Below are 57671 nucleotides of genomic sequence, written 5' to 3' on the forward strand. Positions count from 1 at the left end.
GGTTCGAATTTCCGTATGTCCACACCAACATTTTCCGCTGCTCAGAATCAGGCCAGCACCCTTTACCTGCCTCCGGGTGCGTGGCTTACCGTGCTGGATTGCCTGTGTGAGCATTTCAGTGCGATCAGCCGGGAGCAATGGCTGGACAGAATCGCCCGGGGCCGGGTGCTGGATGGTCAGGGGCAGCCGATTGCGGTGGATCTGCCGTACAAGGAAGGTCTGCGCATTCACTACTTCCGCGAAGTGCCGGATGAAAAACCGATTCCGGTGCTCGAGTCGATCCTGTATGCGGACGAGCATCTGGTGGTGGCGGACAAACCGCATTTTCTGCCGGTGACACCGGCCGGTGAATACGTCGAGCAGACGTTGCTGCGCCGTCTGATCCGTCGCCTCGATAATCCGCATCTGGTGCCACTGCACCGCATTGACCGGCACACGGCGGGGCTGGTGATCTTTTCCGCCAACCCGCAAACCCGCTCGGCTTATCAGTCGTTGTTCCCGACCCGGCAGATCGATAAACGTTATGAAGCGATCGCCCGTGCGCTGCCGGAACTGGAATTTCCTCTGGTGCACAAAAGTCGCCTGATCGACGGCGAACCGTTCTTTCGCATGCAGGAAGGCCCAGGTGTCGCCAATACTGAAACGGCGGTGGAAGTCCGGGAAAAGAATGGTGATCTGTGGCGCTACGGCCTGTACCCGGTGACCGGCAAGAAGCATCAGCTAAGGGTGCATATGACCGCGCTAGGGGCGAGTATCTGTAATGATCCGTTCTACCCGGATGTGTTGAAAGACGTTGAGGATGACTATGCCAATCCGTTGAAGCTGTTGGCACAGGGGCTGCGGTTTGTCGACCCGGTGACCGGCGAAGAACGCGAGTTCGAAAGTCAGATCACCTTGCAGTGGTGACGCCATTCACTTTCCCCGCTCCCATGAAAAAGCCCGCATTAATGCGGGCTTTTCTGTATTCGGTGTCGACGTAAAGCTTACAGCTCTTTAACGGTACGAACCTGATCCTTGTTGATGCGGGTCTCTTTGCCGTCGAGTTGTTTGAACTCGTAGAAGCCCGAATCTTCATCGTATTTCGGGGTGTCGACGGCCTGGATTTCGCGACCGTCATTCAAGGTGATCACTGTTGGCGACGAGCAACCAGCGAGAGTTGCCAGGCCCAGTGCGAGCATGAAAGTGGCGAGGGTCCGTTGAGTCATGGGTGTGTCTCCGAATGGGAATACTTTGGTTACTGAGCTTGAGACGTGTACAAGGCGTGAGAGTTCCTTGAGTGCTGTCAGTCTGACACAGTGTTATGCGCATTTAACAGTTCGGGGGTGTTCAGGTTGGCCAGTCGCGGGTCATTGTCGGGGCATTGCAGGGCCGTCGCGCCGAGGTTGCGCATGACCCGGCCAGGGCTGCGTTCGCCGGTATTCCAGGCGGTTTCGAACACGGGCAGCAGCGCGACCGGAATCACACACAGCAGCGGTTCCCAATGGTCATCGTGACGCAGCATTAAAGGTTTGTCAGGAAACCGGCCGGCGGTTTCACGCATGTCCTGCAGCAGTGCTGCGTCGATTCGCGGCACATCGCAGGGCAGCACCAGCAAGTGCGGCAGGAGGGCGGCTTTGAGTCCGGCAAGGATACCGGCCAGAGGACCGGGAAAATCGCCCTCTTCATCGCTGACCAATTGATCGGCGTACGCGGCATAACGCTCACGATTGCGATTGCAGGAGATGATCAGATCGTCAGTCAGCGGCCGGACCTTGCGCTGCAGGTGCGCAATCAGCGGCTCACCCTGCCACTCGATCAGCCCTTTGTCCTGGCCACCCATGCGCTGGCCGCGTCCGCCTGCCAGGAGCAAAATGGAACAAGGGGGCAATGGCGTATTCGAGGTCATGGCAGCTCTCCAGCAGGGCGGCGAAAAATTCGGGCGCTGTGATATAACACCGGGCTGTTTCTCCTACAACTGGACGAGCCTAATGAAAGCCAAGGCCGATGTACCTTTTGCACCGCTGAACATTGCGGTGCTGACTGTCAGCGACACCCGAACCCTGGAAACCGACACATCAGGCCAGGTCTTCGTCGACCGTCTGACCGCTGCCGGCCACCGTCTGGCCGAGCGGGTCCTGCTCAAAGATGATCTGTACAAGATCCGCGCGCAAGTTGCCCACTGGATTGCCGAGGACGTGGTGCAGGTTGTGTTGATTACCGGCGGCACCGGTTTTACCGGGCGTGACAGCACGCCTGAAGCCGTGGCTTGTCTGCTCGACAAGCAGGTTGACGGATTTGGTGAACTGTTCCGCCAGATCTCGGTGGCTGATATCGGTACGTCAACCGTGCAGTCGCGAGCACTGGCCGGTCTGGCCAATGGCACGCTGGTGTGCTGCCTGCCAGGTTCAACCAATGCGGTGCGCACCGGTTGGGACGGGATTCTCGCCGAACAGCTGGACTCTCGGCATCGCCCATGCAATTTCGTACCTCACCTGAAACAGGCGGCGCCTTGTGAATCCCGTGGGTAAGCCGGGCAAGACTGGCAGTCTGATGCCTGTCGAGGAAGCGCTGGCCCGCCTGCTGGAAATGGCTGACGCTTCGCCGATTGTCGAGCGCGAGTTTCTGCCGTTGGCTGAAGTAGAGGGGCGGGTGCTGGGCGACGACCTGATTTCGACTCTGGATCTGCCGCCCTGGCCAAACAGCGCCATGGACGGTTATGCCCTGAATCTGGCGGACTGGACCGGCGAACCGCTGCCGGTCAGCCAGAAAGTATTCGCCGGGCAAGCGCCTGAGCCATTGAAGCCCGGTACCTGCGCGCGGATCTTCACCGGTGCGCCAGTGCCAGCCGGGGCCGATTGCGTGGAAATGCAGGAGAACGCCGAGGTTCTGACCGACGGCAGCGTGCGCTTCATCGAAACCATGAGTGTCGGTCAGAACATTCGCCCGCAGGGGCAGGAAACCACTGTCGGTGAGTTGATCCTGGCGGCAGGTACCCGACTGGGACCGATCGAGCAAGGTGTGGCGGCGTCGCTGGGGTGTGCCGGCCTGAATGTAGTACGCAAGGTGCGAGTCGCGGTGCTGTCCACCGGCGATGAACTGGTCGAGCCGGGTCAGCCGTTGGGGCCGGGACAGATTTACAACAGTAATCGGGTGGTGTTGTGCAGTTGGTTGCAGCGCCTGGGTTGTGAAGTGATTGATGCCGGCATTCTTCCGGACGATCTGGCCACTACGCGGGCGCGTTTGGGCGACTTGCGGGATGTCGACCTGATTCTGTCGACCGGCGGCGTTTCGGTGGGCGAAGCGGATTTTCTTGGCATCGCGTTGAGGGAAGAGGGCGAGCTGGCGCTGTGGAAGCTGGCAATCAAACCGGGCAAACCGCTGACCTTCGGGCATTTTCGCAAAGTGCCGGTCATCGGCCTGCCGGGTAACCCTGCTTCGACTCTGGTGACCTTTGCTCTGCTCGCGCGGCCCTATTTGTTGAGGCGTCAGGGCGTACAGGATTCAGAGCCTCTGAAGTTTACGGTGCCGGCAGGTTTCGTCTGGCCTGTGGCCGGCAATCGGCGCGAATACTTGCGCGGTCGACTCGAACAGGGGCGGGCAGTCATTTACCGCAATCAAAGTTCCGGTGTGCTGCGCAGTGCAGCCTGGGCGGATGGCCTGGTAGAAGTGCTGGAAGGCCGTACGCTGGCAGAAGGCGATGAGGTTGGGTTCATTCCATTGAGCGACCTGCTCGGCTGATCCGCGCCTGGTGACTGCAGGCTCGACCGATACCGAGTCGATGCCTGCATTTCTTCCGTCAATGGCTCATCAGTGTGACCAACTGATCGAACCGGCTGTTGGCAACCCATCCCAACAGTCCCAAGACCACCGCCGTAGCACCCGCCGAATAGGCGAGACGGTGCTTGATGGTCTTTACATCCCCGCGGACTTCGTCCATATCGCGACGAATGTATTTGAGGTGGGTTTCCAGTTCGGTCACGCGCGGTTCCATATCAACTTCTCCAGCGGTTCTGGCGTTTTTTTTGAAATCGGATTTGTGACTGGTGCGACTTTCACCGAGAGGGACAATCGGACTAGTTGGAATTTTGGCTTCATGGCTGGACATGGAAATGTCCATCGGCTGTTTCAAATGTAAGCGCGCTGGCCTTCCCGTCATTCCAACTGTCACCAGCACCGAGGGTGTATCCACTCATTACCTGCACGTCCTTGTGTTGTTAAATCGAAGATTGATACCACCTGCACACGGTGAATCAATGATCGAGTCTGGTCAATTGAGCCGATTCCTCACATATCGTAAGAAAAAATACCGCTGTGTAGGACTGCAACAGGCAATCGTTTGAATTAAATGGGATTGCCATGGCTTTTTTGCGGGTGCCAGAGGTCAAGATGTTTCATACCGATTCAACCGTGGGGAGTGACCGTTATGAGTGAGCGCAGGGCGCTGTTGATTTTGCATGGCAAGCAGGCACTCAATGAGGCGGTGCGCGCCGCCGTCGAAGCAAAGCGCGAGCAGGGCTGGGAGCTGGCAGTGCGTCTGACCTGGGAGGCGGGTGACGCTCAGCGCCTGGTGGAGGAGGCGCTGGCAGGCGGTTATCGGCAGATCATCGCCGGGGGTGGTGATGGTACGTTGCGGGATATCGCTGAAGCCCTGGCGGCGCATGCGCACAAGGCCAGTCTGGTGCTGCTGCCGCTGGGCACGGCCAACGACTTTTCCCGTGCCGCGGGGATCCCGCTGGAGCCGGCCGAGGCACTTGAGCTTCTCGATGTACCGCCGCGTGATATTGATCTGGGCGAAGTTGGCGGGCAGATTTTCCTCAACATGGCGACCGGCGGTTTCGGTAGCCAGGTGACGGCCAATACGTCCGAGGATCTGAAAAAAGTGTTGGGTGGGGCCGCCTATCTGTTCACCGGTTTATCGCGCTTCAGTGAGTTGCACGCGGCCTATGGCGAACTGCAGGGGCCGGACTTTCACTGGCGTGGCGAGCTGCTCGCGCTGGGTATCGGCAACGGCCGCCAGGCGGGTGGTGGACACGTATTGTGCCCGGAGGCGCTGGCGGATGATGGCCTGTTGGACATCAGTATTCTGCCCGCGCCACAGGAGTTGGTGGGCACGCTGAAGAATCTGCTCAGCGATGGTTTCGGCCTCGATAACATGTTTGTGCGCGCCCGCTTGCCCTGGGTCGAAATCAAGGTCGCCGAGGGCTTGAGCATCAATCTTGACGGCGAGCCGCTGACAGGCGAAAGCCTGCGCTTCGAGGCCCGTCCGGGAGCATTGCGGGTGCACTTGCCCGAGCATTCGCCGCTGTTGGGCAGTGCCCGGTCGGTCAGTCGTCCAGGCTGATGATCTGCTCGCGTACCGCGAACAGTACCAGGCCCGCCACGTCGTAGATCTGCAGGCGTTTCATGATCTGCGAACGATGGGTTTCGACAGTCTTGATGCTCAGGCCCAGACCGTTGGCGATTTCCCGGGTGGATTTGCCGCGCACGATCAACCGCAGGATTTCCAGCTGGCGTGCCGTCAGGTTGTGCGAGTCGGCCACTTCCGGCTGGTTTTTCTGCGTGCGGGTCAGCGCCTGGTTGATCACGGTGTGGGCGATCGCCGGGCTCAGGTAGCGTTCGTTGTTGCGCAGTGCTTCGAGGGCATGTTCAAGCTCGGTGGCCGTCGTGTCCTTGAGCAGATAACCGTGCGCCCCGGATTCCAGTGCCTGCATGATCAGCGCCGGATCGGTATGCATCGACAGGATCAATACCTTGCTTTGTGGCCGCACGCGCTTGAGCCGTTGCAGGGCTTCCAGGCCTCCGGTTTCCTTCATCGAGATATCCAGCAACACGATATCGGGTACCAGTTGCTCGACCATTTCGAGCAGCTGCGAGCCATCGCTGGCTTCGCCAACGACAGCGTAACCGGGAATGTCGAGCACCAGAGCACGCACGCCGGCCCTGATCAGCGAGTGGTCATCCACCAGAAGTAAGTTACAAGTCAACGCATAACCTTATTCGTACTGGCCCGCTCGAGTGCACGGGGCGCCCAGGGGAATAGTGCTTCGATTTGAGTACCTTTGCCCGGCTCGCTGATGACGTTCAGCGTGCCGCCCAACTGTTCGATCCTTTCGGCCATCCCGGCCATGCCGCGCTGTCCTTCCCGGCCCGGATCCGCAGCAGGCGCAAACCCTTGGCCATCGTCGCTGATCAACAGCGTCAGGCCTTGCGGCAGTCGTTGCACGCGGATCAACAGGTTGCTGGCCTGCGCGTGACGCAGAATGTTGGTGACCGCTTCCTGGGCAATGCGAAAGGCGGCGACTGCCATTTCTTCGGGAATCCCGTTGAGCCGCTGCTGGCAATCGAGGCTCCAGTGCACCGGCGTGTTGGCCAGAGTCTTGAGCAAGTGCGCACGCAGACTGGCCTCCAGCCCGAGGCTGGTCAGTTGGCGCGGATTGAGGATAGCCGACACGTCGCGCACCTTGTTCAGGGTTTCCTCAAGGGTGTCGCAGAGTGTCGAGCATTGCTCTTGCAGGTCTTGCGGCAGACGTCTTTTCAGCCATTCGCTTTGCAGCTTGGCCGCCGTCAGCAACTGACCGATATCGTCGTGCAGTTCGCGGCTGAGCCGGTGCCGTTCGTTTTCCTGGACTTCCAGCAAGCGGTCGGCGAGCTCCTGAGGCTGGAACTTGATCGATTTGCGTGACAGCCGATATTGCACCCAGACACAAGCGGTGGCGGCGATGTTCAACAGCAACAGACCGAGTGAGAGTGGCGCCGAAAAACCGTAGGTCAGCAAGCTGCCAACGGCTGCGCTGACACACAATATGAGAGTGAACCGGCGTGCATTTTCCCGGGAGGGTGGCCATGTGGTGATTGACTTGAGGCTGGCGTACATAACGGATGGAGCCAATAGATGTTCGCTGCGGGCAGACCGGCCGGTGGCGGGCGGATCTCTGTCTGAAAATGCTGTCAATTATGTTATTGATTTTAACCGGGGTCAGTGAACGACATTTGACCGCAAACTTCGATGGATGCCTGTCACTGAATCACTGTGCCATTAAATTGAAAGCAACTAATGGCCGGCATAATACCACTTAAGATACCGTTGGTCGCGTTTGCCATATATGTCCATTGAGTCATGAAAGAGGCCATGTTGGACGTGAGTTCCATAATGGAAAAGTCGCTTTATTGTGTTCGATAGATATCGATGTTGCTCGAAGTTGATCGTTACACGGACACAGGCAAACCCTGAGGCCGCAGGAAAATTTCCGCTGGTGTCAGGTGTGATTATTTAATTCGGTTTGTCGCTGGCAGGTATGAACTATTCAATTGCGACATTCAGCGATGCGGATCAGCTATCTGGATTCGTGCAATTTCAGCACTGAATCAGGCCTGCCGCTCCGAATAAGACATGAGTGACAACGGTTGAGTCGCAAGTGACGGCTGAAATTCGCCTTGACCTACCTGGAACGCGAAGGCTTCGATCAGGGAGGTCTGTTCGCTGGCATCCAGGCTCAACTGGCCAGTGTTCTGATCGACCAGTTCGATTTGCCAGGCCATCAGGGTGAAACAGTCTTTGAGCGCATCCAGAGCCTGTGCATGCAGGTCGATATGTTCCGGCGCGTGGTCGAGCAGGCTGTGAATATGCAGGGAAAACTCGGAGATCGCCTCCAGTGCCAACGCTTCTGCACGGCTCGCGAGCTTGAGCAGGGTGCTGCGCATGCAGTCGATGGCGTCCTTGTCGTTGCTGATCAGTTGCAGGTGGCTCAGGCATTCTTCGGACTTGGCCAGGAGTGTTTCAGCTTCGACGAGAAATTCGGGGAAGCGTTGTGCCCAGTCTTTGCGGTCGATTGGCATGCTTATCTCCACAGCGTCATGTCTGATGAGGGAATGCCGTGTGTGTCGACGATCATGAATCGTCGGGAGATCGCGCCCCACCGTGCAAGTGCACTGGCTGAGGTTTTCCAGAGGGTAAGGTTCCACTGACCTGCGATCGCACACAATAGCCTGACTCCGTTCATGCAATGAGAATGGCGTCACATTAATGGCTATTGGATATTGCGAACATCAGGTTGGGCCTGATTGTTACTAGGGGATTCCCTTACACGCGGGAACCTGTGACGCCAACCGTGGTCGCGCCAGAAGAGAATGTAGCAGATGAAAACACCGAGCCAGTAAAGCATGATGTTAATGTGACATCAATGCCTGTGTATGGCATTTTGATACTGATTTCTATGGGGATCAAGAATCGCCATAAACAGCCGATAACCCCTCAATAGTGAATTCATCAGAACAAGCCCAGGAGTCATTGATGGCCGGCATTCTCGACACGGTAGACCAACGCACGCAACTGGTGGGTGAGAATCGCCTGGAAATTCTCATGTTTCGACTGGCCGGACGCCAATTGTTCGCGATCAACGTGTTCAAGGTTCAGGAAGTTCTGCAATTGCCGAAGCTGACCCTGATGCCGCAGCGCCACCCGTTTGTCTGCGGCGTGGTCAACCTGCGCGGCCAGACGCTGCCGGTGATCGACCTGTCCCAGGCGATCGGCATGCGTCCGCTGGTGCCGGGCCCGAACAGCACCATCATCGTCACCGAGTACAACCGTTCGGTGCAGGCTTTCCTTGTCGGTGGCGTGGATCGCATCGTCAACATGAACTGGGAAGCCATCCTGCCGCCGCCGACCAGCGCCGGGCGCCAGCATTACCTGACCGCGATCAGCAAGGTTGACGATCAACTGGTGGAAATCATCGACGTCGAGAAAGTCCTCGCCGAGATCGTCCCGTATAACGCCAAGGTCTCGCGTGACAAGCTCGACGATCCGGTGCTGGAACGTGCCCGCGGCCGCGAAGTGCTGCTGGTGGACGACTCCAACGTAGCGCTGTCGCAACTGCGCGACACCCTTGGCCAGCTCGGGGTGAAGATGCACATCGCCAGTGATGGCCTGAAGGCACTGAACATGCTCAAGGCCTGGGCCGATACCGGGGTGAACATGACCGACAAACTGCTGATGGTGTTCACCGACGCGGAAATGCCGGAAATGGACGGCTATCGCCTGACCACCGAGATCCGCAACGACCCGCGCCTGCGTGGTCTGTATGTGGTGCTGCACACCTCACTGTCCGGCAGTTTCAACGACTCGATGGTGAAGAAGGTCGGCTGCGACAACTTCCTCTCCAAGTTCCAGCCGGACAAACTGGTTGATGTGGTGCGTCAGCGCCTGATGCTCGATGAAGTGCCAGCCTGACGAAACCCTGTAGCGAGGGGATTTATCCCCGATGGACTGCGCAGCGGTCCCGCTTCTTGATTCAGGTGGGGCCGCTTCGCGCCCCATCGGGGATAAATCCCCTCGCCACAAAGTTATCTTTTCAGGGGGGCGCGCATCTGTCTTTGATTCACAGATAAAGCTCGTATAGGGTGGCTTTTTTGCCCTTCAGGAAGCTGGACATGCTGCGTCTGAGTGCGCTTTATCGTTACCCGTTGAAATCCGGCAAGCCCGAGATTCTGCAATCGATTGGCCTGGATAAACTTGGCCTGGAAGGTGACCGACGCTGGATGCTGGTAGACGAGGCCAGCGGCCGCTTCCTGACCCAACGGGCCGAAGCAAAAATGAGCCAGCTGTCGGCGCTGTGGAATGCGCAGGGCGGTCTGACCCTCAGTGCGCCTGACCACACCGCGCTGGATATCCCGTTGCCCGAGGACGATGCCGAGCTGCGCGGCGTGACCATCTGGCGTGACACCCTGCGCGTGCCGGATGCCGGTGATGAAGCGGCCCGCTGGGTCAGCGATTTCATCGGCAAGCCGACCCGTCTGGTGCAGGTGCCACTTGATCGCGCGCGCATGACGCAGGCCGGTTATGGCCGCGAGGATGATCAGGTGGCATTCGCCGACGGTTTCCCGCTGTTGCTGATTGGTGAGGCGTCGTTGCAGGATCTGGTGCAAAAGGTCGGACGACCGCTGGAGATGTTGCGTTTCCGGCCCAATCTTGTGATCGAAGGCAGTACGGCGTTCGCCGAAGATGGCTGGAAGCGCATTCGCATCGGCGCTGTCGAATTCCGGGTGGTCAAGCCGTGCTCGCGCTGCATCCTGACCACCATCGATCCGCAGACCGGGGAGCGCAGTGCCGATCGCGAACCGCTGGCGACCTTGCAGAAGTACCGCGCCCAGGCCGATGGCGCGATGTTCGGGCAGAATCTGGTCAACGACAGCAATGGGCGACTGGAAGTCGGTATGCCAGTGGAAATCCTCGAATAATCGAGGCCAGAAATGAAAAATGCCCGTGTCCATGGACACGGGCATTTTTTTGCACCGGGAAAAGCCGTGGGCTTAGCCGCGGTATTCGCACAGGTAAGCGGTATCAACAGCGACTTTCAGCTGGAACTTGCTGTTGGCCGGTACGTTGAACTGGCTGCCGGCAGCGAAGGTTTCCCAGTCGCTGCTGTCCGGCAGCTTGACGGTCAGTGCGCCGGAGACCACGTGCATGATTTCGCGCTGAGCGGTGCCGAATTCGTATTCGCCCGGGGCCATGACGCCGATGGTCGCCGGACCTTCAGCGGTGCCAAAAGCGATCGACTTGACGGTGCCGTCGAAGTACTCGTTGACTTTGAACATGGGCGATTCCTCTTGAATGGGGCTTAAAAGGGTTAAAAAGGGCCGGCCAGTATGCACAAGGCTCCCGGCGCCGTCACCTGCCCGGGGCGTGTCCGGCGAGTTCTCGCCCTGACTTCAGAGTGGCAAGACCAGCGGCAGCAACCGCGCGGTGTTGCGCGCATCTTCCAGGGCCCGATGCTGTTGACCGCTGAACTGCATGCCGGCCAGTTGCAGCGCGCCGTTCAGGCCCAACGGTCGTTCCAGTCGCCGCGCCTTGGCAAAGCGCTGTTTGAGGTTCATGTGCTGCACCCGGCTCAGTACGCTGTCGAGTTGCAGGCGTTGCCATTCCTGAAGCAATTGCTTGCGGTCGTAATCGCCCCAACTGGCCCAGCCCTCGAGGCGCGTCTGGTGTTGCCCGAGCCAGCGTTCGAACGCCGGCCAGACTTCGCTCAACGGCTGCGCGGCGTCGATGTTGGCCTGGGTGATATGCGTGAGTTCCCGACAGAACGGCGTCAGCAACGGCCGCCGGGTCGGTTTGACGAACCGCTGAAAGTGATCCTGCTCGCGACCGGCACGATCGACCAGCGTCGCGCCGATTTCGATGATTTCCATTTCCGTAACCGGCCAGCCACCTTCATCTGTGGTGGCTTCCAGATCAATGACCAGCCAATGGGGCATCGCAGGTTTCCTGATTTACGCGTCCTGATAGATCAGAGCGTAGTCAAACCTCGCGTTTGCGCCTGGCGACTCACTCGACCTGCAACAGAACCTGACGATTTTTTACCTGATCGCCGACCTTGACCTGCACCCGCTTGAGCACGCCGTCGATGCCGGCCTTGAGCGGGTGCTCCATTTTCATTGCCTCCAGCACCACCAGCAACTGACCCTTGCTGACCGTGCTGCCTTCGCTGACCAGCACGTCGACGATGGCACCGTCCATCGGCGCCTTGAGTGTGCCGGAGCTGACGCTGCTCTGACTGCTGATGAGCGCATGAGTTCGATCCTCCAGGCGCAGGCTGCCGGGGTGGGTGAACAGCCAGAGTTCTCCACCATCGACCCGATAGGCGTGACGCTGGCGCAGGCCGTCGACTTCCAGCGTCACCGCGCGCTCGTCGCAATCGATGACGGTCAGCGCCAGCGCGCGCTGCATCACGTTCACGGTGAATCGGCCAGCGCCGTCCGCAAGCAGCTGCAAGGTCCAGTCCCGTTCTTCCACACCGAGACGGTAATTGAGCGGCACGCCGGCATTGTTGCGCCAGCCCTTGAGTGGCGCACGATGCGCCCGCGCGCCAGACTGATAAAACAGCACGGCGGCGATGGCCAGTTCCTCCGCACCGGGGGCGTAGGCGTGCAGGCAAGGGTGGTCAGTGAAGTGCTGAGCAATGAACGCGGTGCTGAACTCGCCGCTGATGAACTCCGGATGTTGCAGCAGGCTGACCAGCAAACGCTGATTGGTCTGCACGCCGAGCAGCACGCTGTCCTGCACTGCGCGCAACAGTTTGCGCCGCGCTTCTTCGCGGGTGGCGCCGTGGGCAATCAGTTTGCCGAGCATCGGGTCGTAGAACGGACTGACCCACTGACCTTCGCGCAAGCCGTGATCGATCCGCGCACCCGGAGTGACTGCCGGTTCCCAGGCCTGGACACGACCGGTCTGCGGCAGGAAATTCTGCGTCGGATCTTCGGCATACAGACGCACTTCCATGGCGTGGCCGTTCAGCGCGACCTGATCCTGAGTCAACGGCAGCGGCTGCCCTTCGGCGACGGCCAATTGCCAGGCGACCAGATCCTGCCCGGTGATCAACTCGGTCACCGGATGCTCGACCTGCAGACGCGTGTTCATTTCCAGAAAGTAGAACTGCCCACGGGCATCGAGCAGAAACTCGACGGTGCCGGCACCTAGGTAATTCACCGCTCGACCAGCCTTGAGCGCCGCTTCGCCCATGGCTTGGCGCAACTCGTGGGTCATCACCGGGCAGGGTGCTTCCTCGATGACTTTCTGATGGCGGCGCTGCACCGAGCAATCGCGCTCGCCGAGGTAAATCAGGTTGCCGTGGTGGTCGCCGAACAGTTGCACCTCGACGTGCCGAGGTTCGATTAGCGCTTGTTCGAGGATCAGTTCATCACTGCCGAAACCGTTCAGCGCCTCGGAGCGGGCGGTGCGCAATTGCGCCGGCAACTCGTCGCTGCTGTGCACCAGGCGCATCCCGCGTCCACCGCCGCCAGCGCTGGCCTTGATCATCAGCGGGTAGCCAATGCGCTCTGCCTCGCGCAGCAAGGTGGCGTCGTCCTGCGCGGCGCCTTGATAGCCGGCAATACACGGTACGCCGGCGTCGAGCATGGCGATTTTCGACAGGCGCTTGCTGCCCATCAGTTCGATGGCCTCGGCGCTGGGGCCGATGAAGGTCAGATTGGCCGCTGCGCAGGCGCGGGCGAATTCGGCATTTTCCGAGAGGAAGCCATAGCCGGGATGAATCGCGTCGGCACCGCTGCGGCGGGCGGCGTCGAGGATCGCCGGGATGTTCAGGTAGGACTGCTGCACCGGTGCGGCGCCGATGTTCACCGCTTGATCGGCCATCTGCACGTGCAGGGCATTGGCGTCGGCATCGCTGAATACGGCAACGGTGCGATAGCCGAGGGCCTGGGCGGTGCGCTGGATGCGGCAGGCGATTTCACCGCGGTTGGCGATCAGGATTTTGTGGATGGCGGGCATGGTCTTGTTCCTGAAATTGTGGCGGTGAATGTGTTGGCCTCATCGCGAGCAGGCTCACTCCTACAGGTTTTGTGAACGACCCAAACCCCCTTGTAGGAGTGAGCCTGCTCGCGAAGCTTTTAAGGGGCCCACCCAGGTTTACGCTTTTGCACAAAAGCCATGGTGCCCTCGATCCCTTCGGCCCCGGTCACCGCTTCGCTGAACCACCGCGCCGCTTCATCCAGCAATTCACTCGAAGGTTGCCCGGCACTGGCCAGCAGCAGCTTTTTGGTTGCCGCATTCGCTTCGGGCGCGCAGCACAGAACATGGTCGATCACTTCATCAAGACGTTCTGCCAGCGCCTGCGGATCCTGCTCGACAAAATGCACCAGCCCCAACCGCCGGGCCTGATGGCCATCGAAGCGCGCGGCGGTCAGTGCCAGGCGACGGGTTTCGGTCAGCCCGATGCGTTGCACCACGAACGGAGCGATCTGCGCCGGCAGCAAACCGAGGCTGGTTTCCGGAAGACCGAATTGCGCTTGATGGTCGGCCATTGCGATATCGCTGACACATGCCAGCCCGAAACCACCACCGAGCACTGCGCCCTGTAAAACGGTGATCAGCACTTGTGGTGCATCCTGAGCTTCTTGCAGCAGGGCTCCAAAGGCGCGGTTCAACTCGCGGTAAGCGTCGGCCCCTTGGGCACGGGCATTGGCCATGTCCTTGATGTCGCCACCCGCACAGAAATGCCCACCGGCACCGCTGAGGACCAGAGCGCGCACCCCGCGGTCATCACGCACTGCCGCCAGCACCGCACGCAGTTCGCTGACCATTTGCAGGCTCATCGCATTGCGGCTTTCCGGGCGATTGAGGGTGATGTGCAGCACGCCGCCGTGCTGTTCCAGCAGCAGCGTCTGGCAGTCGGGCAGGGCGCTCATTTCTTTTTCCCCGGCAGGATGCCCATCAGTTTGCAGATGATCCCCAGCATGATTTCGTCGGCGCCGCCGCCAATCGACACCAGCCGCACATCGCGATAGGCGCGGGCCACCGGGTTGTCCCACATGAAGCCCATGCCGCCCCAATATTGCAGACAGCTGTCGCTGACTTCACGACCGAGGCGTCCGGCCTTGAGCTTGGCCATCGACGCCAGGCGCGTGACGTCCTGACCTTTCACATATTGCTCGGTGGCCTGATAGACCAGCGCCCGCAGGCATTCGATTTCGGTCTGCAATTCGGCGAGGCGGAAGTGAATCACCTGATTGTCGATCAGCGCGTTGCCGAAGGTCTTGCGCTCCTTGCAGTACTCGATGGTGCTGTCGACGCAATATTCCAGGCCCTTGATCATGTTCGCCGCGCCGAACAGGCGTTCTTCCTGGAACTGCAGCATCTGCATCATGAACCCGGCGCCTTCGTGGCCGATGCGGTTGCGCTGCGGCACACGCACGTTATCGAAAAACACCTGGGCGGTTTCCGAGCTGCGCATGCCGAGCTTGTCCAGGTGCGAGCTGAGGCTGATGCCCGGGGTGTTCATCGGCACCATGATCAGCGACTTGTTGATGTGCGGCTTGTCGTCCGAGGTGTTGGCCAGCAGGCAGATGAAGTCGGCACTCGGTGAATTGGTGATCCACATCTTGCTGCCGTTGATCACGTAGTCGTCGCCGTCCTTGCGCGCGCTGGTCTTGAGCCCGGCGACGTCGGAGCCGGCACCGACTTCCGAGACTCCGATGCAGCCGACCTGCTCGCCGCTAATCGCGGGGCGGAGGAATTCGTCGCGCAATTCATCGGAGCCGAAGCGGGCCAGCGCCGGGGTGCACATGTCCGTCTGTACGCCGATCGACATCGGAATGCCGCCGCAGTGGATGGTGCCAAACTCTTCGGCGGCGACAATCGAATAGCTGTAGTCGAGGCCCATGCCGCCGAATTTTTCCGGCTTGGAAATCCCCAGCAGACCGAGGTCGCCGGCCTTGCGGAAAATCTCGTGGATCGGAAAGCGTCCGGCCTGTTCCCATTCATCGACGTGCGGGTTGATTTCGTGCTCGACGAATTGGCGGACGGTGCGGCGCAGTGCTTCGTGTTCCGGGGTGAAGATCATTTTTATTGTTCTCCTTGGGATCCGTGGCAGTCAGAAGCGGCTGACGCCGAAGCTGTTGGGTTGCAGCGTGCGGATGTCGGCTTCGTGGCAGATATCCAGCAGGTAACCGAGCAGGGTGCGGGTATCGCGTGGGTCGATCAGGCCGTCGTCCCACAGGTTGGCGCTGCCGTAGAGCGCGGTGGACTGGCTGTCGAGTTTCTGCGCGGTGACCTGTTCGAGCATGTCGAGCATTTTCGGGTCCGGCACCAGGCCTTCCTTGAGCTGTTTGGCCTCGGTGACGATGCGCAGCACCTTGCCGGCCTGCGCGCCGCCCATCACCGCGGTGCGGCTGTTGGGCCAGGCAAAAATGAAGCGTGGATCGAGACCGCGTCCGCACATCGCGTAATTGCCGGCACCGTAGGAACCGCCGACGACAATCGTCAGTTTAGGCACTCGGGCATTGGCCACCGCTTGAATCAGTTTCGAGCCGTGCTTGATCACGCCTTGCTGCTCGGACTCGGTGCCGACCATGAACCCGGTGGTGTTATGGAAAAACAGCAGCGGCGTCTGGCTCTGGTCGCACAGCTGAATGAACTGCGCGGCCTTGCTCGCCCCGGCGGGGGTGATCGGGCCGTTGTTGCCGATCAAACCGCAGGCGCGACCGTGGATTTTCAGTTGGCCGCAAACGGTGTGTTGATCGAACTCGCCCTTGAATTCAAGGAACTCGGATTCATCGGCAATCCGCGCAATGATTTCGCGCACGTCGTAGGGTTTTTTCGGGTCGTCGGGGATCAGTCCGAGCAGTTCGTCGATCGGGTACAGCGGCGCCTTGTATTGCGGCTCGGGCAGCCACGGCAGTTGCTCGTTCCACGGCAGCATGCGCAGGATCTCGCGCACCAGGCGCACGCCGTCGGCATCGTTCTCGGCCAGGTACTCGGCGGTGCCGGCGACCTGCGCGTGCATCTCGGCGCCGCCCAGCTCTTCATCGGTGGCGACCTCGCCCGTCGCGGCTTTGAGCAGCGGCGGCCCGGCAAGAAACAGCTTGGCCTTGCCGCGTACCACCACCACGTAATCCGACAGCCCCGGTTGATACGCGCCACCCGCCGTGGCCGAACCGTGCACCACGGTAATTTGCGGCAGGCCCATGGCCGACATGCGCGCCTGATTGGCAAAGCTGCGCGCACCCTCGACGAAAATCTCCGCGGCATAGTTGAGGTTGGCGCCGCCGCTTTCGGCGAGGGTGATCACCGGCAGTTTGTTTTCCTGGGCGATCTGTTGCAGGCGCAGGGACTTTTTCAGGCCAGTCGGGGAAATGGTGCCGCCCTTGATCGCGCTGTTGTTGGCCACCACCATCGCGCGTATGCCGGACACGTAACCGATGCCGGCAATCAGGCCACCGCCGGCGGCGCTGCCATCCTTGTCGTCGTGCAGTTTGTAGCCGGCCAGGCTCGCCAGTTCGAGGAACGGTGCGCCGGGGTCGAGCAGCAGATTCAGGCGTTCGCGGGGCAGCAGTTGCCCGCGCTTGTCGAATTTGGCCTTGGCTTCGGCAGCCTTGTTCAGCAGGTTCTGTTCCAGTTGCTGGACGTGCTCGATGGCCTTGAGCATCGCCGCCTGATTGCGGGCGAAGGCCTCACTGTGCGGATCGAGTTGGGACTGGATCTGCGGCATGGCTTACTCCTTGTCCTTGAGGACGTCGGGCAAGTACGCCCGATGGAAACCGTTGAACGACTCGCTGTGGCTCGCCTTGTGCAACGGCCATGCGCGGCTGCCGAGACTGGCCGCGCCATCGATTTTCAAGGTGCTGCCGCTGATGAACGCCGCCGCCGGACTGAGCAGGAAAACGATCGCCGCACTGACTTCCGATTCGGTACCGATGCGCTTGAGCGGCACATGTTCGCGCAGGGTCGGGATCACTGCTTTGAACGCGCCTTCATAAGTGTCCATGCCACTGGATGCGATCCAGCCCGGCGCCACTGCATTGACCCGCACCCCGGCGTAACCCCATTCGAACGCGGCGGTCTTGGTGAAGTTGTCCATCCCCGAACGTGCCGCGCCGGAATGGCCCATGCCGGGCATGCCGCCCCACATGTCGGCGAGCATGTTGACGATGTTGCCACCGTGCTTGCTCATCGACTGGTTGAACACTTCCCGGGCCATCAGGAAGCCGCCGACCAGATTGGTCCGCAGCACGGTTTCGAAGCCTTTCTGATTGATCGAGGCCAGTGGCGACGGGTACTGGCCGCCGGCATTGTTGACCAGACCGTGGATCGGCCCGTGTTCGGCGATCAACTCAGTGACCAGTTGTTTCACCGCTTCCTCATCACGGATGTCGCAGGCTTGCCAGTGCGCGCGGCCACCGTCTTCGGTGATTTCAGCGGCGACCTTTTGCAGTTTTTCCGGCTTGCGCCCGACCAGCAATAGATTGGCCCCGAGCGCCGCCAGTTCATGGGCGGTGCAGCGCCCGATACCGCTGCCGCCACCGGTGACGATGATGTTCTGGCCGCTGAACAGATCGGCACGGAAAATTGACTCATAAGCCATGACGCGAATCCTCTAGTCGAGCTGTTCGGCGATGCTCTGCGGCACCGGGATCTGGATTTCCAGCAACTGCTGGGCGAAGGCCTTGCCCTGTGGATCGATACGCAGACTCGCGACACCGCCACCACCGAGGGCGTTTTCCAGCAGGAAATTCAGGCTGTGGGTGCCGGGCAGGTACCAGCGCTCGACCCGGCCATGAATCGGGTCGAGCACGTGGCTCATCCAGTCGACAATCACTGCCGGGGTCAGCGCTTCGGCGATCCACGGCAGGTATTCGGGGCGACGTGGCAGGACGCCGATGTTGCTGTGGTTGCCCTTGTCACCGGAGCGCGCCACCGCCAGTTTCACCAACGGCACACTGGCGTCGGCACGGCCCTGGGGTTTCGGTGGCTGGTCGGGGGTGGGCAGATCGTGGCTGTCGAGTGGTGTTTGCGCGGGCAGGGCGCAGGGGTGCTGTTCACCGGCCATATCGACTTGCAGGGTGCAGGCGTTTTTATCGATCAGGAACGAAAACAGGCGAATCAACGGATATACCGTCGGCCGTCCGCCGACGATGCCGGTCAGCCCCGGAGCCATGCCGGTGGCAGCCTGGGCGATTTCCCGGGAGAACAGGATCAGCGCCGGTTTCAGTGGATGGCGCACCGCGAGTTTGATCACCACCTCGCGGCTGTCACGACGCTGGCCGTGCGGGCCGTAAGTGGCTTCGCTGCCAAGCAGTTCGATGTCGACTTCGCTGTACGCTGGCCAGCCGCGTTGGCTGAACATTTCCGAGGTCTTGGCGATGATCGCCTGGCTGACGCGCCGCGCCTTGTCCACCGCATCGATACCGGCGATCAGGCAACTGGCGGTGCAGCGGAAACCGTCCGGCCAGGTCGCGCTGACCTTGTATTTGTCGCTGGGCGGCAGGCCTTTGGCGCCGTGGACGTGCACGGCGTTTTTGCCTTGTTGCTGCAGTTTGACCTGAGTGAAATCGCAGACCACATCCGGCAACAGATACGCCTGCGGATCACCGATTTCATAGAGCATCTGCTCGCCAACCGTCAGCGGCGTCACCAATCCGCCGGAGCCTTCGGGTTTACTGACGATGAACTGGCCGTCGGCGCTGACTTCGACGATGGGGAAACCGATGTGTTCGTAATCCGGCACGTCGCGCCAGTCGGTGAAGTTGCCACCGGTGCATTGCGCGCCGCATTCGATGATGTGCCCGGCCAGCGCGGCCTGGGCCAGTTTGTCGTAGTCGTGCCACGCCCAGCCGAACTCATGCACCAGCGCCGCACTGACCACCGCGCTGTCGACCACGCGCCCGGTGATGACGATGTCGGCGCCCAGGCGTAGGGCTTCGACGATGCCCGGTGCGCCGAGGTAGGCGTTGGTCGATACGCACATCGGCGGCAGCGGCGTGCCGTTGAACATTTCGTGGATGCCTTGGGCGGCAAGTTGCTTGAATTGCGGTTGCAGGTCGTCGCCGAGCAGCACGGCGATTTTCAGCTTGACCCCGGCCTTGTCGCAGGCGGCTTGCAGAGCGGCTGCACAGGCTTTTGGATTGATCCCGCCGGCATTGCTGATGACGCGGATTTTCTGTTCAGCCAGTTGCGGCAGCAGCGGCGCGAGCACTTCGACGAAGTCCCCGGCGAACCCGGCCTGCGGGTCCTTCATACGGGCGCCGGCCATGATCGACATGGTGATCTCGGCCAGGTAATCGAACACCAGATAATCCAGCTGTCCGCCGGCCACAAGTTGTGCGGCGGCGGTACTGGTGTCACCCCAGAATGCGCTGGCGCATCCGATCCGAACGGTGGTGGGCATTTTTATCTCCGACTCAGGAACCTGCGACAGAAGTGTCTGGAGGCTACCAAGCAAGCGCTTGGTTTGTAAACCACTGAAATATCTTCTGCCCAAGCGCTTGCTTGGTTGCGGCCCGCGGCTTAAATTGCGCGCAACCCTGCGTGTTCAGGGGGCAACAGACTGATCGACTGTAGGAGAGAACGGGTGGACGAGCAAAAAGCCCTGAGGGTCATGCGCGAACTGGTCGACCAGGGCCAGTTGACCGACCCTGACAGTGCCCGCGGCAAACTGCTGCAAGTGGCGGCTCACCTGTTCCGCAACAAGGGCTACGAGCGCACGACGGTGCGTGACCTGGCGGGGGCGGTGGGGATTCAGTCCGGGAGCATTTTTCATCACTTCAAAAGCAAGGATGAAATCCTCCGTGCGGTGATGGAGGAGACCATCCGCTACAACACCGCGCTGATGCGCGCCGCGCTGGCCGAAGCCACCCATGTGCGCGAGCGGGTTCTGGCGCTGATCCGCTGCGAATTGCAATCGATCATGGGCGGCAGCGGCGAAGCCATGGCGGTGCTGGTCTACGAATGGCGCTCGTTGTCCGAAGACGGTCAGGCCCGCGTGCTGGCCCTGCGGGATGTCTACGAAGACATCTGGCTGCAGGTGCTGGGGGAAGCCAAGGAGGCCGGTTTTATCCGTGGCGATGTGTTCGTTACCCGACGTTTTCTCACCGGCGCGCTGTCCTGGACCACCACCTGGTTCCGTGCCGGCGGCAGCCTGAGCCTCGATCAGTTGGCCGATGAAGCGCTGATTCTGGTGCTCGAAGAGCGTTAACCCACTTTTCTATAAGGTCGGGAAACTGGCTAACTGGGCGAAACCGCCTAGCTTGAATGCATTGATCGGTATTTTTTCGGGGAGTGGGGTGTTTTGAAGTCTTCGCCAATTCGGACGGCCACGGGTCTGGTACTCGTCGCGCTGACGGCATTTTCAGGGTTGCCTGCGCAGGCGGCGCAACTGGTTCGAGTGGGCGCCGCGCACTTTCCCCCTTACACCATTCGCCCGGAAAGCGGCGCCGATACCGGGCTGCTGCCGGAATTGGTCGAAGCGCTCAACGCGTTGCAGACGGACTATCAGTTTGTCTTGGTACCGACCTCGATTCCCCGGCGTTTCGGCGATCTGAAGGAAGGTCGCACCGACATGGCCATCTTCGAAAACCCCGAGTGGGGCTGGAAGGACATTCCACATACCACGGTCGATATGGGCCTGGAAGATGCCGAGATTTTTGTCGCGCAACGCAAAGATGCTCGCCAGGAAAACTATTTCGCCGATCTCAAGGGCAAGCGCCTGGCGCTGTACAGCGGTTATCACTATGAGTTCGCCAACTTCAATGCCGATCCCAAATACCTTGCTGATACGTTCAACGCCACGCTGACCTATTCCCACGACAGCAACCTGTTGATGGTCCTGCGCGGGCGCGCCGACATTGCCTTGGTGACGCGCTCATACCTGTTCGATTATCTGAAGCGCAATGAAAAGGTTAAAGACGAACTGTTGGTGTCGCAGCGCATCGATCAGATTTATCACCACTACGCCATTTTGCGCCCGACTGCACCGATCACCGGCGAGGCGTTCAGCAAGTTACTGCAGGGTTTACGCAACAACGGCCAGATGCTGAAAATCTTCGAGCCGTACAAGATTGCCGTGGTGCCGGTGCCGCAGCCCTGAGCGTTTTTCACCCCGGCGGCTAAATTTCCTCCCTTGGCTCACGTCCCATCGTTGAACTGTCGACGATTATCGTGAGCCCGACCCATGTCCAATCTGAATGACCTGCCTGCCCTGGCCTTGCCTTCGGGCAGCCAATTGGTAGCCGATGCAACTGAAAGCCGTCTGAGCCTGAGCCTGGACGGGCAACCGCTGATTCGCCTGCGTATGGATCGTGACGGCAATGGCCCGATTCAGCTCGATGAGCGTTTTGCCCTGCCGCCCGGCCTGGCGTTGTGGGCGGCCTGTTACTGGTTGTTCGCCCGTGAGCCGGAGCGCCAGCAATTGCTCTGGCAGCTGGATCAGCCACCCACCGAAGCCTTGCTCAGCGGTTTGCTGGTGAGTACCGAGGTGGCCGGTGAGTATCGCTGCGAACGCACACTGTTCTGGCAACTGCCGCAGCCATGGCTCGGCACCTCGTTGAGCGGCAGTTACCCGCAGCAAATGGTGGTCAGCCAGGGCAAGCGCCATCCGCTGCGCCCGGTGAAGCCGCGCGGTGAAGTCTATCGGCGCTTCGATGCGCGTCTCGGTGCGTGGATTTCCCTGCGCACGGTGGAAATCGAGCAGGATCTGGCGCGTTTCAACCGTTGGCAGAACAGTCCGCGGGTCGCCAGTTTCTGGCAGGAGGAGGGCAGTCTTGAGCAGCATCGCGAATACCTGAGCAAGCTCGACGCCGATCCGCACACCCTGACGCTGATCGGGTGTTTCGACGATCAGCCGTTTGCCTATTTCGAAGCCTACTGGGCCAAGGAAGATCGTATTGCGCCGTTCTACGACGCCGACAATTACGACCGTGGCATTCACATGCTGGTGGGGGAGGAGAATCACCGTGGCCCGCACAAAGTCGCGAGTTGGTTGTCGGCGCTGGTGCACTACCTGTTTCTGGATGATTCGCGCACTCAGCGCGTGGTTGCCGAACCGCGTGCCGACAACGCGAAGATGATCGGCCACATGCACAACCAGTGCTTCCACTGCGAGAAGGAATTCGACTTCCCGCACAAGCGTGCGGCGCTGATGATTCTGGGGCGTGAGCGGTTTTTCGATCGGTGCAAGCTGGCCTGAGGTGACAAGGCCTGGGATCTATTGCGGTCTCAAGTCTGCCTTCGCGAGCAAGCCCGCTCCCCCATCGACCTGTGTACGCCGGTCAAATGTGGGAGCGGGCTTGCTCGCGAATGGCTTGACGCCGAATTCAGGGCTTAGCGACGACCCATCGAAGCCGCATCCCCGCGACTGCCCGACACCTTGCGGCAGTGCACCAGCGCATCACGAATCATGAAATTGACCAGGGTCGGCGAGACGCCGAGTTCCTTGGCGATGTCCTTTTGCGGCACCCCGTGCAGGCGGTACATCTCGAAGGCGTAGCGGGTGCGGCTGGGCAGTTCGGTGAGGGCGTCGGCGATGTGTTCCAGTGTCGAGAAATTGATGTGCGAGGTTTCTGGCGAAGCGCCTTGAATGACCACGTTCAACCCTTCCTCTTCCGGGCCTGCGTATTTCTGCTCCAGCGCCTGTTTGCGGTAGTGATCGATGGCCAGATTGCGCACGATCTGGAACAGGTAACTCAATTGAGCCTTGATTGACGACGTGATCGGTGGAGCCGACTGCAGCCGGAAGAACGCATCCTGAACCACGTCTTCGGCGCGCGAACGGCAGCCGGTAATGCGGGCTGCAATCTTCACCAGAATCAGTCGATTGTCGACGAAGGCCTGAAGTAGCGGTGAATCGCACCTGCTTGTGGATACTTGTTCCGTCATGGAAATCACCTTGCTGCCAATAGGTTAGTGGGACGCCTGGGGGACGGGGCCGTCCTACACATCGAGCGACAAATTATGTTGAATGATAATGATTGTCAATTGAGAAAGAGAACTAATGCTCCGTAAAGGTGCGAATCGAGAACTGCGACACACCGCCACACCTCGGCCCCCGTTGGCGATCCTGCGCGCCGACTAATTATTTCCAGACTTCATCCGTTCTCATTGGTGAATGGCTTCGGGCGCACAGCCCCGGCCAGACAGCATTCCGATGCCTCGCGCGGTCGGCACAGACCGCGCCCTGCACGCCCTCGACCGGCGTGACGCAGCAACCCGATTCCACTTAGCAAGCCGAATTCAGGCAGGAAACCTCATGACCGACGCGTTCGAACTCCCCAGCACTCTGGTCCAAGCCCTCCAGCGCCGTGCGGCACAGACGCCGGATCGCCTGGCCCTGCGCTTTCTCGCCGAAACCGAGGAGCAGGGCGTGGTGCTCAGTTACCGCGAACTCGATCAGCGCGCGCGGACCATTGCTGCCGCGTTGCAGGCCCAGGCTGAATTCGGTGATCGCGCGGTGCTGCTGTTTCCCAGCGGCGCGGATTACGTCGCGGCGTTTTTCGGTTGTCTGTACGCCGGGGTGATTGCGGTGCCGGCCTATCCGCCGGAGTCCGCCCGTCGTCATCATCAGGAACGCCTGCTGTCGATCATCGCGGACGCCGAACCGCGCCTGCTGTTGACCAGCGCTGACCTGCGCGATGCCTTGCAGCAAATCGAAGGTGCGCCGCCGCTGCTGTGCGTCGATACGCTCGACAGCGCGCAGGCTGAACGCTGGGTTGAGCCGGCTCTGCCGCAAGATCACATTGCCTTCCTGCAATACACCTCCGGCTCCACCGCGTTGCCCAAAGGTGTGCAGGTCAGCCACGGCAATCTGGTGGCCAACGAGCTGCTGATTCGTCACGGTTTCGGCATCGACGTGAACCCCGATGACGTGATCGTCAGCTGGCTGCCGCTGTACCACGACATGGGCCTGATCGGCGGCCTGCTGCAACCGATTTTCAGCGGCGTGCCGTGCATCCTGATGTCACCTGCGTACTTCCTTGGCCGCCCGTTGCGCTGGCTCGAAGCGATCAGCCAATACGGTGGCACCATCAGTGGCGGGCCGGATTTCGCCTATCGTTTGTGCAGCGAGCGGGTCAGCGAATCGGCGCTGGAACGCCTTGATCTAAGCCGCTGGCGCGTGGCCTATTCCGGCTCCGAACCGATCCGCCTCGACACCCTTGAACGCTTCGCCGAGAAGTTCACCCCGTGCGGCTTCAGTGAAGACAGCTTCATGGCCTCCTACGGTCTGGCCGAGGCGACCCTGTTCGTCGCCGGCACCCCCCGTGGAACCGGAATTCCTGCGCTGCGCGTCGATGATCAGGCGCTGGCGCAAAATCGTGCCGAGCCGGGCGACGGCAGCCCGATCATGAGTTGCGGCATCAGTCAGCCGGAGCATGCGGTGCTGATCGTCGATCCGGTAACGCTAAACGAACTGGCTGACAACCTCGTCGGTGAAGTCTGGGCCGCCGGCCCGAGCATCGCCCACGGCTACTGGCGCAATCCCGAGGCCAGTGCCAAGACTTTCGTCCAGCACGCCGGCCGCACCTGGCTGCGCACGGGTGACCTGGGCTTCAGCCGCGACGGTGAACTGTTCATCACCGGTCGCCTGAAAGACATGCTCATCGTGCGCGGCCACAACCTGTATCCGCAGGACATCGAGAAGACTGTCGAGAACGAAGTGGAGGTGGTGCGCAAGGGCCGCGTTGCAGCATTCGCGGTCACTCAGGACGGCGAAGAAGGTATCGGCATCGCCGCGGAAATCAGCCGCAGTGTGCAAAAAATCCTGCCGCCGGAAGCGCTGATCAAAGCCATTCGCCAAGCGGTGGCCGAGGCCTATCAACAAGCGCCGAGCGTGGTGGTGCTGCTCAATCCGGGCGCGCTGCCGAAGACGTCCAGCGGCAAGCTGCAACGCTCGGCGTGCCGCAATCGTCTGGCCGATGGCAGCCTCGACAGCTACGCGGTGTTCCCGTCCGCCGAGGTGCAAAGTACCGAGTCGACCCTGGCAGCCTCCGAGCTGGAAGCCTTGATCGGCAAGATCTGGGCCGAACAACTCAACGTCATGCAGGTCGGTGCCGACGACCACTTCTTCCTGCTCGGCGGCAACTCGATTGCCGCCACGCAAGTGATCGCCCGAGTGCGTGAAGAACTGGCGCTGGAGCTGAATCTGCGCCTGTTGTTCGAAGCCCCGACCCTGTCCGCGTTCGCCGCTGCCGTGGCGCAGCAGCAACAGGACGGCGGCAGCGCTCAAGGTGCAATAACCACCTTGTCGCGCAGCGAAGCACTGCCGCAATCGCTGGCGCAAAACCGGCTGTGGATCACCTGGCAACTCGACCCGCAAAGCAGCGCCTACAACATTCCCGGCGCCCTGCGTCTGCGCGGCGAGCTGGACGAAGACGTGTTGCGTGCGAGCTTCCAGCAACTGATCGAACGCCACGAATCCTTGCGCACACGTTTCTTCGAACGGGACGGCGTCGCGCTGCACCAAGTCGACGTCGCGCCCGAGTTCAACCTGCAACTGATCGACATCAGCGACCTGCCGGCGCACGAGCGTGAAGCCCGCGCGCAACAGATCCGCGAGGACGAAGCGCGCACCCAGTTCGACCTGGAAAAAGGCCCGCTGCTGTGGGTGACGCTGGTGCGTCTCGACGACGAAGATCACCAGTTGCTGGTGACGCTGCATCACATCATCGCCGACGGCTGGTCGCTGAACGTGCTGATCGACGAATTCTCGCGCCTGTACGCTGCCGCCTCTCAAGGTCAGCGCGCCGAACTCGCGCCGCTGCCGACCCAATACGCCGACTACGGCAGTTGGCAGCGCCAATGGCTGGCGCAAGGTGAGGGCGAGCGGCAACTGGCCTACTGGAAAGCCCAACTGGGCGACGAGCATCCGGTGCTGGAACTGGCCACCGATCATCCGCGTTCGGCCAAACAATTGCACAGCGCTGCGCGCCACAGTGTGCGCCTCGGCGTCAGCCTCAGTGATGCGATCAAGCAGACCGCCCAGGCTCACCAGTCGACGCCGTTCATGCTGTTGCTCTCGGCCTTCCAGAGCCTGCTGCACCGCTATAGTGGTCAGCGCGATATCCGCATCGGCATCCCCAACGCCAACCGTCCGCGCCTGGAAACCCAGGGCCTGATCGGCTTCTTCATTAACACTCAAGTGCTGCGGGCCGAGGTTGATTCACGGCTGTCATTTGTCGAGTTGCTGGCGCAGACCCGCGACGCTGCACTGGGCGCTCAGGCGAATCAGGATCTGCCGTTCGAACAACTGCTCGAGGCGTTCCCGCAGGCCCGCGAGCAGGGTCTGTTCCAAGTCATGTTCAACCATCAGCAGCGCGACTTGAGTGCGCTTAAGCGCCTGCCGGGTCTGCTCGCCGAAGAGTTGCCGTGGCACAGCCGCGAGGCCAAGTTCGACCTGCAACTGCACAGCGAAGAAGATCGCAACGGGCGCCTGACCCTGTCCTTCGACTACGCCGATGAGCTGTTCGACGCAGCGACCATCGCGCGTCTGGCCGAGCACTTCAGCAACCTGCTGCGCACCGTTTGCGAACAGCCGCAACAGGCGATCGGCGACCTGCCATTGCTCACTCCGTGCGAGCACGAACAGCAGCAGGCATGGAGCATCGCCCCGTGCACCCCGGCGCAACAATGGCTGCCGGAACTGCTCAACGAACAGGCGCGGCAGACCCCGGAACGCACCGCGCTGGTGTGGGACGGCGGCAGTCTCGACTTCGCCGAATTGCACGCCCAGGCCAACCGCCTCGCGCATTATCTGCGCGACAAAGGTGTCGGCCCGGATGTGTGCGTGGCGATTGCTGCCGAGCGTTCGCCGCAACTGCTGATCGGTCTGCTGGCGATCATCAAGGCCGGTGGCGCGTATGTGCCGCTGGACCCGGATTACCCCGCCGAGCGCCTGGCTTACATGCTCAGCGACAGCGGTGTCGAGCTGCTGCTGACCCAGACCGCATTGCTCGACCGTCTGCCGGCCAGCGACGGCGTCAGCGTGATCGCCATGGACGCGCTGCATCTGGAGAACTGGCCGAGCCAGGCGCCGGGTCTGCACCTGCATGGCGACAACCTCGCCTACGTGATTTACACCTCCGGCTCCACCGGGCAACCGAAAGGCGTCGGCAACACCCACGCCGCGTTGGCCGAACGTCTGCAATGGATGCAGCACAGCTACCGCCTGAACGACAGCGACGTGCTGATGCAAAAGGCGCCGATCAGTTTCGACGTGTCGGTGTGGGAGTGCTTCTGGCCGCTGATCACTGGCGCACGTCTGCTGATCGCCGGCCCCGGTGAACACCGTGATCCGCATCGCATCGCCCAACTGGTTCAGGAATACGGTGTGACCACGCTGCACTTTGTGCCGCCGCTGCTCGCGCTGTTCATCGACGAGCCGCTGAGCGCCGAATGCACCAGCCTGCGCCAGTTATTCTCCGGCGGTGAGGCGCTGCCGGCGGAACTGCGCAACCGCGTGCTGGCGCAACTGCCGGCGGTGCAACTGCACAACCGTTACGGCCCGACCGAAACCGCGATCAACGTCACCCATTGGCACTGCACCAGCACCGACGGCGAGCGCTCGCCGATTGGCCGGCCGCTGGACAACGTGATCTGCCGCGTGCTCGACGCCGATCTCAATCCGGTGCCGGCCGGTGTGCCGGGTGAACTGTGCATCAGCGGCATCGGTCTGGCCCGGGGTTACCTCGGTCGCCCGGCGCTGACTGCCGAGCGCTTTGTGGTCGATCCACTGGGCGAGCAGGGCGCACGTCTGTACCGCACGGGTGACCGTGCACGCTGGACCGCTGATGGCGTGATCGAATACCTCGGGCGTCTCGATCAGCAGGTCAAACTGCGTGGTTTCCGCGTTGAACCGGAAGAAATCGAAGCGCGCCTGCTGGCCCAGGATGGCGTCGCTCAAGCCGTGGTACTGGTGCGGGAAACCGCCGCTGGCGCGCAATTGATCGGCTACTTCACCGCCATCGATGTCAGCGAAGATCAGGACGCTCAAATCGCTCGTCTGAAAACCGCACTGGCCGCCGAACTGCCGGAATACATGGTTCCGGCGCAACTGATGCGCCTCGACGCAATGCCCCTGAGCCCGAGCGGCAAGCTCGACCGCCGCGCCTTGCCCGAGCCGCAGTGGCAGGTGCGTGAACACGTCGAACCGGTCACCGAACTGGAGCAACAGATCGCCGCGATCTGGCGTGAAGTGCTGGGTCTGCCGCGGATCGGCCTGCGCGACGACTTCTTCGCCCTCGGCGGACACTCGTTGCTGGCCACACAAATCATCTCGCGCAGCCGGCAGGCCTGTGACGTCGAGTTGCCGTTACGCGCGTTGTTCGAGCACAGCGAACTCGGTGACTTCGCCGAGCAGATCCGCCTGATCCAGGCCAGCGGCCAGACCAACCAGCAGCCGCCGATTGCCAAAGTCGATCGCAGCCAAGCGGTGCCGCTGTCGTACTCGCAACAACGCATGTGGTTCCTCTGGCAGATGGAGCCGGACAGCCCGGCGTACAACGTCGGCGGCATGGCGCGCCTGCGCGGGGTGTTGCACGTCGAGCATTTCGAGGCGGCCTTGCAGGCGCTGATCCTGCGCCACGAAACCCTGCGCACCACGTTCCCGAGCGTCGATGGCGTGGCCCGTCAGCAGGTGCATGCCGAGACCGGCGTGCGCATGGGTTGGAAAGATTTCTCGAAACTGCCGGCGGACCAGCGCGAGCAACAGGTCCAGCAACTGGCCGACGAAGAAGCGCATCTGCCGTTCGATCTGGAAAGCGGCCCACTGCTGCGCGCCTGTCTGGTGAAGACCGCCGAGCACGAGCATTACTTCGTGCTGACCCTGCATCACATCGTCACCGAAGGCTGGGCGATGGATATTTTTGCCCGCGAACTCAGCGCGTTGTACGAAGCCTTTGTCGATGACCGCGACTCGCCGCTCGAAGCGTTGCCGGTGCAGTATCTCGACTACAGCGTCTGGCAACGGCAGTGGCTGGAGTCCGGTGAACGTCAGCGTCAACTCGACTACTGGACCGCGCAACTCGGTCGCGAACATCCGCTGCTGGAACTGCCCGGCGACCGTCCGCGTCCACCGGTGCAAAGTCACCAGGGCGAGCTGTTCCGTTTCGACCTGAGCGACGATCTTGCCGCCCGCGTCCGTGCGTTCAATGCGCAAAACGGTCTGACCCTGTTCATGACCATGACCGCCGCGCTCGCCACCTTGCTCTACCGCTACAGCGGTCAGACCGACCTGCGCATCGGCGCGCCGGTGGCCAACCGTATCCGCCCGGAAAGCGAAGGGCTGATCGGTGCATTCCTCAACACTCAGGTGTTGCGTTGCCAGCTCGACGGGCAGATGTCGGTCGGCGAGTTGTTCGAGCAAGTGCGTCACACCGTGATTGAGGGCCAGTCGCATCAGGACCTGCCGTTCGATCATCTGGTCGAAGCGTTGCAACCACCCCGCAGCGCGGCGTACAACCCGCTGTTCCAGGTGATGTGCAACGTGCAGCGCTGGGAATTCCAGCAGAGCCGCATGCTCGCCGGGATGACCGTCGAGTACCTGGCCAACGATGCGCGAGCGACCAAGTTCGATCTCAACCTGGAAGTCACCGACCTCGACCATCGCCTCGGTTGCTGCCTGACGTACAGCACCGATCTGTTCGACGAGCCGACCATCGCACGCATGGCCAAGCATTGGCGCAACCTGCTGGAAGCGCTGATCGCCGATCCGCAACAGCGTTTGAGCCAGTTGCCGCTGCTCGACCAACCCGAGCAGCAACAACTGCTCGACAGCCTCGGTGTCGAACCGGGCGAACGTCGTCTCGATCAATGCCTCCATCACCTGTTTGCCGAACAGGCACTGGCGCGCAAAGACGCCCCGGCCCTGACCTTCGCCGGCCAGACCCTGAGCTACGCCGAACTTGATGCGCGGGCCAATCGCCTGGCCTGGGCCCTGCGTGAGCGTGGGGTCGGCCCGCAAGTGCGGGTCGGTCTGGCGCTGGAGCGTTCGCTGGAAATGGTCGTCGGCCTGCTGGCGATCCTCAAGGCGGGCGGCGCTTACGTGCCGCTGGACCCGGAATACCCGCTCGACCGTCTGCACTACATGATCGAAGACAGCCGCATCGGTCTGCTGCTCAGCGACCGCGCGATGTTCAATGCGCTTGGCGATCTGCCGTCGAACGTGGCGCGCTGGTGCCTGGAAGACGACAGCGCGGCGCTGGCGGATTACCCGGCCACTGAGCTGCCCTTTATCAGCCTGCCGCAGCATCAGGCGTACCTGATCTACACCTCGGGTTCGACCGGCAAGCCGAAAGGCGTGGTGGTGTCCCACGGTGAAATCGCCATGCATTGCCAGGCCGTGATCGAACGTTTCGGCATGCGCCCGGACGACTGCGAGCTGCACTTCTATTCGATCAACTTCGACGCCGCCACCGAGCGTCTGCTGGTGCCGTTGCTCAGCGGCGCGCAAGTGGTGCTGCGAGCGCAAGGGCAGTGGGATGCGGAAGAAATCTGCGGGTTGATCCGCACCCATCGGATCAATGTGCTCGGCTTCACCCCGAGCTACGGCAGCCAGCTGGCGCAGTTCCTCGCCACGCAGAATGAAACTCTGCCGGTGCGGATGATCATCACCGGCGGCGAAGCGCTGACTGGCGAGCACCTGCAACGGATTCGTGCTGCGTTCAAACCGAGTCTGTTCTTCAACGCCTATGGCCCGACCGAAACCGTGGTCATGCCATTGGCCAGTCTCGCCCCGGAAGTGCTGGAAGAGGGCGCCGGCAGCGTGCCGATCGGCAGCGTGATCGGTGACCGCGTGGCGTACATTCTCGACGCCGATCTGGCGTTGGTGCCGCAAGGCGCGACCGGTGAATTGTTCGTCGGCGGTGCCGGTCTGGCGCAGGGCTATCACGACCGTCCGGGGATCAGCGCCGAGCGTTTCGTGGCCGACCCGTTTGCCGCCGATGGCGGACGCATGTACCGCACCGGCGATCTGGTGCGCCAGCGCGCCGATGGTCTGGTGGAATACCTGGGCCGGATCGACCATCAGGTGAAAATCCGTGGTTTCCGCATCGAACTGGGCGAGATTGAAACCCGACTGCTCGATCACCACTCGGTCCGCGAAGCGGTGGTGCTGGCGCTGGATGCGCCGAGCGGCAAACAACTGGTGGGTTATCTGGTCAGCGAAGTCGCCGAGCAGGGCGAAGCGCAACAAGCCGAGTTGCGTGAAGCACTGAAGTCGCACCTCAAGGCACAACTGCCGGACTACATGGTGCCGACGCACCTGATCCTGCTGGCGAGCATGCCGCTGACCGCCAACGGCAAACTCGACCGCCGCGCCTTGCCGGCACCGGATCCTGAGCTGAACCGTCAGCACTACGTCGCCCCGAGCAATGAGCTGGAGCAGACCCTGGCGCAGATCTGGTGCGAGGTGCTCAACGTCGAGCAGGTCGGTCTCAACGACAACTTCTTTGAACTTGGCGGCGACTCGATCCTGTCGATTCAAGTGGTCAGCCGGGCGCGGCAGCAGGGCATTCATTTCAGTCCACGGGATCTGTTCCAGCATCAAACGGTGCAGACCCTCGCCGCTGTCGCCAGCCGCAGCGAGCAAGTCACTGCCGAGCAGGGACTGGTGGTCGGTGAGTCGGCCATGACGCCGATTCAGCACTGGTTCTTCGACACTGATATTCCTGAGCGTCAGCACTGGAACCAGGCGCTGCTGCTGGAGCCGAGCGTGGCGCTGGAACCGCATCGTCTGGAGCAAGCGCTATTGGCGGTGATCGAACAGCACGACGCCCTGCGTCTGCGCTTCACTCAGGCCAACGATCAATGGCAGGCAACGCATCAACCGGTGTCCGACGCCGAGGTGTTGTGGCAGGTGCGGGTGGCGGCGATGGACCAGTGCGCAGCGCTGTTCGCCGATGCCCAGCGCAGTCTCGATCTGCAGAACGGCCCGCTGCTGCGCGCCTTGCTGGTGGATGGTCCGGAAGGGCAGCAACGCCTGTTTATTGCGATCCATCACTTGGTGGTCGACGGTGTGTCGTGGCGCGTATTGCTCGACGATCTGCAAACCGTGTACCGCCAGCTCGATGCCGAGCAGTCGGTAAAACTGCCGGCGAAAACCAGTGCCTTCAAGGACTGGGCGGCACGTTTGCAGGCCTATGCCGGCAGCGAATCGCTGCGCGAGGAACTGAACTGGTGGCAGACCCAACTGGCCGGATCGAGCGCCGAGCTGCCGTGCGAAAACCCGCAGGGCGGACAGCAGAATCGTCACGCGCAAACCGTCAGCGTGCGCCTCGATGCCGAGCGTACCCAACAACTGCTGCAACAGGCGCCGCGCGCCTACCGCACGCAGGTCAACGATCTGCTGCTGACCGCGCTGGCCCGTGTGCTGTGCCGTTGGAGCGGGCAGCCGTCGGCATTGATTCAACTGGAAGGCCACGGCCGCGAAACCCTGTTCGACGAGATCGACCTGACCCGCACCGTCGGCTGGTTCACCAGCGCCTATCCATTACGCCTGACCCCGCACAACATCGAAGAGGCCGCCGGGCAGGGCGCTTCGATCAAGGCGATCAAGGAACAACTGCGCGCGGTGCCGCACAAAGGCCTCGGTTATGGCGTGCTGCGTTATCTGGCCGATGACCTCAGCCAGCGCAGCATGGCGGCGTTGCCGAATGCTCCGGTGACCTTCAACTACCTCGGCCAGTTCGACCAGAGTTTCGCCAGCGATGCGCTGTTCCGTCCGTTGGACGAGCCGGTCGGTGCGGCCCACGATCCACAGGCGCCGTTGCCCAACGAGTTGAGCATCGACAGTCAGGTGTATGGCGGCGAACTGCTGTTGCGCTGGACTTTCAGTGCCGAGCGCTACGAGGCGCAAACCATCAATGATCTGGCCGACGCCTACCTCAGTGAGCTGCAAAGCCTGATCGAACATTGCCTGCAAGAGCAGGCCGGTGGCCTGACACCGTCGGACTTCCCGCTGGCGAAATTGACCCAGGCGCAACTCGATGCCCTGCCGGTGCCGGCGGCGCAGATCGAAGATGTCTACCCGCTGACGCCGATGCAGGAAGGCATGTTGCTGCACACCTTGCTCGAACCGGGCACCGGTCTGTACTACATGCAGGATCGCTACCGCATCAACAGTGAGCTTGATCCCGAGCGTTTCGCCCAGGCCTGGCAAGCGGTGGTCGCCCGTCACGAAGCGCTGCGTGCGTCGTTCTGCTGGAACGTCGGCGAAGACATGCTGCAAGTGATCCACAGCCCGGGGCGCACGCCGATCGAGTACCTGGACTGGAGTGCCGTTGCCGAAGAAGAGCAAGAACCGAAGCTGCAGGCGCTGCTGAAAAGCGAGCGCGAGGCCGGGTTCGATCTGCTCAATCAGGCACCGTTCCACCTGCGCCTGATCAAGGTCGGCGCGGCGCGTTACTGGTTCATGATGAGCAACCACCACATCCTCATCGATGCCTGGTGCCGCTCGCTGCTGATGAACGATTTCTTCGAGATCTACACCGCCCTCGGTGAAGGTCGCGAAGCACAGTTGTCGGTGCCGCCGCGTTACCGCGACTACATCGGCTGGCTGCAACGCCAGAGCCTGGCCGAGGCACGCCAGTGGTGGCAGCAGAACCTGCAAGGTTTCGAACGCACCACGCCGATCCCGAGCGACCGGCCGTTCCTGCGCGAACACGCTGGCGAAAGCGGCGGCATGATCGTCGGTGATCGCTATACCCGTCTCAACGTTGAAGATGGCGCCCGTCTGCGTGAGCTGGCCCAGGCCCATCAACTGACCATCAACACCTTCGCTCAGGCGGCATGGGCCTTGGTGCTGCGACGCCTGAGCGGTGATCGCGACGTGCTGTTCGGCGTGACCGTGGCCGGGCGTCCGGTGGAAATGCCGGAGATGCAACGCACCGTCGGCCTGTTCATCAACAGCATCGCGCTGCGGGTGCAGATCCCGGCGGACGATCAGCGCGCCAGTGTGCGCCAGTGGCTGAGCGCGCTGCTCGACAGCAACATGCAACTGCGCGAGTACGAATACCTGCCGCTGGTGAACATTCAAGAGCAGAGTGAACTGCCGAAAGGCCAGCCGCTGTTCGACAGTCTGTTCGTGTTCGAAAACGCCCCGGTGGAAGTCTCGGTGCTGGACCGCGCGCAGAGCCTCAATGCGACTTCGGACTCCGGTCGCACCCACACCAACTTCCCGCTGACGGCGGTGTGCTACCCGGGTGATGACCTCGGTCTGCATCTGTCGTATGACCAGCGCTATTTCGACGAATCGACCATCGAGCGCATGCTCGGCGAGTTCAAGCGCCTGCTGCTGGTGCTGGTCGAGGGTTTCCACGGCGACATGGCTGACCTGCCGCTGCTGGGGGCCGAGGAACAGGACTTCCTGCTGCACGGTTGCAACCAGAGCGCCCACGACTATCCGCTGGAGCAGAGCTACGTGGCGCTGTTCGAAGCGCAGGTCGCGGCGCACCCGCAGCGCATCGCCGCCACTTGCCTCGATCAGCAACTGAGCTATGCCGCGCTCAACCACAATGCCAACCGTCTCGGTCATGCACTGGTTGCGGCCGGGGTGCAGATGGATCAACCGGTGGCATTGCTGGCCGAGCGTAATCTCGATCTGCTGGGGATGATCATCGGCAGCTTCAAGGCCGGTGCCGGTTACCTGCCGCTGGACCCGGGCCTGCCGAGCCAGCGTTTGCAACGCATCATCGAGCTGAGTCGCACGCCGGTGCTGGTGTGCAGCGAAGTCTGTCGCGAACAGGCGCAGACCTTGCTCGATGAATTCAGCTGCGCCAACCGTCCACGGCTGTTGGTCTGGGAAGAGGTGCAGGCGTTGGCGACGGCGCTGCACAACCCGGGCATTTACAGTGGCCCGGACAACCTGGCTTACGTGATCTACACCTCGGGTTCGACCGGCCTGCCGAAAGGCGTGATGGTCGAGCAGCGCGGCATGCTCAACAACCAGTTGAGCAAGGTGCCGTACCTGAAACTGACGGACGCCGACGTGATCGCGCAGACCGCCTCGCAAAGCTTCGATATTTCGGTCTGGCAGTTCCTCGCCGCGCCGTTGTTCGGCGCGCGGGTGGACATTGTGCCGAACACCATCGCCCACGATCCGCAGGGCCTGCTGGTGCATGTGCAGGCGCAGGGCATCACCGTGCTGGAGAGTGTGCCGTCGCTGATTCAGGGCATGCTCGCCTCCGATCGCCTGAGCCTCGACGGCCTGCGCTGGATGCTGCCGACCGGTGAAGCGATGCCGCCGGAACTGGCGCACCAGTGGCTGCTGCGTTACCCGGACATCGGTCTGGTCAACGCTTACGGCCCGGCGGAATGCTCGGATGACGTGGCGTTCTTCCGCGTCGACCTGGCCTCGACTCGCGGCAGCTATTTGCCGATCGGTACGCCGACCGACAACAACTTGCTGTACCTGGTCGATGGCGCGCTGGAACTGGTGCCGTTGGGCGCGGTGGGTGAGTTGTGCGTAGCGGGGACGGGTGTCGGTCGCGGTTACGTCAGCGATCCGCTGCGCACCGTGCCGGTGTTCGTGCCCAACCCCTTCGGCGCGCCGGGCGAGCGTCTGTATCGCACCGGTGACCTCGCGCGGCGGCGCAGTGACGGGGTGCTGGAGTACGTTGGCCGGGTCGATCATCAGGTGAAGATTCGCGGTTACCGGATCGAACTGGGTGAGATCGAGGCGCGCCTGCACGAGCAACCGGAAGTCCGCGATGCGGCGGTGGGTGTGCAGGAGGGTGTCAATGGCAAGCATCTGGTCGGCTACCTTGTCGCGGCGGATTCGGCGCTAAACCCGAGCGAACGTCTGGAGCGAATCAAGCAACGCCTGCGCAGCGAACTGCCGGAATACATGGTGCCGCTGCACTGGTTGTGGCTGGATCAGTTGCCGCACAACGCCAACGGCAAACTCGACCGCAAGGCCCTGCCGGCGCTGGAGATCGGTCAGTTGCAGAGCCAGGACTACCTGGCCCCGCGCAACGAACTGGAGCAGACCCTGGCCGACATCTGGGCCGAAGTGCTCAAGGTCGATAAGGTCGGCGTGCGCGACAACTTCTTCGAACTGGGCGGGCATTCGCTGCTGGCCACGCAGATCGCCTCGCGGGTACAGAAAACCCTGCAACGCGATGTGCCGCTGCGGGCGATGTTCGAGTGCAGCACGGTGCAGGAACTGGCCGAGTACATCGAAGGCCTGGCGGCCAGTGACATGACCGAGGACAAGGTGGATCGCTTGAATGATCTGATGGCGGAGCTGGAAGGCTTGTAATTCCGGCGTCTTCACCGGCCCCTTCGCGAGCAGGCTCGCTCCCACATGGGTTTTGTGTCGATCACAGATCCCCTGTGGGAGCGGGCTTGCTCGCGAAAGCGTCAGTGAATTCAACACAAATAAACCGGCATATTCACGTACATATCCAGGGTTGACGATCAACAACCGGCAGCTCAGTCTGCCGGTTCTCTTTTTTGTCGCGGGGGTGGTCGATGCCTTTCTTCACGGTTGACGGACAAGCGCTGCACTACATTGATCAAGGCACCGGCCCGGCCGTGTTGCTGGCGGGCAGTTATCTGTGGGACACGGCGATGTGGGCACCGCAGATCGCTGCACTGTCGCCGCACTACCGGGTGATTGCCCTGGACCTGTGGGGCCACGGTGAATCCGGGCGCTTGCCGCCAGGCACCACCTCGCTGGATGACATTGCGCGGCAGGTCGAGGCCTTGCTCGATCACCTGCAGATCGAGCAGATAACGCTGGCGGGGCTGTCGGTCGGCGGCATGTGGGGCGTGCGGCTGGCCTTGTCGGCACCGCAGCGGATCAACGGGCTGGTGCTGATGGACACCTACGTCGGCGTCGAGCCTGAGCCAACCCGTCAATACTATTTCTCGCTGTTCAAGCAGATCGAGGAAAGCGGCGAGATTGCGCCACAGTTGCTCGACATCGTAGTGCCGATCTTCTTCCGTCCGGGCATCGATCCGCAGTCGCCGCTGTATCAGGACTTCCGCGCCAAACTGGCGGCCTACACCACGGATCGCCTGCGCGAAAGCATTGTGCCGATGGGCCGAATCACGTTCAGCCGTGATGACCTGTTGCCGCGTCTGGGCGAGCTGAACGCCGCGACCACCCTGGTGCTGTGCGGCGACCAGGACAAACCACGACCGCCCTCAGAGGCTCAGGAAATGGCCGAACTGATCGGTTGCCCGTGGGTGCTGGTGCCGGAGGCGGGGCATATCTCCAGTCTGGAGAATCCGCAGTTTGTGAACGAGGTGTTGTTTACTTTTTTGGCTGAGCGCAACCGTTAAACCGTGTCATCGTTCTTTTCGCGAGCAAGCCCGCTCCCACAGTGACCGCGGTGATCCCTGTGGGAGCGGGCTTGCTCGCGAAGAGGCCCGATCAGGCAATAAAGAAGCCGGACTCACTTTGGTCCGAGAATCTTCGCCAGTTTCTCCGGCGAAGGTGCCCCTTGCTGCTGTTGCAGCTCACCCTTGTCATCCATGTAGAAAATCGCCGGAGTCGCCTGCAATTCCAGGTCTTCCATCAACTGCATGTTCGCCGCGAGTTTGGTCTGCACTGCCGCCGGGATGTCTTTCAAGGGTTTGAGTGTGCTGGCCTTGCCAGCCTTCTCATGGTCTTCCAGGGCCTTGGCCGGATCTTTCGCGGCCAGCAGTGCAGCGGATTTGGCCGGGCTGTCTTCGCGGATGATCCCGACCATGATGTGCCGCAGTTGTACCTTGCCGGCCTTGACCCATGGCCGCGCCTGTTCCCAGAACATGTTGCAGTACGGGCAGTTCGGATCGCTGAACAGGTACACGGTGCGCGGTGCATCCTTGTTGCCGTCCTGAATCCAGTTGCTGGCTTCGAACTTGCCCCAGATTTCCTTGGCCATCGGCGCGTAGACCAGTTTCTGCAACGGCTCACTGCTCAAGTCCTTGCCGTCGGCGTCGTACAGATTGCCGAGCAAGACGTGCTGGCCGTCCGGTGTCAGGTACAGCGCCATGCCACGGTTCTGGTACTGCGCCGCATAACCGCGCAAGCCGTCCGGCGCGTCGAACTGGCCGACGATTTTCGCGCCCTTGGCTTCGATCTGCTTGATCGCGGCGGGCAATTCTTCGGCGGCCTGAACCGACGGCAGGTGCAGCAGGGCAGTGCCCAGAGTCAACGTCAGCAGGTGGCGGAGGCGGGGCATGGCAGTTTCCTTGCAGAGGTGGCCGGTGCGGCGGTTGGATTCGGGATGTCGAAGTTTTCCAGGGCGCGGGCCAGGCTGGCGTTCGACAGTTCGCCCAGGTGGCTGCTCAGCAAGCGACCGTCAGGGCTATAGAACAGCGTAGTCGGCAGCGCCATGGAACCCACGGCTTGACCCAGTCGGCCGCTGCGGTCGAACAGTACGTTGTTCAGGCTCAGGCCCTGGGTTTCGAGGAAGGTGGCAACGCTTTGCATGCTTTCGGCCTGATTGACGAACAGAAAGGTCAGGTCCGGGCGTTGTTGTTGAGCGTTTTCCAGCACCGGCATTTCACGCCGGCAGGGCGGGCACCAGGTTGCCCAAAGGTTGATCACCAGTGGGCCGCCCTGATAGTCGCTGAGCTGGATGGTTTCACCGGCGGCGTTACGCAGGGTGATTTCCGGCAGGCGCGTGCCTTGCTCGTAGATGTTCAGCGACAGGGTCGCCAGCAGCCAGAACAGCACGCCGCTGGCCACACCAAAACCCAGTGGCCGACGCAGGCCCGGGCGGCGCCAGCCGCGATAAAGTGCAGCCAGCAGCAGTACGATCACCCCCGGCCAGGCGAGGAAACCGCCGTCGCGCAGGTCGATGATCTGCCACGGGTCGTTGCGATAGTGCCCCCAATACAGGGCGACGAACGCCACGCGCGCCGCAAGTATGCCCAACAGGAACAGGCTGAACAGCGCCGACTCGGGGTTATCACCGCCACGCTTGGCCACCCGCCAGCCGACAAAGGTCGCCAGCGCCAAGGCACTGATCAGCAGCAGGTGGTTAAGCGCGATGGCGAAGGTGCCGAGGGTGAACGTCAGCATCAGTTGGCGTCTCGAGTGGTGGTCCAGCGTTGCAGGAATGTATCGGCATCGACCTCGCCGGTGATGCGCTGGCTACGCCGTTCTTCGCCGTCGGCGCCAATCCAGACAAAACTCGGTGGCCCTGGGACTTTGTAGCGGCCGAGCAGCTCGCGGCTGGCGGCATTGTCGGCGGTGACGTCGAGGCGCAGCAGGCGCACATCGCTCAGCGCCTGCATGACCTTGTCCTTGCCGAACACCTGTTTCTCCATGACTTTGCATGACACACACCAGTCGGCGTAGTAATCGAGCAGCACCCATTGGCCCTGAGCCTTGGCGCTATCCAGTTCGCGTTGCAGGGCTGCGGGATCCTTGATCGTGGTGAACGCCTCATGTCCGCTCGGCGTGGCGCTGGCGACCCGGCCGGCGCTGTACACCTGCAACGGCTGATACGGGTCGTCACTGCCACCGGCAGCACCAATTAGCAGCAGACTGCCCCACAGACCGAGCAGCAACGAACTGGCACCGAACACCTGGGCGACCCGGCCGAAGCCTTCCGATTGCTTCCAGGCACAGAACGCGGCGATCAGCAGCAGCGCGCCGCACAGGCCCAGCCACAACGAAGCGTCCAGCACCGGGCGCAACATCAGCAGTGCAGTGGCCAGGAACAGGAAACCGAAGATGCCCTTGAGCAGATTCATCCACGCGCCAGGTTTCGGCAGGAAGCGATTGCCCACGGTCACCAGCAGCAACAGCGGCACCCCGATACCGATGCCCAGCGCAAACAGAATCAAGCCACCGTGCAGCGCATTGCCGCTTTGCGCGATGTACAACAAAGCGCCGGCCAGTGGCGCGGTCATGCACGGGCCAACCAGCAGACCGGACAACGCACCGAGTACACCGGCACCGATCAGGCTGCCACCGCTGCGACTGCGCGAGGCGTGCTCAAGGCGATCCCGCAGGGCCACCGGCAACTGCAATTCAAAGAAGCCGAACATCGGCAGTGCCAGCACCACAAACACTGCGGCAAACGCACCCAGCAGCCACGGATTTTGCAGCCATGCCTGCAGGTTGGCGCCGAGCAGGGCGGCGATCACCCCCATCGCCGCATACACCAGTGCCATGCAGATCACATAACTGCTGGCCAGGGCGAAACCGCGGCGCGGGGTGGCACCGCTACCGACAATCATGCCCGCCAGAATCGGCAGCATCGGCAACGAACATGGGGTAAACGCGAGCAACAGGCCGAGGCCGAAGAACACCAGCAGGCTCCAGCCCAGCGCCCGTTGTTGCAGGCTGCTGGCCAAGGCCTGATCCGGCGCTTCGGCACTGGCTGTCGGCGTCGCTTTGCCGCCCAGATCGATGACCCGGGTCTGCGGCGGATAACACAGGCCGGCATCGGCGCAGCCCTGGTAACTGACCTTGATCTGACCGCTGGCCGAGGCCGGGACTTTGACTTCCAGCCCCTGGCGATACACCGGTTGTTCACCGAAGAACTCGTCACTGTGCGACTCGCCCTCGGGCAATGCCGGCTGTTGCTCGGGCGGCAAACCGTCGAATTTCAGACGTTTCTGGTACAGGTAATAGCCGTCGGTGATTTGCCAGAACAGCTGGGTTTCCCCGGATTCAAGGCGTTCGGAAGTCAGCACGAAGGCTTTGTCGACCGGCAGGAACTCCGGTTTGGTCTCGAATGGATTGTTCCCGGCCTGGGCCAGGCCGGAAATCAGCAGTGCAAACAAAAGAAAAAAATGACGCATGGAGGAGCCTTGTCCCTGTGCAAGTGTGGGCACCATGGTGGATGGCGATTAACCGATGATTAACCGCCCCGCACGCTGTCCGATGGACGGCCCGAAGCAGATGCGCTGATGCCTGCAAAAGGTCTCGGTTTATCAGCAACCCGGGCCAGCGGATTTCGGAGATTGTATACGCGCCACATGTTTTTTTCGCGTCTTGATCATATCGGCGGGCCGGTTGTCATTCAGATAAACATAAAGACAAGATTTCGTATCTCGGAGTTATTCGTTGCCGCTGACATCTTGCTGTTTGCCAATGGCTCAACTTCGCTTGATAAAGCTTATTAATATGATTGCGGGTTTGACTGTTCTGGCGGGTAGGGACAAGGTGCGTAGTATTGTTGGCGATTAATCGATGCTTAATCGCCAACAATCATTCACTTGAAAAAAGTGTTTTCAGCCGCGCAGCAGTCCTGGCCAGGATTCGTCGTCAATCTGGATGGGATCGGACTCAACCTGATTTTCCTGAATGTTGTAGCGGATGTATTCATCCTTGTCCAAGAACAGATACCAGTAACTGTCCGCCAGCGTACGATCGTTTTGCGCACCCGTCATGATTCGGTCCTGATACTGGGCCAACCCAGGCCATGTTTCATCATTAATGGTTTCTTCGACAAGTGTCTCATAACCAAAATCAAGCCTGAGCGCCTTGCCGTTGTCCATCAGGAAACGGAACAACTGTGCTCGGCCCGGTATGGTTTGCCACCACGTTCCTGCAATGATCCGGTCGAAGTAAGGCACAAGTTTATGCCAGCGTGATTCCTGAACTGGAACCGTGCTGATGCAGCGTTCATCGTCCTGATCATATTTGGTGACATAGGGAGTGAGTCGATCCTCTCCATAATGAAATAGCCACAGGATGTCTCCGTCTATCCTGTCAGTGTCGAGTCCAGTGGTCGTAAAACCAAACCGCAACTGATAGGCGTCATGAAAGTCATCCCAATTTCCGGATACCTCCAAAGGATATTTTTCAGGTACTTTGTTTTCTGCCAGGCTGAAGCGCGAGTATATGTTGTAGTGCGTGAAAAAGAAGTAAATCTGGTCTTTGCCTGAGCGCCAGTCAACAGCGACGGACTTTCCTAATCGAGACATGTTTAGTCCTTTAGTGGTTGTTGTAAAAAGCGTTGTTGTTAATCGTGTGCAGTCGATGTTAGTTGCACAGCTTGATTTTTAATATGCCCGGTATGTTTCAATTTGAAAGTTGCGCCTGGCGGTTGTCGATCAGATTGGAACGCAGGTAGATGACCTGACTCTTTACCTGACGTACTGCGGCGATGGGGCGGCTACGCAGCGTTTCTCTCGTTAAACGGTACACTTGGCATAACTGCGGCTTAATCTTCGGCTGCTTGAATGGCGTTTTTGCTCATGGAGCCCCCATGCACGTACTGGTTTGTGAAGACGATGAACTGATCGCCAGCGGTATCGTGGCCGGTCTCACGGCGCAGGGCCTGACGGTCGAGCACGTCAACACCGCCTCGAAAGCACGGGCGATGCTCAAGGTCGCCGAATTCGACGTGATGGTGCTCGATCTCGGTCTGCCTGACGAAGATGGCCTCAAGTTGCTGCAACAATTGCGTCAGCAGGGTCTGGAAATTCCGGTGCTGATCCTGACCGCGCGCGACTCGGTCACCGATCGGGTCGATGGCCTGCAGGCCGGGGCTGACGATTACCTGCTCAAACCGTTCGATTTGCGGGAGCTGTTCGCCCGTCTGCAAACCCTGTTGCGCCGGGTCGCCGGACGCAGCGTCAACCTGATTGAACACGGTGCGCTGACCTACGATCCGAGCAGCCGTGAAACTACGCTGGCCGGAAAACCGGTGGAATTGTCGCGTCGCGAGCAATCGCTGTTGCAGGCGCTGTTGCACAACCGTGGCCGGGTGCTGTCCACCGAGCAGTTGAAGGACAGCGTCTATGGCTTCAATGACGAGCTGGAAAGTAATGCGCTGAACGTGCACATCCATCACCTGCGCAGCAAGCTCGGCAAGGGTATTGTCGAAACCGTGCGCGGTCTGGGTTATCGCCTCGGGCCGGCCGATGGTGGAGAACAACAGAAGTGATGAGTCTGCGTCTGCGCCTGAGTCTGACCCTCGGCGCCGCCTTCGCCCTGATCTGGGCGCTGGCCGCGGCCTGGATGCTCAGCGACTTGCGCAATCAGATGATGTTTTCCCTCGACCAGCGTCTGGTAGCCTCGGCGCGCATGGTCGCCGGGTTGCTGGAGCAATTGCCGGCGCTGCCGAGCAAGGGCGAGGGCACCCATTTCAGTGCCGAACAATTGAACATTCCCGGCGGCATGGCCTGTCAGGTCAGTTCGCTGCGCGGAGAGATTCTGGCCCGCAGCCACAGTAGCCCCGAGCAAACCCTGGAAGCGGAAAAAATGGGCTTCCACGACCAGATGATTGACGGCGCGCCGTGGCGCAGTTTCACCCTGGCCCGGGGCGATGTGCGGATCACCACCGCCGATCGGCAGATCGAGCGCGAAGCCCTGAACATGTCGATCCTGCTGGCGGCTTCGGTGCCGGTCGGCGTGGCATTGCTCGGTTGTCTGTGCCTGTTGTGGCTGGGTATCGGCCAGGGCCTGGCGCCGCTCAATCGACTGCGCGAAGCCTTGATGCGACGGAATGCCGACTCGCTTGAGCCGTTGCAGTTGCAGTCGTTTCCCAGCGAGCTGAAACCCTTGCTCGATACGCAGAACCAGCTGTTCCAGCGCATCGGCAAGACCATCGAGCGTGAACGCCGCCTGACCGGTGACGCCGCCCACGAACTGCGCAGCCCGCTGACGGCGATCAAGACCCACCTGCAGGTGGCGCGCATGACCGAAGGCAGCGCCCGCGATCAGTCGCTGGCGCGGGCCGAGGAGGGCGCCGACCGCATGCACCGCACGCTGGAGCAATTGCTCTTGCTGGCGCGGGTCGAGGGCAGTCTGTCGTTCGACGACGGTGTGCAGTGCAGCGCCGAGCAGGTGGCGAAACTGGCGATGCAGGATGCGGCCGGCGGTGAGCGTCAACGCATCAAGCTGCAATTGCCCAAGCAGCTCTCCAGTGCGCCGGTGCAAATGCCGGCGGTGCTGTCGATTGCCGCGCTGCGCAATCTGCTCGACAACGCCCTGCGCCATACCCCGGCGGACGCTAGCGTGGAATTGAGTCTGGAAACCGTCGGCCAGCGCGCACGCTTTGTGGTACGCGACCATGGGCCGGGTATCGCCGCCGATGATTTGCAGCACCTGACCCAACGTTTCTGGCGCAACGGCCAGAGCACCGGCTGCGGCCTCGGCCTGGCCATCGTGCAAGCCATCGTCCAGCGCTGCGCTTGCTCCCTGCATTTCGACAGCCGCCCGGATGGCTTGCGGGTGGAACTGACGATGCCGCTGCAACCTGCCTGAACCACCAAAAATCCCCTGTGGGAGCGGGCTTGCTCGCGAAGGCGTCCGGTCAGTCGATAGGTTGCTGACTGGCACGCCGCCTTCGCGAGCAAGCCCGCTCCCACAATTGGGATTTGTGGTGGGGCACATCAAATGTAACGTCTGTGCATTGGTGATTCGCCGGCCCTGGCGTTAAGGTCGGGGCTGCTCTGACTCAATGGATTGAGGGAACGCGCCATGGAAGCACCGATCTGCATTTGCCCGGCCAGGCCGGCCGACGCCGGCCTTATCAGCCGCATCATCGAGCGCTCGATCCGCGTCGGTTGTGCGCTCGACCACCGCAACGACCCGCAACTGCTCAGCCGCTGGATTGACCTACAGTCCGCCGACGTCATCAGTGCGCACCTTGCCGATCCGCATTTCTATTTGAACATCGCCTTGCTGCAGGACAAGCCGGTGGGCGTCGGCATGGCGGCGGGCAGCGGCGACATCGGCTTTTGCCATGTGCAGCCGGAATGGTTTCGCCGTGGTGCAGGGCGCGCTCTGATGACTGATCTTGAAGGTTGGCTGCGGATTCGTGGCGTGCCACAGGTGAGCGTTTCCAGCACCCGTATCGGTGCGGCTTTTTATCGGCATCTGGGTTACCGCGAGACGGCGCTGGCCTTCACCGACCAGGGCCTGCACCGCGTTGCAATGCACAAGCCATTGGCGGTGCCCGACTGACAACTCGATCTGGGGTCTAAATCCTCGCCCCGCTTAAGCGTTTCCAGAACAGGAAAACCTGCATGTGCGCCCCGCGACCGGAACGCGCACCTGTGCGGTGTGCTGTTTTGGTCACTATCCATAGCGTATTGAGGGGTCGAGAGATGTCAGTCGCCACCAGCCTTATCGAAGAGTCGTCGGCCCGGATCACCTCCGCGCCGGCCGAAACCCTGTATCAGTTCAACGAGTCGCCACTGCTGGCCCGGCAGAGTCAGCAGGAATCCAATGCCCGCAGCTATCCGCGGCGCATTCCGCTGGCGCTCAAACGTGCCAAGGGCCTGTATGTCGAAGATGTTGAGGGCCGTACGTTCATCGATTGCCTGGCCGGTGCCGGCACCCTCGCGCTGGGGCACAACCACCCGGTGGTGATCGAGGCGATTCAGCAAGTGCTGGCCGATGAACTGCCGCTGCACACCCTCGACCTGACCACACCGGTCAAGGATCAGTTCGTCCAGGACCTGTTCGGGCTCCTGCCGCCGGCATTGGCGGCCGAGGCGAAAATCCAGTTCTGCGGCCCGACCGGCACCGATGCGGTGGAAGCCGCATTGAAACTGGTGCGCACCGCCACCGGGCGCAGCACCGTGCTGTCGTTCTCCGGCGGTTATCACGGCATGAGCCAGGGTGCGCTGAGTCTGATGGGCAGCCTGGGGCCGAAGAAACCACTGGGTGCCTTGCTCAGCAACGGCGTGCAGTTCATGCCATTCCCGTATGACTACCGCTGTCCGTTCGGCCTCGGCGGCGCGGCCGGGGTGAAAGCCAACCTGAGTTATCTGGAAAATCTGCTCAACGATCCTGAAGCCGGCGTGCAGTTGCCGGCGGCGGTGATCGTCGAAGCGGTGCAGGGCGAGGGCGGGGTGATCCCGGCCGATATCGAGTGGCTGCGTGGCTTGCGCCGGATCACCGAGAAGGCTGGCGTGGCGCTGATCGTCGATGAGATCCAGAGCGGTTTCGCCCGTACCGGCAAGATGTTTGCCTTCGAACACGCCGGCATTGTCCCGGACGTGGTGGTGTTGTCCAAAGCCATCGGCGGCAGCCTGCCGCTCGCGGTAGTGGTCTATCGTGACTGGCTCGACACTTGGCAGCCGGGCGCCCACGCCGGCACGTTCCGTGGCAACCAGATGGCGATGGCGGCCGGTTCGGCGGTGATGCGTTATCTGCTCGAACACAAGGTCTGCGAACACGCCGCCGCCATGGGCGAGCGTCTGAGCGAACATCTGCGGATCCTGCAACGCGACTTCCCGCAACTGGGCGATATTCGTGGTCGTGGCTTGATGCTGGGCGTTGAGCTGGTTGACCCGAACGGCGCGCCGGACGCCCTCGGTCATCCGCCGGCATTCGCGCGCCTGGCACCGCTGGTGCAGCGTGAATGCCTCAAGCGTGGGCTGATTCTGGAGCTGGGCGGCCGGCATGGTGCGGTGGTGCGCTTCCTGCCGCCGCTGGTGATCACCGCTGCCGAAATCGATCGTGTCGCCGAGATCTTCGGCCGCGCCTTGGCTGCCGTCACCGCCGCCGAGTAAATTTTTCGCAGCGTCGAACGTTCTATCTACATACCCGGCTGCACCCCAGGTGCAGCCTACCCTTACACCGATGGAGAACCAGCATGACGTCAGTATTCGACCGCGAGGACATCCTCTTTCAGGTCGTGGTCAACCACGAAGAGCAATACTCGATCTGGCCGGATTACAAAGCCGTGCCGGAAGGCTGGCGCACCGTGGGCAAGAGCGGCCTGAAGAAGGAATGCCTGGCCTACATTGAAGAAGTCTGGACCGACATGCGTCCGCTGAGCCTGCGTCAGAAGATGGAAGGGCAGGCGGCGGCTCAGTAATTTATCCGCCAAAAACAAACCCGCTGGACTGGTGACAGGCAGCGGGTTTTTTCATGGCTGGCATTTGTGTTGCCTGGCAGTGCCTCATCGCGAGCAGGCTCACTCCTACATTTGAAATGCATTCCCCTGTGGGAGCGGGCTTGCTCGCGAAGAACGATAACGCGGTATTACTGAAACTACGCCCCGCTCAAGCCCTTGAGCAGCAAATCCACATTCCCCTCCAGCTCCGCCACCGGATCCGCCGCGTCGGTACTCAACACCAGCAGATGACTCCCCGAGGCGGCAATTGCTGCTTTCACTGCCTTCGATGGCTGGCGATGATGCAGCACCAGCGCCACGTCGTTGTCCTTCAGCGTCGCCGTGAGTTTCTTCAGATCTTCGGCTGTCCACTCGGCATCTGCTCGTGCGTCCTGACCGATCAGCTCCAGATTCAGGCTGCCGATCAGGTAACCGAAGTGATCGCTTAGGGTCATCACGCTCAGGTTGTCAGCCTCGGCCAGGCGCGCTTCGCTGTCGGCGCTGAGCTTGAGCAGGCGCTGTTTCAGTGCCGCCAGATTGGCCTCGATCTTCGGCTTGGCGGACGGCGCCAGACGCACCAGGTCCGCCGCGATCACGTCGGCCATCCGCCCCATGTTGTTGCTCGCCAGCCATGGCTGACTGTTCAAACCATCGACCTTCAGCCCCGGCTGCAAGGCAATCCCCGGCAGGGCGCCGTCGACCGGACGTGCCGCATCGACTTCAACGATGCGAATGTTGCTGCGCCGCGCGATCGGGTACAGCGGATCATCGGCCCACAGCGAGCGCACGCCGATCACCGCGTCGGCATTGCTCGCCAGTTTGCCCAGCGCCGGAGCGCCGCGACCGGTGAAGTATGCGGTCTGACGGCTGCCCGGCAGATTCGCCGGAGCTGCGCGCTCGAGGCTGACGTCAGTGCCCTTGAGCAGCACTTCGCCCAGACCGTAAGTGATGGGCAACGAGGCCAGCACGCGCAGCGGTTCAGGGTTTTCAGCCGCCATCAGCGGGCTGCCGACCACGCCGCACAGGGCCATGGCCAGGGTCAGTTTTCGCAGTGAGAAAGTCATTTATCCAAGGTTCCCTTTCAGACTCGGGACGACCCCGCGCGCAATGGCGGCGAGGGCGAAGGCAATGCCGGCGACCAGGATGATCGCGGCGCCGGAGGGGATCGGCAGATCGAAGACGATCGGCGCGAGAATCCCGCATAGCGTGCTGACGGTGGCAATCAGCACCGAACACCAGAAGAAGCCCTTGAGCGACTGGCTCAGTAACCGCGCTGCCGCCGCCGGAATCACCAGCAACGCGCCGACCAGAATCGCGCCGATGACCTTCACCGCCGCGACGGTGATCAGCGTCACCAGAATCACGAACAGGTAATCCAGGGTCTTCACCGCCACGCCGCGCACCGCTGCCAGTTGCGGGTTGAAACTGGCGAGCATGATCCGGTTGTACAACGGCAGCGCCAGCGCCATGACCAGCGAACCGACGATGGCCAGCACCAGCAGATCGTTGCCGTTGACGGTGAGCACCGAACCGAACAGCACGTTCTCCAGAATGTGCACGTTGATCTTGCCGGCCAGAATCAACAGCAGGCTCGCGCCGAGGGCCAGCGATACCGAGAGGAACACGCCGATCAGGGTGTCCGGCGCCAGGCCGGTGCGGTTGCGCAGGTAGTTGAGCAGGATGCCGAACAGCAGGCAGTAACCGAACAGGCTGCCGTACGGCCCGGTGTAGGGTTCGCCAAGCAGAATGCCGATGGCCACACCGGTCAGCGCCGCGTGCCCGACCGCTTCGGAGAAAAACGCAAAGCGCTTGACCACCACCAGCGTGCCGAGGCCACCGAGCACCGGGCCGATCAACAGGCCGGCAAGCAGCGCGTTGACTACAAATCCGTAGGCCAGCGCCTCCGGCAGGTAACCGGACGACGCCCAGCCCTGAACCATCAAACGAAAGGCTTCGTAACTCATCAGACCGCGCTCCGTGGATGGGTGGAAAACAGACTCAACAGGCGTTCCGGAGTCAGCGCCTGTTGCGGCGTAGCGTCGAACAGCACGCGGCGGTTGAGACCGGTGACTCGGTCGGCCAGACGCTTGACCGCTTCCAGATCGTGCTCGATCCACAGCACGGTGATGCCGGCCGCGCGCCAGTCGCCGAGCAGGCGTTCGAACACCTGGATCCCGGCTTCGTCGAGGGCAGACATCGGCTCATCCAGCACCAGCAATTGCGGGGCCGGGATCAAGCCTTGCGCGAGCAACACGCGCTGACGTTCGCCACCGGACAACGCGCCCATGCGCCGCTTGCGTTTGTCCTGCATGCCGACCCGTTCCAGCGCCTCGCCGATGGCGTTGGCGTAGTGCTTGCTCAAGCCGAGAAACGCCGGTCGGCGCTGGCACATGGCGGCCATGAAATCGTCGACGGTCATTGGCAGGCCGCGATCGAATTCCAGCGCCTGCGGCACATAACCGATGGTGCCGGGTTGGCCGGGCCAGTGCAGGCTCAGTTGACCCTGATGCGGCATCTGCCCGAGCAGGGTCTTGATCAGCGAACTCTTGCCGCCGCCGTTGGGGCCGACCAGCGCGTGCACGTGGCCGGGTTGGACCTGGAAGGTGACGTTGTCGAGAATCGTGGTGCGCCCGAGGGTCAGAGAGACTTCCGCAAAATCCAGAGTCGGCCCATTTACCCCTTGTGGGAGCGGGCTTGCTCGCGAATGCGGTGTGTCATTCGATAAAGATGTTGGCTGACCCGGCGCCTTCGCGAGCAAGCCCGCTCCCACAGGGGGTGGCGGGGTGTCAGAGAGGGTTTCTTTTGCCGTCATGCCCCGGACTCCTGAATCGCCCGCACCACGGTGTCGAGGTTGCCGGTCATTTCCTTTTCGTACTTGTCGGCGGTGTATTCGCCGTAGGAAATGTGCGACAGCGGATACAGCTTCACCCCCGACTCTCGCTGGATGGTTTCGACGTAGGTGGAGGGGAAATCCATCTCGGAGAAGATCACCTTGACGTCGAGTTCGCGCAGTTGATCGATGGTCTTTTTCAACTGGCTCGGGCTGGGTTCGATGCCGTGGGCCGGCTCGACCACGGCCGTCACTTCCAGGCCGAATTCGCGCAGCAGATAGTCGTAGGCCGCATGCACCGTGGCCACACGCAGTTCGGCGTTGGGCGCCTGGGTCAGTTTGGCCAGCGCATCGGCGCGCATCTGCCGCAGGCGTTTGCCGTAGGCGCGGGCGTTCTGGGTGTAGGTCTTGGCGTTGTCCGGATCGAGTTTGCCCAGCTCGCGGGCGATGTTGTTGACCTGGGCAATCGAGGCGCTGATCGACAGGAACGTGTGCGGGTTGACCACTTTGCCGGCGCCGCGCGCAGCGGTTCCGGTGGCGGCCAGCAGCGGCACGTTTTCGTTGGCTTCGATGGTCTTGATGTTCGGCGTTTCGCTGGCGGCGATCATCCGGTCGGCGAAATCGTCATGGCCGACACCGTTGAGCACGATCACATCCAGGCCGCTGATGCGCTTGATGTCTTCGGCGCGCGGCTCATAGGCGTGCGGGTTGAACCCGGCGGGAATCAGCGGCACCACATCGGCCTTGTCGCCGACGATGTTCGCCACATAGCTGTAATACGGGTGCAGGGTGATGCCGATGCGCAGGCGTTTGCCCGGTTCGGCACTGGCCAGTGGGCTCAGCAGGCACGCGCACAGGCCTATCAGCAGAGTGCGCAGGAGGGGACGGCGAGTCAGTGAAATAAGCATGGGCAAGCGGTCTTCTCTCGGGTGAAGGCGAAGGTTCAGTGGCGATGTTCGCGGGTCACGCCGGCATCGAACTGCGCGACGATCTGTTTCCAGCCGGCGGCGGACAGCGCTGCGTCGGTCAGCTCGGCAGGCGTTTGCAGATCGGCGTCGCGGTTAAGCCAGATGTCCGGCGCGGCACTGGCGTCGGCGCTCAGCAACATCACGAACGAACCGGCGACGGCGGGCGACTGGCTGTGGCCGTAATAGGCGCTGTCCGCCAGTAACTGCCAGGCATGGCCGCCACGGCTGACCGAGCTGGCGTCCTGAGCGAACGGGGCGAAACCTTCCTCGGCCAGATTTTGCGGAGTCGGCAGGCTTTGCTGCTCTTCACGCAGCAGGCGGATCTCGTCGAGGGTCACCCGCAGGTCGGCATAGATGCCTTGCTCGGCGGCACTCAGGTCGCGCCGTGCATCGAGTTGATGGCTGGAAACCGGCTCCGGCTCATGGGACACCCCGCGCCATGCCACCACTGATCCGGCGACGGCAAGGATCAGCAAACACAAGATCAGGACATTCAGGGTTTCATGCCCGGCGCCGGCCGGACGTACGACTTGGGTGGTGGGCGTGCTCATGGGGCCTCGATGTCGGCTTGGTCGATTTCCACGACGTGCCCGGGGCCGGCGTCGAACAGCACATAAAACTCGGCCGCCGGTTTCTTGAAGGTCAGGCTCGAATCGGCGCCGAGCTTGCCCGGCACCAGAATGGTTTCGTCGTAACCGATCACGTCCAGGGTCACCCCCGGCGCGCCGCTGCCATCGGAAAAGCCGCCGGTGCATTTGATCTGCTCGGCGTCGACGGCTTTGCATTCGCACATCGGGTTATGGGCCAGGGCGCCGGCGCTGAAGCCTGCGCACAGCATCAGCAACGCGGCGCGCAACCGCAGACGGGAAGGGCGTTGAACGCAGTTCATGGTTTGGCTCCTTGTTGGTTCAGCCAGGCGAGGGTCGCGGGGGAGGCCTGGCTCAGGGGAATCGAGGCCTGATGCATGCTGCCGTCCCAGCCTTCCATGGTGATCCACAGTTCGGCGTCGGGACGGGTCTTTTCCGGAATCGGCATTTGTGTGCCCATGCGGTACGGCGTACCGAAGAAGATAGTGCCAGCGGCGCGCAGGCTGCGCGGCTTGCCGATGCGCAGGTAGGTAGCCTTGACCTGTTCGATACAGGTATCGCACAGGGCGGCGCTGAAATCCTTCATATAGCCGGCCGGCCCGGTGAGAGTCGGTGCTTCGTTGCGCAATTCGGCCAGTCGCAGGCTCCACGGGCCGACCTGGATGTTGCCAATCTCCCGTTGGCCCAAACCGCTGTCGCCGCGAAACAGCGAGGCATCGGCGAAATATTTGGGCATGAAGCCCAGCGGAATCAGCAGGAGCAGGACGTTGAGGTGAAAGCGCCATTGGTGCCAGAAACGGGCCAGTCGGGAGGGCGGTGTGATCGTGCCGGACTTGCTCACAGGCTCACCTCCGAAGGCACACGGGTACGGGCCGGTTGTGCCTGGATGCGGTTTTTCTTTTCCTCGCGCTTCAGCGCATTGGCGGTGGCCAGCGCCGTGCGCTTGGTCCAGATCAGCAAGCCGCTGAGTACCATCATGCTCAGCAGCAGGCCGAAGAAGAACCAGATCAACTTGATCCAGATACCGCCGAAATCACCCGTGTGCAGCGGTCGCATCGACTCGGTGACAAACTCCAGCGAGGAGCGATCGGACAGCAGGCGGGACGCGGCGATGTCGCCGTTGTACGGATTGAGCGTTGCGGTCTGGAACATCAGCGGATACCAGCCGCGACCGCCGACGCTCATGTGGCTGTAGGCGTTACCTGGAAGGCTGACGAAACTGGCCTCCAGCCCTGGGATCTTCTGCTGGGCGATCTCGACGGCGCGGTCCAGGCTGATACGTGGCGGTGGTGTGCCGGCGGCCGAAATCGGCACGCTCTCCCGGGACATGGCGGGAATGATCGGCTCACTGGAAATGGAGATCTGGTTATCGAACAGGATCGCGCGGATCAGAAACCAGATGCCGGTGATGGAGATCACCGCGATGAACCAGATCGACCAGATGCCGCACAGTCGGTGGAAGTCGCCCCAGAAGATCCGCGCGCCGTGGCGTATGCGCAGGGTCGGGCGCAGAAAACCTTTCCAGAATTTTTTGTAGACCACCAACCCGGTGATCAACGACACCAGCATCGGCACGCCAAGAAACGACACCAGATACCAGCCCCAACTGAAACCGTTGGTGAACGGCACCAGCCACCAGCCGTGCAGGGCGCGGGTGAACGCCTTGAAGTCGAAGCTGGGGGCGGTGCCCTGAATGACTCCGGTGTACGGATTGACATAGACCGTCAGCGAGCGACCGTCCGGGTAGCTGACTTCGACGTCCAGGGCAAAGTGCGACTCATCGGGACGGCTGATGCTTTGTACCAGGGTCTGCGGCTCGGCTTGTTTGATCGCCGCCAGTACCTGGTCGTAACTGAGCAGCGGCGCGTCGTCCGACGGCGGGCTGGCACGCATCTGCGGGTTGGCCAGCCAGACGATTTCCTGGCTGACCACCGCCAGCGTGCCAGTGACACAGACGATCAGGACAAAAAACCAGATCGGCAACGCGAGCCAGCTATGCACCAGGAACCACAGTTTCGAGCGGGATTTCTTTGACATGATTGCGCGTCTTGATTCGGTGAGAGGAGCCTCTGCTACGGGCTTCGCAGCATGGTTCTCCGTAAAAGGCGCGGTCGTGGCTGTTGCCTACGCGAACGGCCTGCATCTCTATAGGACGGATGAGCCGGACAAATCCCGAAAGACGATATGAAAGTAAATGTTTCGCACTTCCGCCCAGACGCCACCACCCCCCCTGTGGGAGCGGGCTTGCTCGCGAATGCGGTGGTTCATTCAATAAGGATGTCGACTGAGAGGACGCTTTCGCGAGCAAGCCCGCTCCTACAGGGGGTGTTTGGTGATCAGCCGATCAAACACGATTCATGAATGCCGCACTCACTGTCAGGCAATTGATGGCCGGTCGGCGCTCCCTATGATGGAGAGCACCGGATTTCCCTGAGTGAGCACCCTGATGAACCCCAGAACCCTCTACGACAAACACATCGATTCGCACACCGTGTGCCGCCTCGACGACCAAGGCCATGTGCTGCTGTATATCGACCGTCAGGTGATCAACGAATACACCAGTCCACAGGCATTCAGTGGTCTGCGCGCTGCCGGGCGCAAGGTCTGGCGGCCGGCCACGGCGCTGGCGGTGGTCGATCATGTCAATCCGACCACCCCCAAACGGGTGGCGGCGATGCCTGATGCGGGCGGTGCGCGGCAGGTGTCGTATCTGGCGGAAAACTGCCGGGACTTCGACATCGAACTGCTGGATATTCTCGACAAGCGCCAAGGCATCGAGCATGTGATCGCCCCGGAGCAGGGTTTCATCCTGCCGGGCATGGTCATCGCCGCCGGCGACAGCCACACCACCACGTACGGTGCGCTGGGGGCGTTCGGGTTTGGCATCGGCACCTCGGAGATCGAGCATCTGCTGGCCTCGCAGACGCTGGTCTACAAACGCCTGAAAAGTATGCGCGTGACGGTGGATGGCGAACTGGCGCCGGGGCTGACCTCCAAGGACGTGATCATGGCGCTGATCGGCAGGATCGGTGCGTCGGGGGCCACGGGTTATGCGATCGAGTTCTCGGGTTCGACCATTGATGCGCTGAGCGTCGAAGCGCGGATGACCATTTGCAACATGGCGGTCGAGGCGGGCGCGCGCGGCGCGTTCATGGCGCCGGACGAAAAAGTCTTTGCTTATCTCAACGGTAAACCGCGCGCGCCACAAGGCGAGCTCTGGGCGCGCGGCGTGGAAAAATGGCGTGAATTGCGCAGCGATTCCGGCGCCGTGTTCGACCGCGAAGTGTACCTCGACGCCAGTCTGCTGGAGCCGATGGTCACTTGGGGCACCAGCCCCGATCAGGCGGCGGCGATTGGCGCACGGGTGCCGGACCCGCAGACCGTCGATGATCCGATCCTGCGACAGGACATGCGCCGCGCCCTTCAATACATGGGCCTGGAGGCGGGGATGGCGCTGCGCGATATCGTCATCAGTCACGCTTTTATCGGCTCCTGCACCAACGCGCGGATCGAAGATTTACGTGACGCCGCCAGCGTCGTGCACGGGCGGCGGGTGGCCGGGCATGTGCGGGCGATGATCGTGCCCGGCTCCAGTGAGGTCCGCGCCCAGGCCGAAGCCGAAGGGCTGGCGCAGATCTTCATTGATGCCGGGTTTGAATGGCGCCAGTCCGGCTGTTCGATGTGCCTGGCGATGAACGATGACGTGCTGGCCCCCGGTGACCGCTGCGCCTCCAGCACCAACCGCAATTTCGAAGGCCGGCAGGGCGCGGGGGCGCGCACGCACCTGATGAGCCCGGCCATGGTCGCCGCTGCGGCGATCAACGGCCACCTGACTGACATCCGCCACTTCGGAGAACGCCCATGAGCCTGCAACCCTTTACTCAGGTCAGCGGTCAGGCTGCGCCAATGCTCGCGGCCAACGTCGACACCGACGTGATCATGCCCAAGCAGTTTCTCAAGGGTATCGACCGTCAGGGTCTGGATCGTGGGCTGTTTTTCGATCTGCGTTTTCTTGCCGACGGTACGCCCAACCCTGAATTCGTGTTGAACCAGCCGGCCTGGCAGGGCGCGAATTTTCTGGTGGTCGGGGCGAATTTCGGCTGCGGTTCCAGTCGCGAACATGCGGTGTGGGGGTTGCAGCAGATGGGCATTCGCGCGCTGATCGGCAGCAGTTTTGCCGGGATCTTCTACGACAACTGCCAGCGCAACGGCGTGTTGCTGATTACTCTGGATGAGGCTCAAGTGCAGCGCATTGGCCGACTGGTGAGCCAGCCTGACACGGCGCAGATCAATGTCGATCTAGAGGCGCAGCAGATTCGACTGGCGGACGGTGAAGTCATCGATTTCCAGATTGATGGCTTGCGCAAGACTGCGCTGTTGCTGGGGCTGGATGCGATTGGCAGTACCTTGCAGCGGCGTGAGCAGATCGAGGCGTTCGAGCGCGAACACCTGGCCGCCAACCCGTGGCTGAGCTAACACCCAACTAGCCCTCTGTAGGAGTGAGCCTGCTCGCGATGGCGGTCATTCAGTCAATGATGATGTCGACTGACACGGCGCCATCGCGAGCAGGCTCACTCCTACAAAGGGTTTTGTGGTGTTTGGGCTAGAGAGAAAGATCCTTGAAATGCCCCTGCAAAAACTCCACACACGCCCGCAGCTTGCCGGAGTTGGCCAGCCGCGTCGGGTACACCGCCCAGACATTGGCGCTCTGGCTGTAATCGGTCAGCACCGGCAACAGTCGGCCCTGCTCCAGCAACGGTTTCACATCCCACAATGAACGCAGCAACACGCCGCGGCCGTCGAGCGCCCATTGCAGGACAATCTCGCCGTGGTTGGAAGACAACGGCCCACTGACCCGCACACTTTCCTGCGTGCCGTTGCGGTCCAGATTCCAGACGCCGAAGGCGTTGTCGCGCTCCTTGATCACCAGGCAGTCGTGTTGTTGCAGATCGTCCAGAGTCTGCGGGGTGCCTCGGCGCTCAAGGTATTCGGGGGCGGCGCACAGCACACGGCGGTTGCTCACCAGTTGCCGGCCGATGTGCTGGCCGGGCAGGTCGTCGCCGACGCGGATTTCCAGATCGAAACCCTCGTTGACGATGTCCACTGCGCGGTCGAACAGGTCCAGACGAATCTGCAATTGCGGGTGCCGTTCGGCCAGCCGCGAAACCGCAGGCGCCACATGGTTGCGACCGAAGCCGAAACTGCTGCAGATGTGCAAACGCCCGCGCGGGCTGTCGTGGGCGTCGGCGAGGTCGTCGTGCAGTTGCTGGAAATCATCGAGGATGCGCAAGGCCCAGCGCTGTACCCGCTCGCCGTCCTCGGTCAGCGACACCCGACGACTGGTGCGGTGCAGCAGGCGGGTGCCGAGGGTCGATTCGAGAATCTGGATGCGTTTGCTGACGTAGGCCGGGGACAGCCCCAACTCATCGGCGGCAGCGGCGAAACCGTTCTTGCGGATCACGGTCAGCAGCACGCGCAAGTCTTCGGGCAGGGGCACGGTGTCTTTGTTCTGGGACATGTGGGAGCGAGCACTGGCGGCACAAGCCGCCAGCATAGCATCGGCCAGGAACGGCTCGGTTCAGCGCAGGAAATCCAGCGCCTCGGCGAGCAGCAGTTCCGGCACTTCTTCCGCCAGATAATGCCCGCCCGGCAGCGCCTTGCCGCTGACCCTGGTTGCCACTTGCTGCCATTCCTTGAGCGGGTCGAAACAGCGCCCGACCGTGCCTTCCGCGCCCCACAATACGCGTAGCGGCAGTTCAAGCTGATTGCCGGCGGCGATGTCGGCACGATCATGTTCCAGATCGATGGCGGCGCTGGCGCGGTAGTCCTCGCAGATGCCCCGGGCGCTGCCGGGACGTTGCAGACAGCGCAGGTATTCGCCGAACGCTGGCTCGGTGAACGGCGTGAGCCCGGCGCTGCGGCTGCCCATCACACTGCGCAGATAGGCTTCGGGATCGGCCTCGATCAGGGTTTCCGGCAACGGCGCCGGACGGATCAGGAAGAACCAGTGCCAATAGGCGCGGGCGAACGCTTCGTTGGTCTGCGTGTACATCGCCAGAGTCGGGGCGATGTCCAACAGCAGCATCCGTTGCACCGCAGCGCGGTGGTCGAGGGCCAGGCGATGGGCGACCCGGGCGCCACGGTCGTGGGCCAGAATCGAAAACTGTTCGAACCCCAGCGCCTGCATCAACGCGACGTTATCTCGGGCCATTTCGCGTTTTGAATAGTTGCGGTGTTGTTCATCGGCAGCCGGTCGGGCGCTGTCGCCATAACCGCGCAGGTCGGCGGCGA

Annotated in this window: 47 protein-coding genes (1 of these 47 only partly in view); 18 read left to right on the top strand and 29 right to left on the bottom strand. The window is 61.8% G+C overall.

Features of this window, described 5'->3' with window-relative positions; genetic code table 11:
* The first annotated feature begins 15 nt into the window (after positions 1–15).
* Complete coding sequence (locus JFU48_RS16340; protein WP_045122565.1) at positions 16–906, top strand: pseudouridine synthase; 891 nt, start codon at positions 16–18, stop codon at positions 904–906.
* 77 nt (positions 907–983) lie between these two features.
* Here the strand turns inward: JFU48_RS16340 and JFU48_RS16345 are convergent, their stop codons facing one another.
* Positions 984–1205: a YgdI/YgdR family lipoprotein gene (locus JFU48_RS16345; protein ID WP_003226722.1), complete on the bottom strand. Its 222-nt coding sequence runs from the start codon at positions 1203–1205 to the stop codon at positions 984–986.
* Positions 1206–1282: 77 nt separating this feature from the next.
* Positions 1283–1885: a molybdenum cofactor guanylyltransferase MobA gene (gene mobA / locus JFU48_RS16350; RefSeq protein WP_201136950.1), complete on the bottom strand. Its 603-nt coding sequence runs from the start codon at positions 1883–1885 to the stop codon at positions 1283–1285.
* 82 nt (positions 1886–1967) lie between these two features.
* On the opposite strand from mobA, the gene moaB reads away from it, so the two are divergent.
* Positions 1968–2507 (top strand): molybdenum cofactor biosynthesis protein B, encoded by a 540-nt coding sequence (moaB, locus tag JFU48_RS16355; protein WP_003226719.1) that lies wholly within the window; start codon positions 1968–1970, stop codon positions 2505–2507.
* Positions 2491–3717 carry a molybdopterin-binding protein gene (locus JFU48_RS16360; RefSeq protein WP_201136951.1) on the top strand — a complete coding sequence of 409 codons (1227 nt, stop codon included), beginning with the start codon at positions 2491–2493 and terminating at the stop codon, positions 3715–3717. The genes moaB and JFU48_RS16360 overlap by 17 nt, the downstream gene beginning before the upstream one ends.
* Positions 3718–3775: 58 nt before the next feature.
* Here the strand turns inward: JFU48_RS16360 and JFU48_RS16365 are convergent, their stop codons facing one another.
* The gene (locus JFU48_RS16365) at positions 3776–4084 is read right to left on the bottom strand and encodes a hypothetical protein (RefSeq protein WP_177434688.1); all 309 of its coding nucleotides are present in this window, start codon (positions 4082–4084) and stop codon (positions 3776–3778) included.
* A 318-nt stretch (positions 4085–4402) separates the two neighbouring features.
* On the opposite strand from JFU48_RS16365, the gene yegS reads away from it, so the two are divergent.
* Positions 4403–5320 carry a lipid kinase YegS gene (yegS, locus tag JFU48_RS16370; protein ID WP_201136952.1) on the top strand — a complete coding sequence of 306 codons (918 nt, stop codon included), beginning with the start codon at positions 4403–4405 and terminating at the stop codon, positions 5318–5320.
* Here yegS and JFU48_RS16375 read toward each other — a convergent pair.
* The 3 genes from JFU48_RS16375 to JFU48_RS16385 form a co-directional block, all read right to left on the bottom strand.
* A complete protein-coding gene (locus JFU48_RS16375) occupies positions 5304–5963 on the bottom strand; it encodes a response regulator (protein ID WP_003226712.1) in 660 nt (219 codons plus the stop codon). The genes yegS and JFU48_RS16375 overlap by 17 nt on opposite strands.
* Positions 5960–6853 carry a sensor histidine kinase gene (locus tag JFU48_RS16380; RefSeq protein ID WP_103519693.1) on the bottom strand — a complete coding sequence of 298 codons (894 nt, stop codon included), beginning with the start codon at positions 6851–6853 and terminating at the stop codon, positions 5960–5962. Before JFU48_RS16380 ends, JFU48_RS16375 begins: the two co-directional genes overlap by 4 nt.
* A gap of 491 nt (positions 6854–7344) precedes the next feature.
* Positions 7345–7815, bottom strand: coding sequence for a hypothetical protein (locus JFU48_RS16385; RefSeq protein ID WP_103483810.1), 471 nt, complete (start codon positions 7813–7815; stop codon positions 7345–7347).
* 454 nt (positions 7816–8269) lie between these two features.
* On the opposite strand from JFU48_RS16385, the gene JFU48_RS16390 reads away from it, so the two are divergent.
* Positions 8270–9205, top strand: coding sequence for a chemotaxis protein CheV (locus JFU48_RS16390; protein ID WP_003226705.1), 936 nt, complete (start codon positions 8270–8272; stop codon positions 9203–9205).
* 200 nt (positions 9206–9405) lie between these two features.
* On the top strand, positions 9406–10212 hold the full coding sequence (locus JFU48_RS16395; protein ID WP_201136953.1) for an MOSC domain-containing protein: 807 nt from the start codon (positions 9406–9408) through the stop codon (positions 10210–10212).
* Between the two features lie 72 nt (positions 10213–10284).
* On the opposite strand, the gene ppnP is transcribed toward JFU48_RS16395, so the two are convergent.
* The 8 genes from ppnP to JFU48_RS16435 all read right to left on the bottom strand — a co-directional run bounded on the left by ppnP (position 10285) and on the right by JFU48_RS16435 (position 19652).
* Positions 10285–10569, bottom strand: a complete 285-nt coding sequence (ppnP, locus tag JFU48_RS16400) for a pyrimidine/purine nucleoside phosphorylase (protein WP_003226701.1) — start codon at positions 10567–10569, stop codon at positions 10285–10287.
* A 114-nt stretch (positions 10570–10683) separates the two neighbouring features.
* On the bottom strand, positions 10684–11226 hold the full coding sequence (locus tag JFU48_RS16405) for an exonuclease domain-containing protein (protein WP_003226699.1): 543 nt from the start codon (positions 11224–11226) through the stop codon (positions 10684–10686).
* A 70-nt stretch (positions 11227–11296) separates the two neighbouring features.
* Positions 11297–13258, bottom strand: coding sequence for an acetyl/propionyl/methylcrotonyl-CoA carboxylase subunit alpha (locus JFU48_RS16410; protein WP_201136954.1), 1962 nt, complete (start codon positions 13256–13258; stop codon positions 11297–11299).
* 119 nt (positions 13259–13377) lie between these two features.
* Positions 13378–14175 (bottom strand): enoyl-CoA hydratase/isomerase family protein, encoded by a 798-nt coding sequence (locus JFU48_RS16415; protein WP_201136955.1) that lies wholly within the window; start codon positions 14173–14175, stop codon positions 13378–13380.
* Complete coding sequence (atuD, locus tag JFU48_RS16420; protein WP_003226692.1) at positions 14172–15329, bottom strand: citronellyl-CoA dehydrogenase; 1158 nt, start codon at positions 15327–15329, stop codon at positions 14172–14174. Before atuD ends, JFU48_RS16415 begins: the two co-directional genes overlap by 4 nt.
* Positions 15330–15359: 30 nt before the next feature.
* Positions 15360–16976 carry a geranyl-CoA carboxylase subunit beta gene (gene atuC / locus JFU48_RS16425; RefSeq protein ID WP_201136956.1) on the bottom strand — a complete coding sequence of 539 codons (1617 nt, stop codon included), beginning with the start codon at positions 16974–16976 and terminating at the stop codon, positions 15360–15362.
* A 3-nt stretch (positions 16977–16979) separates the two neighbouring features.
* Positions 16980–17849 (bottom strand): SDR family oxidoreductase, encoded by an 870-nt coding sequence (locus JFU48_RS16430; protein WP_201136957.1) that lies wholly within the window; start codon positions 17847–17849, stop codon positions 16980–16982.
* 12 nt (positions 17850–17861) lie between these two features.
* Positions 17862–19652 carry an acyclic terpene utilization AtuA family protein gene (locus tag JFU48_RS16435; protein ID WP_201136958.1) on the bottom strand — a complete coding sequence of 597 codons (1791 nt, stop codon included), beginning with the start codon at positions 19650–19652 and terminating at the stop codon, positions 17862–17864.
* Positions 19653–19835: 183 nt separating this feature from the next.
* On the opposite strand from JFU48_RS16435, the gene JFU48_RS16440 reads away from it, so the two are divergent.
* From JFU48_RS16440 to JFU48_RS16450, 3 genes are all read left to right on the top strand, one after another.
* Complete coding sequence (locus tag JFU48_RS16440) at positions 19836–20459, top strand: TetR/AcrR family transcriptional regulator (protein WP_103521051.1); 624 nt, start codon at positions 19836–19838, stop codon at positions 20457–20459.
* 93 nt (positions 20460–20552) lie between these two features.
* Positions 20553–21350, top strand: a complete 798-nt coding sequence (locus JFU48_RS16445) for a substrate-binding periplasmic protein (protein WP_003226684.1) — start codon at positions 20553–20555, stop codon at positions 21348–21350.
* An 84-nt stretch (positions 21351–21434) separates the two neighbouring features.
* Positions 21435–22448, top strand: coding sequence for a GNAT family N-acetyltransferase (locus JFU48_RS16450; RefSeq protein ID WP_201136959.1), 1014 nt, complete (start codon positions 21435–21437; stop codon positions 22446–22448).
* Between the two features lie 134 nt (positions 22449–22582).
* On the opposite strand, the gene JFU48_RS16455 is transcribed toward JFU48_RS16450, so the two are convergent.
* Positions 22583–23137 carry an RNA polymerase factor sigma-70 gene (locus JFU48_RS16455; protein ID WP_003226680.1) on the bottom strand — a complete coding sequence of 185 codons (555 nt, stop codon included), beginning with the start codon at positions 23135–23137 and terminating at the stop codon, positions 22583–22585.
* A gap of 370 nt (positions 23138–23507) precedes the next feature.
* On the opposite strand from JFU48_RS16455, the gene JFU48_RS16460 reads away from it, so the two are divergent.
* Positions 23508–36506 (top strand): non-ribosomal peptide synthetase, encoded by a 12999-nt coding sequence (locus JFU48_RS16460; RefSeq protein ID WP_201136960.1) that lies wholly within the window; start codon positions 23508–23510, stop codon positions 36504–36506.
* Positions 36507–36718: 212 nt separating this feature from the next.
* On the top strand, positions 36719–37534 hold the full coding sequence (locus tag JFU48_RS16465) for an alpha/beta fold hydrolase (protein WP_103521053.1): 816 nt from the start codon (positions 36719–36721) through the stop codon (positions 37532–37534).
* A gap of 113 nt (positions 37535–37647) precedes the next feature.
* Here JFU48_RS16465 and dsbG read toward each other — a convergent pair whose 3' ends face one another.
* The 4 genes from dsbG to JFU48_RS16485 form a co-directional block, all read right to left on the bottom strand.
* Entirely contained in the window at positions 37648–38418 is a 771-nt protein-coding gene (gene dsbG / locus JFU48_RS16470) for a thiol:disulfide interchange protein DsbG (RefSeq protein ID WP_201136961.1), read from the bottom strand.
* Positions 38394–39263 (bottom strand): TlpA disulfide reductase family protein, encoded by an 870-nt coding sequence (locus tag JFU48_RS16475; protein ID WP_201136962.1) that lies wholly within the window; start codon positions 39261–39263, stop codon positions 38394–38396. The genes dsbG and JFU48_RS16475 overlap by 25 nt, the downstream gene beginning before the upstream one ends.
* Positions 39263–40996, bottom strand: a complete 1734-nt coding sequence (dsbD, locus tag JFU48_RS16480) for a protein-disulfide reductase DsbD (protein WP_201136963.1) — start codon at positions 40994–40996, stop codon at positions 39263–39265. The genes JFU48_RS16475 and dsbD overlap by 1 nt, the downstream gene beginning before the upstream one ends.
* A gap of 432 nt (positions 40997–41428) precedes the next feature.
* Positions 41429–42124, bottom strand: a complete 696-nt coding sequence (locus JFU48_RS16485; protein ID WP_201136964.1) for a hypothetical protein — start codon at positions 42122–42124, stop codon at positions 41429–41431.
* 284 nt (positions 42125–42408) lie between these two features.
* Between JFU48_RS16485 and JFU48_RS16490 the strand changes: the two genes are divergently transcribed.
* The 5 genes from JFU48_RS16490 (at position 42409) to JFU48_RS16510 (ending at position 46977) form a co-directional block, all read left to right on the top strand.
* Positions 42409–43089 (top strand): response regulator, encoded by a 681-nt coding sequence (locus JFU48_RS16490; RefSeq protein WP_003226669.1) that lies wholly within the window; start codon positions 42409–42411, stop codon positions 43087–43089.
* Entirely contained in the window at positions 43089–44411 is a 1323-nt protein-coding gene (locus tag JFU48_RS16495) for an ATP-binding protein (protein WP_003226668.1), read from the top strand. Before JFU48_RS16490 ends, JFU48_RS16495 begins: the two co-directional genes overlap by 1 nt.
* Positions 44412–44627: 216 nt before the next feature.
* Positions 44628–45113: a GNAT family N-acetyltransferase gene (locus JFU48_RS16500; RefSeq protein ID WP_201136965.1), complete on the top strand. Its 486-nt coding sequence runs from the start codon at positions 44628–44630 to the stop codon at positions 45111–45113.
* Between the two features lie 143 nt (positions 45114–45256).
* Positions 45257–46669: an aspartate aminotransferase family protein gene (locus JFU48_RS16505; protein ID WP_201136966.1), complete on the top strand. Its 1413-nt coding sequence runs from the start codon at positions 45257–45259 to the stop codon at positions 46667–46669.
* 83 nt (positions 46670–46752) lie between these two features.
* On the top strand, positions 46753–46977 hold the full coding sequence (locus tag JFU48_RS16510) for an MbtH family protein (RefSeq protein WP_003226665.1): 225 nt from the start codon (positions 46753–46755) through the stop codon (positions 46975–46977).
* Between the two features lie 176 nt (positions 46978–47153).
* Here JFU48_RS16510 and JFU48_RS16515 read toward each other — a convergent pair whose 3' ends face one another.
* Genes JFU48_RS16515 through JFU48_RS16550 form a run of 8 tightly spaced genes read right to left on the bottom strand, consistent with a single transcriptional unit; the run spans position 47154 to position 53417 of the window.
* On the bottom strand, positions 47154–48059 hold the full coding sequence (locus tag JFU48_RS16515) for a metal ABC transporter substrate-binding protein (RefSeq protein WP_201136967.1): 906 nt from the start codon (positions 48057–48059) through the stop codon (positions 47154–47156).
* The gene (locus tag JFU48_RS16520) at positions 48060–48959 is read right to left on the bottom strand and encodes a metal ABC transporter permease (RefSeq protein WP_003226663.1); all 900 of its coding nucleotides are present in this window, start codon (positions 48957–48959) and stop codon (positions 48060–48062) included. It lies immediately after the preceding gene.
* Positions 48959–49807 carry a metal ABC transporter ATP-binding protein gene (locus JFU48_RS16525; protein WP_242486644.1) on the bottom strand — a complete coding sequence of 283 codons (849 nt, stop codon included), beginning with the start codon at positions 49805–49807 and terminating at the stop codon, positions 48959–48961. The genes JFU48_RS16520 and JFU48_RS16525 overlap by 1 nt, the downstream gene beginning before the upstream one ends.
* Positions 49804–50733, bottom strand: a complete 930-nt coding sequence (locus JFU48_RS16530) for a metal ABC transporter substrate-binding protein (RefSeq protein ID WP_103483791.1) — start codon at positions 50731–50733, stop codon at positions 49804–49806. The genes JFU48_RS16525 and JFU48_RS16530 overlap by 4 nt, the downstream gene beginning before the upstream one ends.
* A 35-nt stretch (positions 50734–50768) precedes the next feature.
* Positions 50769–51344 carry a DUF6162 family protein gene (locus JFU48_RS16535; RefSeq protein ID WP_201136968.1) on the bottom strand — a complete coding sequence of 192 codons (576 nt, stop codon included), beginning with the start codon at positions 51342–51344 and terminating at the stop codon, positions 50769–50771.
* Positions 51341–51682, bottom strand: a complete 342-nt coding sequence (locus JFU48_RS16540) for a hypothetical protein (protein ID WP_003226659.1) — start codon at positions 51680–51682, stop codon at positions 51341–51343. The genes JFU48_RS16535 and JFU48_RS16540 overlap by 4 nt, the downstream gene beginning before the upstream one ends.
* Positions 51679–52221 carry a thiamine pyrophosphate-binding protein gene (locus JFU48_RS16545; protein WP_201136969.1) on the bottom strand — a complete coding sequence of 181 codons (543 nt, stop codon included), beginning with the start codon at positions 52219–52221 and terminating at the stop codon, positions 51679–51681. Before JFU48_RS16545 ends, JFU48_RS16540 begins: the two co-directional genes overlap by 4 nt.
* Positions 52218–53417: a PepSY-associated TM helix domain-containing protein gene (locus tag JFU48_RS16550; protein WP_003226657.1), complete on the bottom strand. Its 1200-nt coding sequence runs from the start codon at positions 53415–53417 to the stop codon at positions 52218–52220. The genes JFU48_RS16545 and JFU48_RS16550 overlap by 4 nt, the downstream gene beginning before the upstream one ends.
* 409 nt (positions 53418–53826) lie before the next feature.
* Here JFU48_RS16550 and leuC point away from each other — a divergent pair, with 409 nt between their 5' ends.
* Together leuC and leuD are read left to right on the top strand one after the other, a co-directional pair.
* Positions 53827–55245, top strand: coding sequence for a 3-isopropylmalate dehydratase large subunit (gene leuC, locus JFU48_RS16555; protein WP_201136970.1), 1419 nt, complete (start codon positions 53827–53829; stop codon positions 55243–55245).
* The gene (leuD, locus tag JFU48_RS16560; protein WP_201136971.1) at positions 55242–55856 is read left to right on the top strand and encodes a 3-isopropylmalate dehydratase small subunit; all 615 of its coding nucleotides are present in this window, start codon (positions 55242–55244) and stop codon (positions 55854–55856) included. The genes leuC and leuD overlap by 4 nt, the downstream gene beginning before the upstream one ends.
* Before the next feature lie 127 nt (positions 55857–55983).
* Here the strand turns inward: leuD and JFU48_RS16565 are convergent, their stop codons facing one another.
* Both JFU48_RS16565 and JFU48_RS16570 read right to left on the bottom strand, forming a co-directional pair.
* Positions 55984–56934: a LysR substrate-binding domain-containing protein gene (locus JFU48_RS16565; protein ID WP_201136972.1), complete on the bottom strand. Its 951-nt coding sequence runs from the start codon at positions 56932–56934 to the stop codon at positions 55984–55986.
* 24 nt (positions 56935–56958) lie between these two features.
* A protein-coding gene (locus tag JFU48_RS16570) for an alpha/beta fold hydrolase (RefSeq protein ID WP_201136973.1) crosses the window boundary here: on the bottom strand, positions 56959–57671 show its 3' portion. 163 nt of this gene lie beyond the right edge of the window; only the last 713 of its 876 coding nucleotides appear in the window; its start codon lies off the right edge, out of view; it ends in the stop codon at positions 56959–56961.

Origin of the sequence: Pseudomonas sp. TH49, from assembly GCF_016650625.1 — a bacterium.
GTDB classification, from domain to species: Bacteria; Pseudomonadota; Gammaproteobacteria; order Pseudomonadales; family Pseudomonadaceae; genus Aquipseudomonas; species Aquipseudomonas fluorescens_H.

Bases quoted from the DNA above. Each gene is read 5' to 3' on its own strand.
- JFU48_RS16450 (WP_201136959.1), top strand. From the start codon at position 21,435: ATGTCCAATCTGAATGACCTGCCTGCCCTGGCCTTGCCTTCGGGCAGC.
- JFU48_RS16475 (WP_201136962.1), bottom strand. From the start codon at position 39,263: ATGCTGACGTTCACCCTCGGCACCTTCGCCATCGCGCTTAACCACCTG.
- JFU48_RS16535 (WP_201136968.1), bottom strand. From the start codon at position 51,344: ATGAGCACGCCCACCACCCAAGTCGTACGTCCGGCCGGCGCCGGGCAT.
- JFU48_RS16520 (WP_003226663.1), bottom strand. From the start codon at position 48,959: ATGAGTTACGAAGCCTTTCGTTTGATGGTTCAGGGCTGGGCGTCGTCC.
- JFU48_RS16525 (WP_242486644.1), bottom strand. From the start codon at position 49,807: ATGACGGCAAAAGAAACCCTCTCTGACACCCCGCCACCCCCTGTGGGA.
- dsbD (WP_201136963.1), bottom strand. From the start codon at position 40,996: ATGCGTCATTTTTTTCTTTTGTTTGCACTGCTGATTTCCGGCCTGGCC.
- JFU48_RS16435 (WP_201136958.1), bottom strand. From the start codon at position 19,652: ATGCCCACCACCGTTCGGATCGGATGCGCCAGCGCATTCTGGGGTGAC.
- dsbG (WP_201136961.1), bottom strand. From the start codon at position 38,418: ATGCCCCGCCTCCGCCACCTGCTGACGTTGACTCTGGGCACTGCCCTG.
- JFU48_RS16390 (WP_003226705.1), top strand. From the start codon at position 8,270: ATGGCCGGCATTCTCGACACGGTAGACCAACGCACGCAACTGGTGGGT.
- mobA (WP_201136950.1), bottom strand. From the start codon at position 1,885: ATGACCTCGAATACGCCATTGCCCCCTTGTTCCATTTTGCTCCTGGCA.
- JFU48_RS16510 (WP_003226665.1), top strand. From the start codon at position 46,753: ATGACGTCAGTATTCGACCGCGAGGACATCCTCTTTCAGGTCGTGGTC.
- JFU48_RS16395 (WP_201136953.1), top strand. From the start codon at position 9,406: ATGCTGCGTCTGAGTGCGCTTTATCGTTACCCGTTGAAATCCGGCAAG.
- JFU48_RS16495 (WP_003226668.1), top strand. From the start codon at position 43,089: ATGAGTCTGCGTCTGCGCCTGAGTCTGACCCTCGGCGCCGCCTTCGCC.
- JFU48_RS16565 (WP_201136972.1), bottom strand. From the start codon at position 56,934: ATGCTGGCGGCTTGTGCCGCCAGTGCTCGCTCCCACATGTCCCAGAAC.
- moaB (WP_003226719.1), top strand. From the start codon at position 1,968: ATGAAAGCCAAGGCCGATGTACCTTTTGCACCGCTGAACATTGCGGTG.
- atuD (WP_003226692.1), bottom strand. From the start codon at position 15,329: ATGATCTTCACCCCGGAACACGAAGCACTGCGCCGCACCGTCCGCCAA.
- JFU48_RS16415 (WP_201136955.1), bottom strand. From the start codon at position 14,175: ATGAGCGCCCTGCCCGACTGCCAGACGCTGCTGCTGGAACAGCACGGC.
- JFU48_RS16490 (WP_003226669.1), top strand. From the start codon at position 42,409: ATGCACGTACTGGTTTGTGAAGACGATGAACTGATCGCCAGCGGTATC.
- JFU48_RS16515 (WP_201136967.1), bottom strand. From the start codon at position 48,059: ATGACTTTCTCACTGCGAAAACTGACCCTGGCCATGGCCCTGTGCGGC.
- JFU48_RS16410 (WP_201136954.1), bottom strand. From the start codon at position 13,258: ATGCCCGCCATCCACAAAATCCTGATCGCCAACCGCGGTGAAATCGCC.
- JFU48_RS16460 (WP_201136960.1), top strand. From the start codon at position 23,508: ATGACCGACGCGTTCGAACTCCCCAGCACTCTGGTCCAAGCCCTCCAG.
- JFU48_RS16430 (WP_201136957.1), bottom strand. From the start codon at position 17,849: ATGGCTTATGAGTCAATTTTCCGTGCCGATCTGTTCAGCGGCCAGAAC.
- JFU48_RS16530 (WP_103483791.1), bottom strand. From the start codon at position 50,733: ATGCTTATTTCACTGACTCGCCGTCCCCTCCTGCGCACTCTGCTGATA.
- JFU48_RS16365 (WP_177434688.1), bottom strand. From the start codon at position 4,084: ATGTCCAGCCATGAAGCCAAAATTCCAACTAGTCCGATTGTCCCTCTC.
- leuD (WP_201136971.1), top strand. From the start codon at position 55,242: ATGAGCCTGCAACCCTTTACTCAGGTCAGCGGTCAGGCTGCGCCAATG.
- JFU48_RS16455 (WP_003226680.1), bottom strand. From the start codon at position 23,137: ATGACGGAACAAGTATCCACAAGCAGGTGCGATTCACCGCTACTTCAG.
- ppnP (WP_003226701.1), bottom strand. From the start codon at position 10,569: ATGTTCAAAGTCAACGAGTACTTCGACGGCACCGTCAAGTCGATCGCT.
- JFU48_RS16540 (WP_003226659.1), bottom strand. From the start codon at position 51,682: ATGAACTGCGTTCAACGCCCTTCCCGTCTGCGGTTGCGCGCCGCGTTG.
- yegS (WP_201136952.1), top strand. From the start codon at position 4,403: ATGAGTGAGCGCAGGGCGCTGTTGATTTTGCATGGCAAGCAGGCACTC.
- JFU48_RS16385 (WP_103483810.1), bottom strand. From the start codon at position 7,815: ATGCCAATCGACCGCAAAGACTGGGCACAACGCTTCCCCGAATTTCTC.
- JFU48_RS16340 (WP_045122565.1), top strand. From the start codon at position 16: ATGTCCACACCAACATTTTCCGCTGCTCAGAATCAGGCCAGCACCCTT.
- JFU48_RS16500 (WP_201136965.1), top strand. From the start codon at position 44,628: ATGGAAGCACCGATCTGCATTTGCCCGGCCAGGCCGGCCGACGCCGGC.
- atuC (WP_201136956.1), bottom strand. From the start codon at position 16,976: ATGCCGCAGATCCAGTCCCAACTCGATCCGCACAGTGAGGCCTTCGCC.
- JFU48_RS16485 (WP_201136964.1), bottom strand. From the start codon at position 42,124: ATGTCTCGATTAGGAAAGTCCGTCGCTGTTGACTGGCGCTCAGGCAAA.
- leuC (WP_201136970.1), top strand. From the start codon at position 53,827: ATGAACCCCAGAACCCTCTACGACAAACACATCGATTCGCACACCGTG.
- JFU48_RS16550 (WP_003226657.1), bottom strand. From the start codon at position 53,417: ATGTCAAAGAAATCCCGCTCGAAACTGTGGTTCCTGGTGCATAGCTGG.
- JFU48_RS16345 (WP_003226722.1), bottom strand. From the start codon at position 1,205: ATGACTCAACGGACCCTCGCCACTTTCATGCTCGCACTGGGCCTGGCA.
- JFU48_RS16505 (WP_201136966.1), top strand. From the start codon at position 45,257: ATGTCAGTCGCCACCAGCCTTATCGAAGAGTCGTCGGCCCGGATCACC.
- JFU48_RS16465 (WP_103521053.1), top strand. From the start codon at position 36,719: ATGCCTTTCTTCACGGTTGACGGACAAGCGCTGCACTACATTGATCAA.
- JFU48_RS16405 (WP_003226699.1), bottom strand. From the start codon at position 11,226: ATGCCCCATTGGCTGGTCATTGATCTGGAAGCCACCACAGATGAAGGT.
- JFU48_RS16380 (WP_103519693.1), bottom strand. From the start codon at position 6,853: ATGTACGCCAGCCTCAAGTCAATCACCACATGGCCACCCTCCCGGGAA.